The organism is Chitinophaga niastensis, from assembly GCF_003014755.1.
Classification (GTDB): Bacteria; Bacteroidota; Bacteroidia; order Chitinophagales; family Chitinophagaceae; genus Chitinophaga; species Chitinophaga niastensis.
In genome coordinates this window covers 1-57671 of the sequence record NZ_PYAW01000011.1, presented here as the reverse complement: position 1 = coordinate 57671, position 57671 = coordinate 1, and the positions used below count along the sequence as shown (strand labels likewise).

55 protein-coding genes and 3 tRNA genes (1 of these 58 running past the window's edge) are annotated in these 57671 nt (G+C 43.2%); 37 read left to right on the top strand and 21 right to left on the bottom strand.

Annotated features, from left to right (window positions below):
- From CLV51_RS27920 to CLV51_RS29275, 3 genes are all read right to left on the bottom strand, one after another.
- Positions 1-345, bottom strand: partial view of a cyclase family protein gene (locus CLV51_RS27920; protein WP_106531409.1) — the 5' end (the start) only. Its footprint begins 420 nt before the window's first position; only the first 345 of its 765 coding nucleotides appear in the window; the start codon lies at positions 343-345; the stop codon falls past the left edge of the window.
- Positions 346-432: 87 nt separating this feature from the next.
- A complete protein-coding gene (gene hxpB / locus CLV51_RS27915) occupies positions 433-1092 on the bottom strand; it encodes a hexitol phosphatase HxpB (RefSeq protein ID WP_158267178.1) in 660 nt (219 codons plus the stop codon).
- Between the two features lie 98 nt (positions 1093-1190).
- Complete coding sequence (locus CLV51_RS29275; RefSeq protein WP_158267177.1) at positions 1191-1343, bottom strand: hypothetical protein; 153 nt, start codon at positions 1341-1343, stop codon at positions 1191-1193.
- A 293-nt stretch (positions 1344-1636) separates the two neighbouring features.
- Between CLV51_RS29275 and CLV51_RS27910 the strand changes: the two genes are divergently transcribed.
- From CLV51_RS27910 to CLV51_RS27900, 3 genes are read left to right on the top strand one after another with little or no spacing between them, the layout of a single operon-like run.
- Positions 1637-3748, top strand: a complete 2112-nt coding sequence (locus CLV51_RS27910; protein ID WP_106531407.1) for a nitrite reductase — start codon at positions 1637-1639, stop codon at positions 3746-3748.
- Between the two features lie 29 nt (positions 3749-3777).
- The gene (gene cobA, locus CLV51_RS27905; protein WP_106531406.1) at positions 3778-4554 is read left to right on the top strand and encodes a uroporphyrinogen-III C-methyltransferase; all 777 of its coding nucleotides are present in this window, start codon (positions 3778-3780) and stop codon (positions 4552-4554) included.
- Positions 4554-5147, top strand: coding sequence for a precorrin-2 dehydrogenase/sirohydrochlorin ferrochelatase family protein (locus CLV51_RS27900; protein ID WP_106531405.1), 594 nt, complete (start codon positions 4554-4556; stop codon positions 5145-5147). Before cobA ends, CLV51_RS27900 begins: the two co-directional genes overlap by 1 nt.
- A 2-nt stretch (positions 5148-5149) precedes the next feature.
- Here CLV51_RS27900 and CLV51_RS27895 read toward each other — a convergent pair whose 3' ends face one another.
- Both CLV51_RS27895 and CLV51_RS27890 read right to left on the bottom strand, forming a co-directional pair.
- Entirely contained in the window at positions 5150-5491 is a 342-nt protein-coding gene (locus tag CLV51_RS27895) for a DUF488 domain-containing protein (protein ID WP_106531404.1), read from the bottom strand.
- A gap of 9 nt (positions 5492-5500) precedes the next feature.
- Positions 5501-5821: a hypothetical protein gene (locus CLV51_RS27890; protein WP_106531403.1), complete on the bottom strand. Its 321-nt coding sequence runs from the start codon at positions 5819-5821 to the stop codon at positions 5501-5503.
- A gap of 23 nt (positions 5822-5844) precedes the next feature.
- On the opposite strand from CLV51_RS27890, the gene CLV51_RS27885 reads away from it, so the two are divergent.
- Positions 5845-6540 carry an HD domain-containing protein gene (locus CLV51_RS27885; protein WP_245898986.1) on the top strand — a complete coding sequence of 232 codons (696 nt, stop codon included), beginning with the start codon at positions 5845-5847 and terminating at the stop codon, positions 6538-6540.
- Positions 6541-6626: 86 nt separating this feature from the next.
- Here CLV51_RS27885 and CLV51_RS27880 read toward each other — a convergent pair whose 3' ends face one another.
- On the bottom strand, positions 6627-7151 hold the full coding sequence (locus tag CLV51_RS27880; RefSeq protein WP_106531402.1) for an acyl-CoA thioesterase: 525 nt from the start codon (positions 7149-7151) through the stop codon (positions 6627-6629).
- A gap of 335 nt (positions 7152-7486) precedes the next feature.
- Here CLV51_RS27880 and CLV51_RS27875 point away from each other — a divergent pair, with 335 nt between their 5' ends.
- From CLV51_RS27875 to CLV51_RS27865, 3 genes are all read left to right on the top strand, one after another.
- A complete protein-coding gene (locus tag CLV51_RS27875; protein WP_106531401.1) occupies positions 7487-9136 on the top strand; it encodes a CTP synthase in 1650 nt (549 codons plus the stop codon).
- Between the two features lie 308 nt (positions 9137-9444).
- Positions 9445-11295: a membrane protein insertase YidC gene (yidC, locus tag CLV51_RS27870; RefSeq protein ID WP_106531400.1), complete on the top strand. Its 1851-nt coding sequence runs from the start codon at positions 9445-9447 to the stop codon at positions 11293-11295.
- A gap of 83 nt (positions 11296-11378) precedes the next feature.
- Complete coding sequence (locus CLV51_RS27865) at positions 11379-12311, top strand: M20/M25/M40 family metallo-hydrolase (RefSeq protein WP_106531399.1); 933 nt, start codon at positions 11379-11381, stop codon at positions 12309-12311.
- On the opposite strand, the gene CLV51_RS27860 is transcribed toward CLV51_RS27865, so the two are convergent.
- The 5 genes from CLV51_RS27860 to CLV51_RS27840 form a co-directional block, all read right to left on the bottom strand.
- Positions 12308-12928: a SprT-like domain-containing protein gene (locus CLV51_RS27860; protein WP_106531398.1), complete on the bottom strand. Its 621-nt coding sequence runs from the start codon at positions 12926-12928 to the stop codon at positions 12308-12310. The genes CLV51_RS27865 and CLV51_RS27860 overlap by 4 nt on opposite strands.
- Positions 12929-12933: 5 nt before the next feature.
- Entirely contained in the window at positions 12934-13320 is a 387-nt protein-coding gene (locus CLV51_RS27855; protein ID WP_106531397.1) for a hypothetical protein, read from the bottom strand.
- A complete protein-coding gene (locus tag CLV51_RS29985) occupies positions 13313-13537 on the bottom strand; it encodes an AtpZ/AtpI family protein (RefSeq protein ID WP_106531396.1) in 225 nt (74 codons plus the stop codon). Before CLV51_RS29985 ends, CLV51_RS27855 begins: the two co-directional genes overlap by 8 nt.
- Positions 13506-13928 (bottom strand): bactofilin family protein, encoded by a 423-nt coding sequence (locus CLV51_RS27845; RefSeq protein ID WP_211302142.1) that lies wholly within the window; start codon positions 13926-13928, stop codon positions 13506-13508. The genes CLV51_RS29985 and CLV51_RS27845 overlap by 32 nt, the downstream gene beginning before the upstream one ends.
- A gap of 144 nt (positions 13929-14072) precedes the next feature.
- Complete coding sequence (locus tag CLV51_RS27840) at positions 14073-14477, bottom strand: hypothetical protein (RefSeq protein WP_106531395.1); 405 nt, start codon at positions 14475-14477, stop codon at positions 14073-14075.
- Between the two features lie 264 nt (positions 14478-14741).
- On the opposite strand from CLV51_RS27840, the gene porW reads away from it, so the two are divergent.
- From porW to CLV51_RS27820, 3 genes are all read left to right on the top strand, one after another.
- A complete protein-coding gene (gene porW / locus CLV51_RS27835; protein ID WP_106531394.1) occupies positions 14742-17813 on the top strand; it encodes a type IX secretion system periplasmic lipoprotein PorW/SprE in 3072 nt (1023 codons plus the stop codon).
- Positions 17814-18074: 261 nt separating this feature from the next.
- Positions 18075-20447 carry a penicillin-binding protein 1A gene (locus CLV51_RS27830; RefSeq protein WP_106531393.1) on the top strand — a complete coding sequence of 791 codons (2373 nt, stop codon included), beginning with the start codon at positions 18075-18077 and terminating at the stop codon, positions 20445-20447.
- Positions 20448-20647: 200 nt separating this feature from the next.
- Positions 20648-21805, top strand: coding sequence for a thioredoxin family protein (locus CLV51_RS27820; protein ID WP_106531391.1), 1158 nt, complete (start codon positions 20648-20650; stop codon positions 21803-21805).
- 102 nt (positions 21806-21907) lie between these two features.
- Here the strand turns inward: CLV51_RS27820 and sucC are convergent, their stop codons facing one another.
- Entirely contained in the window at positions 21908-23122 is a 1215-nt protein-coding gene (gene sucC, locus CLV51_RS27815; protein WP_106531390.1) for an ADP-forming succinate--CoA ligase subunit beta, read from the bottom strand.
- Between the two features lie 128 nt (positions 23123-23250).
- On the opposite strand from sucC, the gene CLV51_RS27810 reads away from it, so the two are divergent.
- From CLV51_RS27810 to CLV51_RS27780, 7 genes are all read left to right on the top strand, one after another.
- Positions 23251-24072 carry a purine-nucleoside phosphorylase gene (locus CLV51_RS27810; protein ID WP_106531445.1) on the top strand — a complete coding sequence of 274 codons (822 nt, stop codon included), beginning with the start codon at positions 23251-23253 and terminating at the stop codon, positions 24070-24072.
- A gap of 19 nt (positions 24073-24091) precedes the next feature.
- On the top strand, positions 24092-26068 hold the full coding sequence (locus CLV51_RS27805) for a putative porin (protein WP_106531389.1): 1977 nt from the start codon (positions 24092-24094) through the stop codon (positions 26066-26068).
- Positions 26069-26147: 79 nt separating this feature from the next.
- On the top strand, positions 26148-26537 hold the full coding sequence (locus CLV51_RS27800) for an HYC_CC_PP family protein (protein ID WP_106531388.1): 390 nt from the start codon (positions 26148-26150) through the stop codon (positions 26535-26537).
- 79 nt (positions 26538-26616) lie between these two features.
- Positions 26617-27162 carry a heavy-metal-associated domain-containing protein gene (locus tag CLV51_RS27795; RefSeq protein WP_106531387.1) on the top strand — a complete coding sequence of 182 codons (546 nt, stop codon included), beginning with the start codon at positions 26617-26619 and terminating at the stop codon, positions 27160-27162.
- Between the two features lie 14 nt (positions 27163-27176).
- Positions 27177-28040: a transporter family protein gene (locus tag CLV51_RS27790; RefSeq protein ID WP_106531386.1), complete on the top strand. Its 864-nt coding sequence runs from the start codon at positions 27177-27179 to the stop codon at positions 28038-28040.
- A gap of 6 nt (positions 28041-28046) precedes the next feature.
- A complete protein-coding gene (locus CLV51_RS27785) occupies positions 28047-28619 on the top strand; it encodes a helix-turn-helix domain-containing protein (RefSeq protein ID WP_245898984.1) in 573 nt (190 codons plus the stop codon).
- Positions 28620-28884: 265 nt separating this feature from the next.
- Complete coding sequence (locus CLV51_RS27780; protein WP_158267176.1) at positions 28885-30510, top strand: L,D-transpeptidase family protein; 1626 nt, start codon at positions 28885-28887, stop codon at positions 30508-30510.
- 129 nt (positions 30511-30639) lie between these two features.
- Here the strand turns inward: CLV51_RS27780 and CLV51_RS27775 are convergent, their stop codons facing one another.
- On the bottom strand, positions 30640-31869 hold the full coding sequence (locus tag CLV51_RS27775) for an NADP-dependent isocitrate dehydrogenase (RefSeq protein WP_106531384.1): 1230 nt from the start codon (positions 31867-31869) through the stop codon (positions 30640-30642).
- Positions 31870-32129: 260 nt separating this feature from the next.
- Positions 32130-33404 carry an NADP-dependent isocitrate dehydrogenase gene (icd, locus tag CLV51_RS27770; RefSeq protein ID WP_106531383.1) on the bottom strand — a complete coding sequence of 425 codons (1275 nt, stop codon included), beginning with the start codon at positions 33402-33404 and terminating at the stop codon, positions 32130-32132.
- Positions 33405-33596: 192 nt separating this feature from the next.
- On the opposite strand from icd, the gene CLV51_RS27765 reads away from it, so the two are divergent.
- The 6 genes from CLV51_RS27765 to CLV51_RS27740 all read left to right on the top strand — a co-directional run bounded on the left by CLV51_RS27765 (position 33597) and on the right by CLV51_RS27740 (position 38083).
- Positions 33597-34202 carry an SGNH/GDSL hydrolase family protein gene (locus CLV51_RS27765; RefSeq protein WP_106531382.1) on the top strand — a complete coding sequence of 202 codons (606 nt, stop codon included), beginning with the start codon at positions 33597-33599 and terminating at the stop codon, positions 34200-34202.
- A 44-nt stretch (positions 34203-34246) separates the two neighbouring features.
- Complete coding sequence (locus CLV51_RS27760) at positions 34247-34915, top strand: FAD-binding oxidoreductase (RefSeq protein ID WP_106531381.1); 669 nt, start codon at positions 34247-34249, stop codon at positions 34913-34915.
- Between the two features lie 198 nt (positions 34916-35113).
- Positions 35114-35878: a LiaF transmembrane domain-containing protein gene (locus CLV51_RS27755; RefSeq protein WP_106531380.1), complete on the top strand. Its 765-nt coding sequence runs from the start codon at positions 35114-35116 to the stop codon at positions 35876-35878.
- A 57-nt stretch (positions 35879-35935) separates the two neighbouring features.
- The gene (locus tag CLV51_RS27750; protein WP_106531379.1) at positions 35936-36289 is read left to right on the top strand and encodes a DUF4288 domain-containing protein; all 354 of its coding nucleotides are present in this window, start codon (positions 35936-35938) and stop codon (positions 36287-36289) included.
- A gap of 17 nt (positions 36290-36306) precedes the next feature.
- A complete protein-coding gene (locus CLV51_RS27745; protein WP_211302141.1) occupies positions 36307-37368 on the top strand; it encodes a sensor histidine kinase in 1062 nt (353 codons plus the stop codon).
- Positions 37346-38083, top strand: a complete 738-nt coding sequence (locus CLV51_RS27740; protein ID WP_106531378.1) for a LytR/AlgR family response regulator transcription factor — start codon at positions 37346-37348, stop codon at positions 38081-38083. Before CLV51_RS27745 ends, CLV51_RS27740 begins: the two co-directional genes overlap by 23 nt.
- A 1-nt stretch (position 38084) precedes the next feature.
- Here CLV51_RS27740 and CLV51_RS27735 read toward each other — a convergent pair whose 3' ends face one another.
- Positions 38085-38477 carry a thioesterase family protein gene (locus CLV51_RS27735; protein WP_106531377.1) on the bottom strand — a complete coding sequence of 131 codons (393 nt, stop codon included), beginning with the start codon at positions 38475-38477 and terminating at the stop codon, positions 38085-38087.
- Positions 38478-38604: 127 nt separating this feature from the next.
- Between CLV51_RS27735 and CLV51_RS29270 the strand changes: the two genes are divergently transcribed.
- Together CLV51_RS29270 and CLV51_RS27730 are read left to right on the top strand one after the other, a co-directional pair.
- The gene (locus CLV51_RS29270) at positions 38605-38778 is read left to right on the top strand and encodes a hypothetical protein (RefSeq protein ID WP_158267175.1); all 174 of its coding nucleotides are present in this window, start codon (positions 38605-38607) and stop codon (positions 38776-38778) included.
- 2 nt (positions 38779-38780) lie between these two features.
- Entirely contained in the window at positions 38781-39269 is a 489-nt protein-coding gene (locus CLV51_RS27730) for a nucleotidyltransferase (protein ID WP_106531376.1), read from the top strand.
- A gap of 19 nt (positions 39270-39288) precedes the next feature.
- Here CLV51_RS27730 and CLV51_RS27725 read toward each other — a convergent pair whose 3' ends face one another.
- Together CLV51_RS27725 and CLV51_RS27720 are read right to left on the bottom strand one after the other, a co-directional pair.
- Positions 39289-41163 carry an Nramp family divalent metal transporter gene (locus CLV51_RS27725; RefSeq protein WP_106531375.1) on the bottom strand — a complete coding sequence of 625 codons (1875 nt, stop codon included), beginning with the start codon at positions 41161-41163 and terminating at the stop codon, positions 39289-39291.
- Between the two features lie 110 nt (positions 41164-41273).
- Entirely contained in the window at positions 41274-41933 is a 660-nt protein-coding gene (locus CLV51_RS27720; protein ID WP_106531374.1) for a metal-dependent transcriptional regulator, read from the bottom strand.
- Positions 41934-42064: 131 nt separating this feature from the next.
- Between CLV51_RS27720 and CLV51_RS27710 the strand changes: the two genes are divergently transcribed.
- The 5 genes from CLV51_RS27710 (at position 42065) to CLV51_RS27690 (ending at position 44455) form a co-directional block, all read left to right on the top strand.
- Positions 42065-43021 (top strand): hypothetical protein, encoded by a 957-nt coding sequence (locus tag CLV51_RS27710; protein ID WP_146151398.1) that lies wholly within the window; start codon positions 42065-42067, stop codon positions 43019-43021.
- A 314-nt stretch (positions 43022-43335) separates the two neighbouring features.
- A tRNA-Val gene (locus tag CLV51_RS27705) sits at positions 43336-43410 on the top strand.
- 39 nt (positions 43411-43449) lie between these two features.
- A tRNA-Val gene (locus CLV51_RS27700) sits at positions 43450-43524 on the top strand.
- Between the two features lie 27 nt (positions 43525-43551).
- Positions 43552-43626, top strand: a tRNA-Val gene (locus CLV51_RS27695).
- Positions 43627-43909: 283 nt separating this feature from the next.
- Positions 43910-44455: a hypothetical protein gene (locus tag CLV51_RS27690; RefSeq protein WP_146151397.1), complete on the top strand. Its 546-nt coding sequence runs from the start codon at positions 43910-43912 to the stop codon at positions 44453-44455.
- Here CLV51_RS27690 and CLV51_RS27685 read toward each other — a convergent pair.
- Positions 44436-46595, bottom strand: coding sequence for a cation:proton antiporter (locus CLV51_RS27685; RefSeq protein WP_106531370.1), 2160 nt, complete (start codon positions 46593-46595; stop codon positions 44436-44438). The two genes, CLV51_RS27690 and CLV51_RS27685, sit on opposite strands and share 20 nt — an antisense overlap.
- A 166-nt stretch (positions 46596-46761) precedes the next feature.
- Between CLV51_RS27685 and CLV51_RS27680 the strand changes: the two genes are divergently transcribed.
- From CLV51_RS27680 to CLV51_RS27670, 3 genes are read left to right on the top strand one after another with little or no spacing between them, the layout of a single operon-like run.
- The gene (locus CLV51_RS27680) at positions 46762-47070 is read left to right on the top strand and encodes an ATP-dependent Clp protease adaptor ClpS (RefSeq protein WP_106531369.1); all 309 of its coding nucleotides are present in this window, start codon (positions 46762-46764) and stop codon (positions 47068-47070) included.
- Positions 47071-47078: 8 nt separating this feature from the next.
- Complete coding sequence (aat, locus tag CLV51_RS27675) at positions 47079-47717, top strand: leucyl/phenylalanyl-tRNA--protein transferase (RefSeq protein ID WP_106531368.1); 639 nt, start codon at positions 47079-47081, stop codon at positions 47715-47717.
- 50 nt (positions 47718-47767) lie between these two features.
- Positions 47768-48373 (top strand): DinB family protein, encoded by a 606-nt coding sequence (locus tag CLV51_RS27670; protein ID WP_106531367.1) that lies wholly within the window; start codon positions 47768-47770, stop codon positions 48371-48373.
- Between the two features lie 108 nt (positions 48374-48481).
- Here the strand turns inward: CLV51_RS27670 and mtaB are convergent, their stop codons facing one another.
- Positions 48482-49759, bottom strand: coding sequence for a tRNA (N(6)-L-threonylcarbamoyladenosine(37)-C(2))-methylthiotransferase MtaB (mtaB, locus tag CLV51_RS27665; RefSeq protein WP_106531366.1), 1278 nt, complete (start codon positions 49757-49759; stop codon positions 48482-48484).
- An 81-nt stretch (positions 49760-49840) separates the two neighbouring features.
- On the opposite strand from mtaB, the gene CLV51_RS27660 reads away from it, so the two are divergent.
- The 3 genes from CLV51_RS27660 to priA all read left to right on the top strand — a co-directional run bounded on the left by CLV51_RS27660 (position 49841) and on the right by priA (position 53598).
- Positions 49841-50284 carry a DUF4258 domain-containing protein gene (locus tag CLV51_RS27660; RefSeq protein ID WP_106531365.1) on the top strand — a complete coding sequence of 148 codons (444 nt, stop codon included), beginning with the start codon at positions 49841-49843 and terminating at the stop codon, positions 50282-50284.
- 108 nt (positions 50285-50392) lie between these two features.
- On the top strand, positions 50393-51160 hold the full coding sequence (locus CLV51_RS27655; RefSeq protein ID WP_106531364.1) for a lysophospholipid acyltransferase family protein: 768 nt from the start codon (positions 50393-50395) through the stop codon (positions 51158-51160).
- Positions 51157-53598: a replication restart helicase PriA gene (priA, locus tag CLV51_RS27650; RefSeq protein ID WP_106531363.1), complete on the top strand. Its 2442-nt coding sequence runs from the start codon at positions 51157-51159 to the stop codon at positions 53596-53598. The genes CLV51_RS27655 and priA overlap by 4 nt, the downstream gene beginning before the upstream one ends.
- Before the next feature lie 8 nt (positions 53599-53606).
- Here priA and CLV51_RS27645 read toward each other — a convergent pair whose 3' ends face one another.
- Both CLV51_RS27645 and CLV51_RS27640 read right to left on the bottom strand, forming a co-directional pair.
- Positions 53607-55580, bottom strand: a complete 1974-nt coding sequence (locus CLV51_RS27645) for a DUF3857 domain-containing protein (protein ID WP_106531362.1) — start codon at positions 55578-55580, stop codon at positions 53607-53609.
- Positions 55581-55603: 23 nt separating this feature from the next.
- Entirely contained in the window at positions 55604-56263 is a 660-nt protein-coding gene (locus CLV51_RS27640; protein ID WP_106531361.1) for an oxidoreductase, read from the bottom strand.
- 157 nt (positions 56264-56420) lie between these two features.
- Here CLV51_RS27640 and murB point away from each other — a divergent pair, with 157 nt between their 5' ends.
- Positions 56421-57437, top strand: coding sequence for a UDP-N-acetylmuramate dehydrogenase (murB, locus tag CLV51_RS27635; RefSeq protein ID WP_106531360.1), 1017 nt, complete (start codon positions 56421-56423; stop codon positions 57435-57437).
- Positions 57438-57671 lie beyond the last annotated feature (234 nt).

Here is a 57671-nt window from a genome sequence, read left to right as displayed (position 1 = left end):
CGTTATCTCCTCAAAATCAGCTTTGTGTGTCATGTTCAGCACTACACCGTTACCGTAGCACCATTCCAATGGTATTTCATCTATTGTTTTGGCGGGTGCACCATTTACGGTAGGCGCATAATGCCAGGGCGCATCTATATGGGTAGCTGCGTGTACACCCATGCTGAGGATCTTATCGTCGGCCCAGCCTTCAAACCCGGCAGGGAAGAGCTTTGCCGGTAATCCCAGGAAAAAGCGGATCAGGTTTTTACTTTGTTTATGTGTTTTGTGTTTGATCTTTATACGCATAAACCAGGGATCCTGTTTATTGTATTCGATCGTCTTGGAAAGGTCAATGATTTTCATAGTGTAAATGAGTGATGGTGTTTTGTTGTTTATCTTTTATAAAGATGATCAACAAAAAGCAATCAACAAAACACCATCTCAAAAAAACTATTTCGTGAGCAAGGCAAGTTTGCTGTCATTGAATTCCAGCAGGGAATCCAGCTGCATATTAGCCAGGGAATAGCGGATATCCTTGCGATTATGTGGTTCCGGTACTACTACCGTGGTCATGCGCGCTGCTTTGGCGGCGGTCATACCGGTAACGGAATCTTCAAAGGCAATACATTCCAGCGGATCACTGTTCAGTGCCCTGGCGCAGGCCAGGTATACGGCAGGATGTGGTTTGCCATAGTCTTCAAACTCAGCAGAGTATACTGCCTGGAAAACATCTTTGATGTTCAGATGTGCCAGTACAGCATCTATCAGGCGAAGGGGAGAAGAAGAGGCCAGTCCCATTTTAAACCCTTTGGATTTAAAATACGATAGAATATACTCCAAACCTTCCATGGGATTGCCTTCGGCAATAATTTTTGCGATTACGTTGTCAATAATTTCGGTGGTTACCTGTTCAGGGCTTTTGCCTTCCCATTTATAGTAGTTATGCCAGTAGCTCACCACTTCTTTGGTACGTAACCCGGTGGTAAGATGGGACAGTTCCCGGGATAAGTTTACGCCCACTGTTGAAAATACCTCCCGCAAAGCAATGCCCCATAATGGTTCAGAGTCTATCAGCAGGCCATCCATATCAAATATTACCGTATCAATCATAAAATCCATTTTGCGCGGCAAAGATAGGAAGATATCAGCGGAGGGTAGCCAGGGAGGATAATAAATGAGCAAGTATGCCCTCTTCCCATAACAATAAGTTATACCGGATAAAATTTGGTTATCGCCTCTCTGCGGTTATTAACAAGGGATAACACAGCTAATCCCTTAGCAGCCCGGCCTTCACGGAGATATTTCCCTGCGGATAACCAACCACCTTCATTTATGCCATTTTTAGGTCTCCCGGCTTCCATCAAAAAAAGTTTTGGAAAGACGGGCTGCATTTCTATCTTTGTATTACTCTACTAAAATTATAGGGAATATGGGTAATAGGAAGAGAAATTGTGGCAGTAGTAACGGTAGTAGTTGTTGTAATACAACACCTGCGAGGCACGTGTAAGTAAGAATACCAATGATTATTTTACGCTAATCATAGTTATACGAAGCCTCCGCAGATATTCCGGGGGCTTTTGATTTTTGTGAAAAAAACATCATCCCTCAACCAAAATAACAGATCGCTTTTTACCACCACCTGAAAATACTTTTTATGCAAAGCTTCAGAACAGAACTTGAAAATCCAATTGTTGAACAAGATATCATAGACCTGGAGAAGAAGATCCGCCTGTTTCGCGAAGGAGTTATTCCGGACGAAAAATTCCGTAGCCTCCGTTTGGCCAGAGGAGTGTATGGACAGCGTCAGCCAGGGGTACAAATGGTACGTATCAAATTACCTTATGGTAAAATGACCCTGCAACAATGGAAACGAATTACTGATATATCTGATGAATATGCTACCAGCAACCTGCACCTGACTACCCGCCAGGATGTGCAGATTCACTATGTGAGCCTGGACAAAACGCCTGAGCTCTGGTCCAAACTGGAACAGGATGGTATCACCATCCGCGAAGCCTGCGGTAACACCGTACGTAATGTAACAGCCTCAGACCGTGCCGGCATTGATCCGGAAGAACCGTTTGATGTAACACCTTATGCTGATGCCACTTTCCGTTACTTCCTCCGTAACCCGGTAAGTCAGGATATGGGCCGTAAAATTAAGATTGCTTTTTCCTCCAGCGATAAAGACACTGCATGGGCATTTATGCACGATTTCGGCATGATCCCTAAAGTGAAAGTGGTAGATGGTAAAACTGTACGCGGTTTCAAAGTACTGGTAGGCGGCGGTTTGGGCGCACAGCCTTTACTGGCCAAAACAGTTTTCGAATTCCTGGAAGAAGATCTGCTGATTCCTTATATCGAAAATGTACTGCGTGTATTTGATCGCTATGGGGAAAGAACCAGCAGGAACAAAGCCCGCATGAAATTTCTCATTCAGAAAATAGGAATGGATGAATTTCAACGTTTGATAGCAGAAGAATACCAGGCTGTGAAAGTGAAACAGGTGAAGGTGGATGCAGCTGCCTGGCCGGAAACTACTCCACCTCCGCCTGCTGTTTTACCGGCTTACAGCATAAAAGATCCTAAAAAATACGAAGCCTGGAAGGCTACTAATACATTTGAACAAAAACAAGCCGGTTACGTGGCAGCATATGTAAAAGTATCTCTCGGTAATATCGGTTCTGCTATCAGCCGCCAGCTCATTGAAGCACTGCGCCCGGTAATAGCAGATGATGTAAGGGTAACGGCTAACCAGGGATTGTTACTGAAATTTATTCAGCCTGCGCATCTGCCATACGTATTCAGCGTACTGGAAGAAGCAGGTTTTGCAGATCCCGGTTTTGATAGTATTGCAGATATCACTGCGTGCCCTGGTACAGATACCTGTAACCTGGGTATTTCCAGCAGCACCGGTATTTCCAAAGTATTGGAATCAGTGATAGTGGATGAGTTCCCGGATCTTGTGTATAATAAAGACATTAAAATAAAGATCAGCGGATGTATGAATTCCTGCGGCCAGCACGGTATTGCCAGTATAGGCTTCCATGGCTCTTCTATGAAGAGTGCCGGTAAAGTATTACCAGCATTGCAGGTATTACTGGGTGGTGGTATCGTTGGTAATGGCGAAGGCCGTGTAGCTGATAAGGTAATAAAAGTGCCTAGTCGCCGCGGACCGGATGTATTGCGCAGCCTCCTGCATGATTATGAAATCAACGGTTTGCCTGATGAATTATTCAATAATTACTACGATCGCCAGGGAGAAAAATATTTCTATGAACTGCTGAAACCATTGGCAGATCTCACTACGCTGAAAGCAGAAGAATTTGTGGATTGGGGTCAGGCTGAACAGTATGCTACTGCCATAGGTGTGGGCGAATGTGCTGGTGTTGTAATTGACCTGGTAGCTACCCTGCTGCTGGAAGCGGAAGAAAAACTGGAATTAGGTGGAGCTGCTATTGTTAACAATGCTTATTCCGACGGTATCTATCATGCCTACTCTTCCTTTGTACAGGGAGCTAAAGCCTTGCTGCTGGGTGAAGGTGTAAGTTGTAATACACAAACAGGTATTATCAATGATTTTGATAAACACTTTGTTGAAACCGGCAAATTCAGCTTTGGTAGCGATTTCAGAACCCTGGTATTACAGATTAACGGTAACGAGCCTACGGAAAGTTTTGCCCGTCAGTATTTTCAGCAGGCAGAATCATTCTATAATCAGGCACAGGCCTACCGTCAGAAGAGCAGTGAGCCGGTACAGGCATAATTCATTCATCTATCTAAACACTACATCAAATGCAAAATATACAACCTAAACTCACATTGGTAGGCGCTGGGCCGGGAGATCCGGAGCTGATTACGGTAAAGGGCTTAAAGGCTATTCAAAATGCGAGGGTAATTCTTTATGATGCATTATCCAATAATGAACTGCTGGAACATGCGCCAGCTAATTGTCTCCGTCGTTTTGTAGGTAAACGTGCAGGTATGCACGTTTACTCTCAGGACGAAATAAACAGAATGATTGTAAAGTACGCATTAACTTATGGCAGTGTCGTTCGTCTAAAAGGTGGCGACTCCTTTGTTTTCGGTCGCGGTCAGGAAGAAATTGCTTTTGCACAGCAATTTGGTATCACCGCTGAAGTAGTACCTGGTATTTCCAGTGCTATCTCAGTACCGGGAATAAACAAAATACCGGTTACTGCACGCAATATCAGTGAAGGTTTTTGGGTTATCACAGGTACCACACAAAGTGGGAGCTTATCCCGTGATCTGGATCACGCTATCCGGGCTAACACAACGGTAGTAATACTAATGGGGATGAGCAAGCTGGCAGAAATAGCAGCCATCTATAGCGCAGAAGGAAAGGGAGAAATACCCGCCGCCATTATTCAGAATGGCACGTTGCCAACGCAGAAAATGGGGCTGGGCAATGTAGCAGACCTGGTGGAGATAGCCACCACGAATGATCTGCATAATCCCGCTATTATTGTAATTGGCGAAGTGGTACGCTTCCATGAAGCTTTCCATGCCATACAAAGCAAGGTTTCAGAAGAACTAAAAATAGCCGTATAATGGAAGAAAATCAGTTATTTCCGGTATTTTTCAAATTACACCGTCTGCACGTACTGGTAGTGGGCGGTGGTAATGTTGGATTAGAGAAAGCCAACGCTATGTTGGAAAACTGTCCTGGCGCAACTATCACCGTAGTAGCGTTGCAATTTTTGCCGGCGCTGGAAGAACTGACCCATCATTACCCTAATATCACTTTGATTCAAAAATCTTTCTCCTGCGGCGATTTGCTGGGGAAAGACCTGGTGATAGCTGCTACCAATAACAGGGAGTTTAATTATAATGTTTGGGAAAAAGCCAAATGTAGTAAGGTGTTAATCAATGTAGCTGATACACCTGATCTCTGTGATTTTTATCTTGGTTCCGTGGTGCAGAAAGGGAATCTTAAGATTGCTATCTCTACAAACGGTAAATCGCCTACAGTGGCTAAGCGTCTCAAACAGGTGTTGCAGGAAGCTATTCCGGATACACTGGATGAGGTATTGAATAAATTGTCGCTGATCCGCGATAAACTGAAAGGTGATTTTGCCAGCAAGGTGAAGAAGCTGAATAGCATTACAGATATATTGGTACGGCCAGAAAGTGAAGGGGTATAGCACTATTTCTTTAATAGCTCCAGTAGCACTTGCGCCTGATTGTGTTCTTTATCTTTAGCCCCGTACAACAAGGTTACCCGCTGATGTTGTGTCTTCTTTCTGATGGCGTCCAGCCAGTCTTTCTTATCCTGTAATTCGTGTTTATATTTTGTCCTGAATGCGGAAAATTTTTCCGGTTCATGGTTAAACCATTGGCGTAATTCGTTACTGGGTGCAATTTCTTTTGCCCATTCATCGATGCGCGCGGTTGCTTTAGAAATGCCTCGTGGCCACAATCGATCTACCAGCACGCGATAGCCATCACCTTCTTCATAATTTTCATATACGCGTTTTATCTGTATCATTTTTTGCATTTACCAGTTAACCGGCTCAAAGGCAGCAAACAAATCCTTGAATTCAGGGATCTGTGATGGGGCGATATAGTTACAGGCTGTATGAAATTTGTCCCATAACTCATTCACTATTTTATTATTATGTGCCTGGGTAATGGACTCTGTAGATTTCCATTCAAATATCTCCAGGATGCTGCCGTCTTTTGTGCGCAGGATCAGTGGTGCTCTTTCAGTGGTAAGCCCTTCCCCTCTTAATATCGGTACATGTGCCTGTACCAGTTGTTTTAACATTTCGTCCTGCCCGGCTTTGGGCCTGTATGCTACAATAACAATGACTCCCATATTATAGATTTTAATTGTAATGAATGACAGGAGTATTGCCACAAATAGCATACCGTGTGTATCTTTACGGGATGCAGCAAATCATAGATGAAACAGTAGTATTTGTAAAAAAGGAGCTGGCAGGTGCAGAAGGAGGCCACGACTGGTGGCATATTTACCGGGTATGGCAACAGGCAAAACATATTGCCGCCAAAGAAGCGGTAGATCCTTTGGTAGTGGAACTGGGGGCTTTATTGCACGATATTGCCGATTCCAAATTTCATAATGGCGATGAAAATATTGGCCCTGCAAAAGCGGTGGCTTTCCTGCAAAACCTGGCCGTATCGCCGGAAATCATTGCACATGTGGAAAATATCATCCGTCATATTTCTTTTAAAGGAGGGAATCATGAAAAGGTTTTCTATTCCACTGAACTGGGAGTGGTGCAGGACGCAGACAGGCTGGATGCCATTGGTGCCATTGGTATTGCCCGCGCATTTAATTACGGTGGATTCACAAACAGGTCCTTATACGATCCGGCTGTAGTGCCCAATCTTGAAATGACAAAAGAAGCATATAAAAATAGCACTGCACCAACTATCACGCATTTTTATGAGAAGCTGCTTTTATTGAAGGATCGCATGAATACTGCCACCGGCAAGGAACTGGCAGCCGAAAGACATGCATTCATGGAAATATTTCTGGATAGATTTTATAAAGAGTGGGAAGGAGTGATATAATTAAGATGCAGGCATTTACTGATTTTTGCAGGCAGATATTTGTACTTAAATAACAGTCTGCAAAAATCAGCGGTTCCCGCAAAGGATCAGATCTTCTCAAAAAATAATGCTTTCAGTTCATCCGCATCCTGTGGTTTCATTTTTCCTCCCAGGATCAAACGGAGCTGACGACGGCGCAACGCACCTTCATATAATTTTTTTTCTTCTTCTGTATCGGTGATAATAGCAGGTACCGGCCGGGAGTTACCGTTCGGGTCCAGCGCCACAAAAGTCATGAAGGCTTCGTTGGACTTATAGCGATATTGCTGTACCGGATCTTCTCCCCATACTCTCATGTGTACTTCCATAGAAGTGTTAAAGGCACGGCTCACTTTGGACTCAATATGTACAACATTGCCCAGTTTAATGGGATTTTCAAAGGAGATGTTATCTACTGAAGCAGTTACCACCGGTGCGCTGCAATGTTTCATACAGGCCAGTGCGGCTGCAATGTCCATCCAGTACATCAAACGGCCTCCCATCAGGTTTCCGAATGTATTGGTATCATTCGGTAAAACCAGTTCAGTCATCTGTATCAGCGAGTCTTGTGCTCTCTTAGGCGTTAAAGTCATTATTTATGTATTTCGGACGCAAATTTACTGTTTATATATTTATGGATGGAAAGCATTTGAAAGAACAGATGGCATTTGATGAAGGTTTTTAACAAATAATTTCCTGTACTTGAAAAATCTTTAAAACGCCCTGTGGATCAATGATGAGAGCTGAAGAGAAACCTTGAAAAATTAACAAATAAATAAAGCCATTTCGTAAAAAACTTGGGAGCGAAGCAAATTTGTGTAACTTTGCATGACCTTCGGAAGTAGTTTACTTGATCGGTATTACACCAAACGCAGTCCGGCACTTCCCCGTTTATAGGTCAAGTACTTTTAGCTGAATTTTAGTTTTTATGGCAAAATATATCTTCGTTACGGGAGGTGTTACTTCCTCTTTGGGTAAAGGAATTATAGCTGCCTCGCTGGCAAAATTATTGCAGGCGCGCGGCTTTAGAGTGACTATTCAGAAATTTGATCCATATATCAATGTGGATCCGGGAACATTAAACCCTTATGAACATGGTGAATGTTATGTAACGGAAGATGGCGCAGAAACAGATCTGGATCTTGGGCACTATGAGCGTTTTTTAAATACGCCTACATCTCAAGCCAATAATGTTACTACTGGCCGTATTTATCAAACTGTTATCAACAAGGAAAGAGAAGGTGCCTACCTCGGTAAAACCGTGCAGGTAATTCCTCACATTACGGACGAAATCAAACGCCGTATCCTGTTGTTGGGCAAAGATGGTAAATACGATATCGTGATAACTGAGCTGGGCGGTACCGTGGGTGATATTGAATCACTCCCTTATATTGAGGCGGTTCGTCAGTTGCAGTGGGAGTTAGGTGAAGAAGATTGCCTGGTAGTACATCTTACACTCATTCCGTATCTGCGCGCAGCTAAAGAGCTGAAAACCAAGCCTACGCAACACTCTGTACGCCTGTTAAGTGAATATGGTGTACATCCGGATATCATAGTATGTCGTACGGAAGAACCACTTTACCGCGATCTGAAAAAGAAAATCGCCCTGTTCTGTAATGTACAGGTAGATGCGGTAATTGAGGCTAATGACGTGGCTACTATCTACGAAGTACCACTGGAAATGATGCGGGAAAAACTGGACGTTTCAGTACTGAAAAGATTGAACCTGCCGGTAGAAAAAGAACCGGAACTGATTAAATGGCGCGAATTCCTGGATAAGTTGAAATATCCTAAATCCAAAGTGACCATCGGTTTGATCGGTAAATATGTGGAATTGCAGGATGCCTATAAATCCATCCTGGAATCTTTTATACATGCCGGTTCCCTCAATGAGTGCAAGGTAGTGGTACAAAATATCCACTCTGAACATATTACACCTGAAAATGTATGCGAAAAACTGAAGAACCTCGACGGTCTCTTAGTAGCACCAGGCTTCGGTCATCGCGGTATTGAAGGTAAAATAATAGCTATTCAGTATGCCCGTGAAAATCTGCTGCCGTTCTTCGGTATCTGTCTGGGTATGCAAATGAGTGTGGTAGAATACGCCCGCAATGTACTCGGATGGAAAGATGCGCATTCTGTGGAAATGAATCCTGATACTGCACATCCGGTGATCAATCTCATGGAAGAGCAGAAGAAAATAACCGCTAAAGGTGGTACCATGCGTTTGGGCGCTTATTCCTGCGAACTGGCACCAGCTTCCAAAGCAGCGGAAATCTATGGTAAAACTACCATCAGCGAAAGACACCGTCACCGTTATGAATTTAACAACGACTTCCTGCAGCAATTTGAAGCAGCAGGTTTGGTAGCTTCCGGTAAGAACCCCGAAAGCGGCCTGGTGGAAATCATTGAGTTGCCTGGTCATCCGTTCTTTGTGGGATCACAATTCCACCCAGAGCTGAAAAGTACGGTAGAAAGCCCTGCACCTATTTTTGTTTCCTTTATCAAAGCAGCTAAGCAATATGCTGAAAGCAAGAATGGTAAAGCGAAAATAGCAGAAGAGAAAGTAGCGCAATAAAGCCATTAGCGCTTAGCTATTAGCATTTAGTATAAATAATTAAAGCGAAGATCGAAGCGGAATTAGCCGCTTTTATCTTCGCTAATCTTTTTTAATCATCTTCTAAATCAAAAAGATTAAAAATCAGCAAAATCAGTGCAATCTGCCTAATCCTGGGAAAGATAATTTTAGTATTGATTGTCAGTATATTACGTATTTGTTTTACTTATTTATCATTTTCCCCGCAATTAACAGCGGTTTCACCTAAAAAGCGTGTTCAATTCATAAAATCATGCTTACCTTTGCTGCCTAAATTTTAATTGCATTTCATGGATAGAAATTCGGTCATTGGGTTCTTACTGTTGGGCGTTCTGTTGGTAGGATATATATTCTTCAATCAGAAGCAACAGGCAGGTGCCGCAAAGGAGAAAGCCCGGCAAGATTCCATCGCAGCGCTTAATCAGCCTAAAACACCTATTGCAGATACTGTGAGCCTCGCTACTGCGGCAGCAGGTGGCAAGCTTGATTCAGCCCATCAGGCACAGCTTACGGGAGAATTTGGCGCATTTGCAGCAGCAGCTACCGGTTCGGTGCAAACAACAACACTGGAAAACGATGTGGTGAAAATCGCTTTCTCCAACCAGGGTGGACAACCATCCAGCGTACAGCTGAAACAATATAAAACATACGACGGGGCTCCTTTAATGTTGCTGCAAGGCTCATTTAACCGCCTCTCTATAGAAGTACCTGCCAGTCCTACCAAAGTACTGAATAGTGCTGATCTGTTCTTTACAGCCGGACAACCACAGGAATTAGCAGGTGGTGTTAAAACTATCTCCTATCGCCTCAATACCAGCAATCCGGCTGCTTACCTGGAATTTACCTATTCCCTGAAACCAGGCAGCTACGTAGTGGATTATACCATTCACGCAGTTGGTTTGCAAACAATGCTTCCGGGTAATCAAAACTACCTGGCCTTACAGTGGAACGCGCAGGACGACAAACAGGAACATGATATGCAGAACGAGCGCCTGAACAACCAGGTGCACTACATGTACGAGCACGACAAGCATGATTACTTCACCCTGAACCGTACCAGCCACGAAAAACTGGATAACAAACTGAAATGGGTGAGCGTAAAACAGCAGTTCTTCAATACCACGCTGATCGCTAAAAAAGATAATTTCAATAACGCAGATGTAAATACCAAAGTACCGGAAAGTGCTAACATCGTGGGACAAACATTTACCACTATACAAATTCCGTACAACCGCGCTAATGATTTCTCTTTCCCGATAGAAATTTATTATGGCCCTAACCATTATAAAACACTGCATTCTTTTGATATCGGATTGCAGAAGATCATCCCGCTGGGCACTGGTATTTTTGCCTTTGTGAAGTATGTTAACATCGCTGTTATCATTCCGGTGTTTAACTTCCTGAGTGGATTTATCCACAATTACGGTATTATCATCATCTTACTGACACTCTTTATACGTTTGCTGATAGCGCCTTTCACTTACCAGAGTTATGTATCTCAGGCTAAAATGAAAGTGCTGAAACCTGAAATTGATGCACTGAAAGCTAAATTTGGTGATGATCAGCAAGGTTTTGGTGTGGAACAAATGAAATTGTTCAAAAGTGCTGGTGTAAACCCGCTGGGTGGGTGTTTACCGGCTTTACTGCAGCTGCCTATCCTGGTAGCGATGTACAGCTTCTTCCCATCTTCCATTGAGCTGCGTCAGGAAAGTTTCCTGTGGGCGAAGGATTTATCTACCTATGATTCTATCCTGAGCTTACCGTTCAACGTACCTTTTTATGGTAATCACGTGAGTTTGTTCACCATCCTCATGACTGTTACCAGCTTGATCCTGGCCTTCTACAACCGTGGAATGACTGATCAGAGCAATCCCGTGATGAAGTACATGCCTTACATGATGCCGGTAATGTTGCTGGGTATCTTTAACCGTTTGGCTGCGGCACTGACCTTCTACTACTTCCTGTCCAACGTGATCAGTATCCTGTTGCAGTTTGTGATCCAGAAGTTCATCATTAACCACGATAAGATTCACGCACAGATCCAGGAAAACAAAAAGAAACCCAAGAGCAAATCCAAATGGCAGGAGAAGCTGGAAGAAGTCCAGCAACGACAGCAGGCATCGCAGAAAGGGAAAAAATAAGATTAATACAATCTGAACAATTCAAACATAATTTTTAGCAGAAGGCTTCCTCATTGGGAAGCCTTCTCTATTTTTGACCAGATATGAAGAAGAGACTGTTATTATTGATTTGCGCTATAGGAATGTACGCCGGCGCCCATGCACAGGACACTATACCGAATGCAGGACGCATTCAGGAAATTGTAAATTATCTCGCCTCAGATAAACTGAAGGGCAGGGGGACCGCGGAAAAGGGAGGCATGAAGGCCAGTCGCTATGTGGCCAGGCAGTTTAAAAAGCTGGGGCTGCAAACAGTGAATGGCAGCAGCTATTACCAGGATTTTACGTTTGATAAAAATGCGCATAAAAATATTCCCAGCCGTAATGTGTTAGGTTACCTCGATAACGGTGCCGCACGTACGATAATTATTGCTGCACACTATGATCATCTTGGCACCGCCGGTTTGTTTGATGGGAAGTACCCGATAGGACAGATCCATAACGGGGCAGATGATAATGCTTCCGGTGTAGCTGGTTTACTGGAGCTGGCGCGTCATTATGTGAAGAATAAAAATAAAGAGCCGTTTAATTTCCTCTTTATTGCTTTTGGTGGAGAAGAGCTGGGGCTGCAGGGTTCAAAGTATTACACTGCCAACCCGCTCATGCCGCTGGATAAAGTGCATTTTATGCTCAATATGGACATGATCGGCCGCTATAATCGGGAAAGAGGTATTGGTATAGGCGGTTTTGGCAGTGCAGAAGAATGGCCGGCTGTTTTTAAAGACGTTCAGCAGCCAGGTATTAAATACTTCACTGATGCTGCTGGCAAAGGGGCATCCGATCATCATAATTTTTATATGCATGGAGTGCCGGTGATGTTCTTTCACACAGGCGGACATGATGATTACCATAAGCCAACAGACGACGCACCTAAGTTACAGGCAGTATCAGAAGCGGGCATTCTGCAATTAGGTATACAACTGATTGATAAAGCGATGACTTTTCCGGTATTGCATTATGTGGGTGAGAAGAGTTAACTGGCTAGTTCCACTTCGTAAACAGGACTAAAAAGATAAACTTTATGAGACGCTACCTCTTCACAGCGGTAGCGTTTTCTTATTTTTTCCCCTCTGCGGAAGATGCGCCCATCTTTAGTTTTAAACAGGCCGTGTAATGGTACCTGTTCTACAAAGAAGTGATTTTCCTTTTGGCGGTCGTATTTTTTCAGTACGCGCATGAGGTCTTCATCAGCGCAGGAGCTGGCAGCCGGGTTCATCATGCTTTGGCGCACGGCCAGTTCCACATCTGGCGGCAACAGGTTTTTACCTACAAAGTCACGTAGTATAACCGTGTATTCCTGTTTCCATTCCTTTCCGTGAGAAGGTACCTGGTTGGCGTATTTATTATAAGCAACGAGATGCGCAATTTCGTGCAGCAGCGTAAGGAGAAAGCCGTATTTATTAAGTGATCCGTTGATGCTGATCCGGTGGCCTTTACCCCTGCCATCCGGATGACGGTAGTCGCCCAGAATACTGGAGCGTTCACGGGAAACGGTCAGGTGCACCTTATAGGTGGTGAGAAAATGCATGACCTGCCCAAAAGTACCTTCGGGTAAGTACGACGCTAAAGTATTTAAGGGCGCCTCTTTTTTCACGCTGATTATTTTTTTAACCTCGTTAGCCGGAACAGGCTATAAGTTTCAAATATGGTGTAAACCAGGTACAGGAACAGTAACATGAAAATAGTAAGCTTGCTGACATTAGGCCTGTAAATGAATACATAAGTAGCAATACCTACAACAGAGAGCAGTAGTTTGCTCAGCGTGGAGCCATAAACGGCCCGGATAAATGCATTATGATTGGGAGATGCGAGCCCCTGGCGGCCCATGATATAGGAAACAAGGGATATTAATGCCAAGGCCAGGTTGCCGGCCATGAGCACATAAATATGTACATCAAGGTCCAGTAACCTGGGTTTGAACACTATAATAAGTCCGTTTAAAATTCCAAAAAGGGAAAATAATCTGATAAAAAATCTATCACTCATGCCGTCGGGTATCTTTTATAATTTGCCACAAAAGTAGGGCTAAAGCAACTAAAGAAAAAATGATCAGGAATACAGGGAACCGCCAGCCGGTCCGCTGGTCTAATTTATACCCTGCAAACACTGCCAAACCCAATGTGGCCATCATTTGAAAAGCTAGCCCGGCATATCGTAATAATGGATTACGATTATTCGGCTTCCTGGAGGACGGATTTTCCATGTTTGTGATTATCTGCCGGTTGCTGTTCATCCATATAGCAACGGCCATTGAATTTAACACTCGGCTCCATTTCAAAATGGTTGGTGTAAATATCGCCATTTACCAACGCATTTCCTTTCAGGAACAGCAATTCTTCCACTTTAATAATGCCGGTTACTTTTCCCAGGATATCAGCGCTCTGGCATACCAGGTCACCGACAATGTCGCCTTCAGGACCTACCACTATCTTAGCTTTGGTAGATACCAGGCCATTAACCTGACCATCTATCCGGATATCGCCTTCACATACGATGTCTCCTTGAATAGTAGTGCCGTTGCCTATAATGTTAATAGTAGATGTAGGTAACATGGTCTTGTTGTCACCTTTTGATTTCTGATTGCTGTTAAACATAGGGAGTCAGGTTTTTCAATTTTAATGATGTAAGATAAATAAAATATATAAACATTCGGACATTTAGGTATTTAGCAATTTTCACGCAACGATTTATGCAAATCTTTGCCTCAGATAGTTAAAAAGTAAACATCTAATCAATATTTAGTAGGTGCTGTTATCTACGGCAGGCACCTTTAGTCTGGTTGTGTCTAGTTTTCCGGTAAATTCCCCGCTGATCACCTGTTTAATGTTTTTCAGGTACTGATCACGCGCATTAATGGCTGTTTCCAGGGAATCAGCACGCATTTTAAGGTGGATAAACTCTTTGCGTTGTTTCAGATCACCATAACCGGGTATGTAATAGCGCAAAGGCGTAAATACTACAGTGGCCACAGTAATGGCTACCAGTAATACAAACAGGGTGCTGAAGGCTATGTATACGCTCATTCTTGAGAGTTTGAATGAGGTCACTTCTTCGTACGTATCATCATTCATAATTACCAGGCGGTACTTATGACTGAGCTTTTCAAGATTTCTTCTACTGTTTTTTTTCCCCTTCCTGGCCATGTTGTGGTAATGCTTAAAGAAATTTTTTCCTTTTCAGGCGGGCTAAAGTTAATCATTATTGTAAAACCGAGAATAGTGTTTTATTGTTTGTGTGTGGGAAGATGCGTTTTTATTTGAAAACCAGGATTTTAAAAATAAACTTACTTTGAAAAAAGTCCCGAAATCCGGAATAATGGCAGCAGCCAATCAACTATTTTATCCTATCTTTAAAATATTTTTTTAAACTGTAAGTTATATATATTTAGCCTATACACCCTGGCATCCATGAATTGCATCAAATTGCTACATAAATATCTGGTATTTATTCTTTTTCCGTTTTGCCTGGGCTTACCACCGGCTGTTTGGGCGCAAAATAAGCCCCAAAACCAGCCTTTACAACCACCACCTCAGGATCAAACTCCAAATAACAGACAGCAGAAACCTGTTGCCAAACCCCTGTTCAAGCCAAAGGAACAACAACGGGTGCAGGATCGTCGTCCCCCTTCTGAAGTAATGCTGGAAAAAAAGAAATGGACCTGGAAAAGGAAATTTTTCCAGAACCTGGCTACACGCTACAATTATTATTTCCACGCCAATGTTAAACTGGCAAGGGTGGTAAAAACAGTTAGCCGCGACGGACAGGATAACTACAGGATCCTGCTGCCATTTTACCCGCTTAGTCTTCAAAACCAGGGTTTCAGCAAAGGAGAGCTGGATTCCGTTATTGATAAAGCTTCCATGGGCATTCAACTACACGATCCCCGTGGCAAATGGATAGATGACTGTTTCCTGCTAATGGGACAAGCTTATTTCTACGAAGGAGACCTCGAAAACGCCAATAAAACATTTCAATACATCAATATCGCTTTTGCGCCCAAAAAGAAATCTGAGTATAAAACAGTGGTAGGTTCCAATGAAAAGGATCAGATCTCCATTGCTACCAAAGAAAAATCAAAAGGCATCTTAAAATATTTCAGACATACCAAAGCACGTAATGATGCCTTCCTGTGGCGGGCTAAAACCCTGCTGGAGCAAAAGGAATATGACGAAGTACAGGCACTCCTGAATATACTGAATAATGATCCTAACTTCCCGCATCGCCTCGATGGTGGCCTCGCGGAAGTGCGTGCCTATGGTAATTACATCCAGGGACGCTACGCGGAAACAATTGAACCCCTGAAGGTAGCTATTGACAAGAGCCATAACAGGGTGGCCAAAGCCAGAATGGCGTATATACTGGGGCAATTGTATGTACAACAACAACATGCTGATTCTGCACTGGAACAGTTTCGTACTGTTATCAGCCTGAAACCTGATCCCATGATGGATTTTCAGGCAAGATTACAGATCGCGATAACCAATGCGCAAGCCAATGGCGGCCTGGAAAAAAGCCTGGTAGGACTGCACCACATGTTGAAAAAGGAACGTTTTTTAAGGTTCCGCGACGGCATCCTGTATACAATGGGTACCCTGCAATATCCGAAAGACCCGGAAGCAGCGCTCAATTACATGCAGCAATCGCTGAAAGTGCCCAGCAACAACCTGATACAGCGAACGCTTACCTATAAAGGCATTGCAGATATTTATTACGATCAACGCAAATACCTGGATGCCAAGAAATATTACGACAGCACCGCAGGTGTAATGACGGCTGATTTTGCAGATGCCAAAATTGTACATACCCGCAAGGAAGTACTAACAAGCGTGGCAGCCAAACTGGAGATCATTCGCCGGGAGGACAGTTTACAGCGGATCGCGGCCATGCCTGCATCTGACCGTAATATTTTCCTCTCCAAAATGGCCGCTACCATTAAAAATGAAGCTGCAGAAAAGAAAAAGAAGGATGCCCTGGCAGCAGCCAACCCAATTGGAAATCCGGCTTTTAGTATGAATGGTGGCGCGTATTCACCTAAAGACGAAAAAGGTGACTGGTATTTTTATAATCCGGGCAGTAAATCTTCCGGCTATTCTGAATTTAAACGCAGATGGGGAAACCGGCAACCAGGAGATAACTGGCGCCGTAGCCAGAACGGGGTCGTAAATGCTACCAACAGTAATGCCCCCATAGAAATGCTCGATGCCCCTAAAGAGGCAACAGCAGAAACTATTGCGCCGGATAGTGTAACCGCAGAAAAACTGGCTGTGGGCCTACCGCTCACGCCGGAAAAAATGACCAGCTCAATAAACAAAGCAATGGATGCCTGGTTTGATCTGGGCAAACTGTATCATGATAAACTGGATAATTATCCGCTGGCGATAGAAACTTATGATTCGTTACTGATTGTTTATCCTGCCCATCCGCGTAAAGCGGAAGTGCTGTATTCACTGTATATCTGGCATGGTAAGCAGAATCATACAGCAGCAGCCAACCGGTATAAGGATATGGTGCTTAACCAGTACGGCAATACGAATTTTGCAGACATCATTCGTTCCGGAGGGTTAAAAGATATTAACGGAGAAAAGAAAAAAGAGATCAGTGCCGCATATGATTCGGCCTATACTGCTTTCCGTAATGGTGATTATGCTGGTGCACTGGCGCAGAAGAAAATGGCAGATTCGACTTTCGGGTTCAATTTCCTGCGGCCCAGATTTGACCTGCTCGAGGCGATGATCATCGTAAAAACAGATACCCTGTTTGCTACAGATACCATGCAGCTTTCCCGCAAGGCGGTACAGGCAGTTATTACCAAATATGCCGCTGATGAAGCTATCCGCACACAGGCACAAGCCCTGCTGGATGCGCTGAACCACCGCGGTGAGCTGACAGACTACCTGGCTAAGCTGGAAGTAAGGAAAAGAGATGCCAAAGGTGTATTGCTGGATGAAGATGTCTCGATGCGCTACCCCTGGCAAAATCCGCAGCCGGTGCTGGCTGATAAGATTAATGTAGCGAAGGCGCACGTTGATTCAGCAAAAATAGCGGCGGGCATAGTAGCTCCTACACCCGCTCCCATTGTGCCTGTTAAACCAGTAACACCTTATAAGCTCACTACCAACAACCCGTTTTTTGTGGTGCTGTCGTTTCAGCGTGTATCCAAAGAACTGATGGATGAAGGGCTGAACCAGTTTACCCGTTACAATGCTGCCAAACATGCCAACGACAAAATTGAGGTGGGGAGTTTTGTGCTGACGCCTAATGATGTTATGCTCATTTTCCGGTTGTTTCCTAATGAAGACAAGGCCCTGGCGTACTTTGATGAGATCCGGGATGAGGCTTCAGCCAATATCATTCCCAGGATACGCCCCACGGAGTATTCTTTCTTTGTTATTTCGAGAGATAATTTCATTTTGTTAAATAGCACGAAAGATCTGTCCGGTTACCGGAAGTTTTTTGTAGATAATTATGTTACCCAATAAACGAGCGATTTAGATATTTGGTTATTTAGATATTATATTTTCTGTTTATACATTTATATTTAACTAAATATCTAAATCACAAGACGTCAAAATGTCCAAATTTTAAATAGCTTTGTGGGTCAAATTCTTAATAAACAGGCTTGTTTATTGCTATTGACAGATATTATTGAAAAATTATTTTATATAGCCAACAGATAGTAAGTAACTGTCCATTAAAAAAAGAAATCAGGCGGTTTGGCCATAAAACAAATCATATAGCGCATGAAAAAATCGGTGAAAATATTGTGGCGTGTGGCGTTTGGTATTTTAGCATTACTTGTTCTCTTCGTTTTACTCATTAATTTCCGGGTGATTGGTAGTATGCCTTCAATGGAGGAGCTGGAAAATCCGCGGGCTGCACTGGCAGCTGAAGTGATTGCAGATGATGGCACTATCCTGGGTAAATATTACCAGGTAGATCGTTCCAGTAGTGATTACAATGAGATCTCCAGGAATGTTATTAATGCGCTGATTGCAACAGAAGAAACCCGGTTTTACGATAATTCCGGTATCGATCCTAAAGGCACAATGGCTATTCCTTTTTACCTGCTTATTGGTAAAAAACGTGGCTCCAGTACAATTACCCAACAATTAGCATTGAACCTGCAGGCAGATAACCTGGGGAAATTACGTTCCGGTAATCCAGTTGGCAGAGCCTTTCAGAAGATACAGGAATGGATCATTGCCGTTAAACTGGAAAGAAATTTTACCAAGCAGGAAATCCTGACACTGTATTTGAATACCGTAGCTTTTGGTGATAACGTGTATGGTATTGAAAATGGTGCCCGTACCTTTTTTAGCAAAGATGCCGGTCATTTATCTATAGAAGAAGCGGCTATATTAGTGGGCATGCTCAAGGGTAATACCATGTATAACCCCCGCCGTAATCCGCAAATGGCACTCAACCGCCGTAATACGGTTATTGATAATATGGTGGAATCAGGTTTTATTACACCTGCGGAAGCTGCCGGCGCCAAGAGTAAGCCCATTGTATTACACTACAATAAGATTGACCATAATAAAGGACTGGCGCCTTACTTCCGTGAAGTATTGCGGGATGAACTGAAAGGCTGGTGTAAAACACACAAGAAGTCTGACGGATCAGAGTATAACCTTTACCGTGATGGACTGAAAATATATACTACCATCAATCCACGGATGCAGTTATATGCAGAAGAAGCAGTGGCCAAACATCTGCAGGTATTGCAAAAATCATTATCTGCACAAAATGATATTAAAACAGGTAACATCTGGAAAAAATGGCCTCAATTCCTGGACCAGTATACCAAGGAATCAGACAGGTATAAAGCCATGAAAGATGATGAGGCTTCTGACTCCGCCATAACAAGGGCTTTTAATACGCCTACCCGTATGAAGGTATTTGCCTGGAAGAGTTCCACAGAGCCGGATCTGAATGAAATGGATACTATCATGACACCAATAGACTCCATCAAATATATGCGTGCCATATTACAGGCAGGCTTTATGGCTATGGATCCTGAAAGCGGTGAAGTGAAAGCCTGGGTAGGTGGTCCGGATTTCCGTTATTTTAAGAATGATCACGTGGCTAAAACCCGTCGTCAGGTTGGTTCTACCTTTAAACCATTTTTGTATTGTTTTGCTATCATGAATGGTTTTTCACCTAACACCATATTACCCAATGAACCTATTACTATAGGCAACTGGACTCCTCATAACTCAGAAGGTAGTACAGGCGGCTCTATTACGATGGCAGGTGCACTGGCAAAATCATTGAACCTGGTTTCTGCCTATCTGATTAAACAGATAGGGGCAAAGCCATTTGCTGATTTCGCTCAGAATAAAATAGGTTTCACCAGCGAAATCCCGCCGTATCCCTCTATTGCATTGGGTTCTGCCGCTATATCGCTGTATGAAATGTTGCAGGCATATACAATGTTCCCTGCCAGAGGTATTAATACCAAACCAATTTATATTACCCGTATAGAAGATAGAAACGGCAACATCCTGGAAACATTTGCACCGGTAAAACGTGAAGTGATCAGTGAAAAAGAAGCATATACCATGGTGAAAATGATGGAAGGTGTAGTAGGACCGGGAGGTACCGGCGCACGTTTACGTTCCAGGTATAATATGCAGGGTGAAATAGCCGGTAAAACCGGTACTACCAATGATAATACCGATGGCTGGTTCATGGGTTATACACCTAAGCTGCTGGCTGGTGCATGGGTAGGTTGTGAAAATAACTTTATCCACTTCAGCACTACCGGCATTGGACAGGGTGCTAATACCGGTTTACCGATATGGGCTTATTTCATGCAGAAAGTATATGCAGATCCGACGCTCAAGATTGGTAGCAGTGATCATTTCCCGATACCTGCTAATATGAGCGATGACGACGTGCATATGAATTATGAGTCTAACGTTAAACCAGGAGCAGAATCTGAAAATGTGGGTAACGGTTCCGCCGATGATTACGGTTCCGGTGATGCTACCGATTTTGCTGCACCGGGTGCAGAGAAACCAGCTCCGGAGCAAGCTCCCAAGCCAAAGGAAGAACAAAAAAATAATGTTCCAAAGGCAGCTATGCCTCCTCCTCCTAAAAAGGGAGAATAAACCTTACTGATCATAAAAAGAAGGGCGAAGATAAAAGCAAATAAAATCTGCTTTGGTCTTCGCCCTTCTTTTTTAAACCGCCGGTACGCTTTACCAGCCAGTTAAAAAACTGTGTTGTTGGATTACAGTTGTATTCATTAGATTTATCCACAGAAATCGAACCAAACCAAACCAGAACCAAACCATTAAAAATCAAGAAAATGAAGTATGCATTTAAAGCACTGCTGCTAGCAGCGCTATTGCCCTTGACCGCCCTAGCGCAGGACAGCACCCAGTTTATCAAAGGCTCCTGGGAGGAGCTTACAGCCAAAGCTCAAAAAGAGCACAAACCAATTTTTATTGACACTTATTTTGAAGGATGCCACGCTTGTAAAGACATGGAAGTAAAAGTATTTCCACGTCCGGAAGTGAAAAAGTACATGGAAGAAAATTTTGTCTGCACAGGCTATGATGTTTTTAAAGAAGCATTCGGGAAAGACCTGTGCGCAAAATATTTCATGACAGGCTTTCCTACTTACCTGATCATTTCCGGCGAAGGAAAACTGATTAACACGGGAATGGGCTACCAGGAACCTTTCCAGTTCATGCAATTTTTACAGCGCAATACTGAAATGTACAAATCAGACAAATACCTGGCTGGCTTTGGGAACAGCCTGAAAACGGATGATCCTGAATTTTATAAGACGTTCTTTTATGCAAAGGACAGGAAATACCCCGATAGTGCGGTAGTGAAAACCTACCTGGCTGCACAGAAAGACTTTTATAAAGAGTCCGTATTTAAAGCGATGCTGGTATGCAGAAACCTGCCTGCTAATTACCGGGATTTTTATATTAAGAACAGGAATACTTATATAGCGCGCTTTGGTGATGAACTAAACACAAGGATCTTTGAAGGTTTGTTAAGACAGGACCTTTCGGTACTCCCTAAACAACTGGATGAAAAAGTTTTTGCTGCTTTTTTAGCAAAGCAGCAAGCTGGGTATAGTGCTGCAGACTGGCAGTTTGCACAAATGTATTATGCAGAGAACTATTTATATAAGACCTGTGGAAATGCAAAAGCTTTCCTGGAATTTGCCATTGCACACCATGATAATAATGAAAACCGTGTGCGTTATATGACGTTTTATCTGGGATTGGATTTACAAAAAGATCCTTCATTGAAAGATCTCTATGCAAAATGGGCGGAGCCGGTATTAAATGAACATTCGAGCCTGGAAGCCTTACAGTCATTGGCTTATATGTGCAAAGACGGTCACCCGGAACAGGCAAAGAAATACTTTACCTGGGCGATGACTATAGCAGCATCAATGGGAAACTCCACGGAGAACTATCAAAAGGAATTGTCTAAATTGAATTAGAAGCTTTTAGCTTTTAGTAAAAATGCAGCGAAGGCCAAATAATGTTATGATGCCTTCGCTGCATTTTTACTAAAAGCTAAAAGCTAACTGCTAAAAGCTAAGTTATGCGCTAACAGCTTTGTTTACCAGGGCAGCTGCTTCACTGAGCAAGATGGCAGACTGTACTTTCAGGCCGCTTTCTTCGATCAGTACTTTAGCTTCTGCTGCGTTGGTACCTTGTAAACGAACGATGATAGGTACAGTGATGTTACCAATAGATTTGTAAGCATCGATTACACCTTGTGCAACCCTGTCGCAACGAACGATACCACCGAAGATATTGATCAGGATAGCTTTTACTTTAGGATCTTTCAGGATGATGCGGAAACCTGCTTCTACTGTTTGTGCATTAGCAGTACCACCTACGTCCAGGAAGTTGGCTGGTTCACCACCGCTTAATTTGATCATATCCATGGTAGCCATGGCCAGACCAGCGCCGTTTACCATACAACCTACGTTACCGTCGAGTTTAACGAAGTTCAGGTTGTATTTGCTTGCTTCTACTTCTGTAGGATCTTCTTCTGTGATATCACGAAGTGCTTCCAGGTCAGGATGACGCATCAGGGAGTTATCATCCAGGTTTACTTTAGCATCTACGGCAATGATTTTTTCGTCACTGGTTTTGAACAGCGGGTTAATTTCCAGCATGCTGCAATCCAGTCCTACGTAAGCATTGTACAGATTGGTAACAAATTTTACCATGTTTTTGAATGCTTCACCGCTCAAACCGAAGTTGAAGGCGATGTTACGTGCCTGGAAAGGTTGAAGGGGCATATTAGGCTTAACCCATTCTTTAAATATTTTTTCAGGTGTGCTGTGTGCTACTTCTTCGATATCCATACCGCCTTCTGTGGAGTACATGATCACGTTCTGGCTTTTGGCACGATCCAGCAGGATAGAGAGGTATAATTCTTTAACCGGGTTAGCACCTGGATAATAAACATCCTGTGCTACCAGTACTTTGTTTACCAGTTTACCAGCTTCGCCGGTTTGAATGGTAATGAGGGTACCTCCTAATATATTGCCAGCTATGGTTTTAACGTCTTCCGCATTTTTTCCTACTGCTACACCCCTTTGTTCTGTACCACGGATTTTACCCTTACCGCGTCCACCAGCATGGATCTGCGCCTTTACTACGGCAAATTCATTACCAAATTGCACTTTCAGTTGCTTGTAAGCTTCTGCAGCCGCCTCAGGGGTATCTACCGGGATACCTTCCTGTACCGGTACATTATATTTTTTCAACAGTTCTTTAGCCTGGTACTCGTGTAAGTTCATCGGAATAAAATTTGCCGCTAAATTAGGTCATTATGATTTAAATATAAAACTGCAGTCATTTGTGAATTAAAAAATAACTTTGCGCGGGTTTGTTTTTTAAATCCGACTTTTAATTAATGTATAAACAGATGAGTGAACTAACAGCACAGATCACGGCAGCAGGTGAGTATATCAGAAAACATTGGCAGGATGCGCCGGTAGCGGGTATTATATTAGGTAGCGGATTAGGCAACCTGGCACAGGATATTGAAAACAGGATAGAAATTTCATACAGCGATATACCGCATTTTCCGGTATCTACGGTGGAAGGTCACTCTGGCAAATTAATTCTGGGGCATATGCAGGGGAAGCCTGTAGTGGCCATGGCAGGGCGTTTCCATTTTTATGAAGGATTTTCCATGCAACAGGTAACTTTTCCTGTTCGGGTGATGAAAGCCCTGGGAATTCATACTTTATTTATTTCCAACGCAGCAGGTGGCATGAATCCTGCATTTAATGTGGGGGATCTGATGGTCATCAGAGATCATATCAATCTGCAACCAGAGCATCCTTTGCGTGGCAGAAATGAGGATGCACTGGGGCCGCGCTTCCCTGATATGAGCGAGCCTTATGCTAAAACATTGATAGAGGCGGCCTATAAAATTGCCGCAACGAATAAAATATCTTTACACACCGGTGTTTATGTAGGCGTACAAGGCCCTACCTTTGAAACAAGGGCAGAGTATAAGTACATGCATATTATAGGCGGCGACGCTGTAGGAATGAGCACTGTGCCTGAAGTTATTGTAGCAGCACATGCTGGTTTGAAAGTATTTGCCATGAGTGTGATCACCGATATAGGAATCAGAGAGGAAGAAAATGTGATCACCCATGATGAGGTACTGGCAGCAGCCAAAGCGGCTGAACCTAAGCTAACGCTTATTTTTAGTGAATTAATCCGGCAACTATAAACGTTTTTGTCACTTTCGGATGAGGCAACTTTTCATTTTCATAGCCCTGCTGTTTTTTTGCGGGAATCAATTAAAGGCCCAGTATAATACAGGGCGCTTTGGCAGCATGGGTGGCGGAGGCGGTAGTAGTAAAATGCAGCGGGATACTTCCAGGCATGACCACGAACCGGATACGCTTACCCTTACATACCGGCACCTGGGGGAGCCGACGGATTTCGTCATAGATTCTTCTGTGACTGATTTTCAGTTGAATTTCCTGAAGGTACCAGCTACTTATACTACGCTTGGTAACAGTGGTAGTGCTGCGCGTAATCTTATCTACTCACCACTGATGAAGCCTGGCTTTGACGCCGGTTTTCACTCGTATGATGTATACGCCAATACGCACGAAGGTGCCCGTTTTTATTATACTACCCGTCCTTATACGGAACTCCAGTACCTGGTAGGTAGTAAGCAGGAACAGGTTATACAGGTAACACATACCCAGAACCGGACAGGGCGCTTTAACTTTGCTTTTGACTATCGGAAGGTAAACGCACCCGGTTACTTTCGTTCGCAGAATACGAACCACGATACTTACCGCCTTACAGCCCGTTATCAGAGCAAAAACAAACGCGCCAATACCTACTTCAGTTTTTATTACAATAAGCTCAATGGCGGAGAAAACGGAGGGGTCAGGAACGATTCTTTTCTGACCAACCCAAACTATACACAGCGGAAAACCATTCCGGTGTTCCTGGGCAATACTTCTTCACAATCATATGGTTTCTTCGGTACTACCATTCCGGTGAAAACGCAGTACCAGGAAACAGGATTACTGATACAACAGCAGTACGACTGGGGCAAGGGAGACTCTATTCATGTCAACGACACTACGGATATCTACAGATTTGATCCGGTTTTCCGTGTTCAGTATACTTTTAATTACCAGAACAATAATTATCAGTTTATTGATACAAGCCCGGATACCACCTTTTATACGACCCATTATAATCTGGCCTTTATTCCAAATGATACCATCTCTGCGAAACATGTATGGAAAATGATCTCCAATGATCTGTCGCTGATACAGTTTCCGATGCGTGGTAATCTGGGGCACTTTATCAATATAGGAGCGAGGTTTGAAAGCATTACCGGCACCTTTATGGATGCAGATATCAACTTCACCAACCTGGCCCTGCATGGGGAATATCGTAATAAAACCCGTAATAAGAAATGGGACTTTTCTGCTAAAGGAGAGTTTTACCTGGTAGGGCAAAACATGGGTGATTACAGTGTGGCCGGCATGTTGCGGCGACACCTCAGCGACTTGCTGGGAGATATGAAACTGTCGTTTACCAACGTAAACCGGGAGCCGTCTTATGTATACAAGTATTTCAACAGTAGCCGGGATACCTGGTATAATTCCAATCTGGCCAAGGAAAATACTACCCAGCTGCAGTTTGCCACGGATAATAAAAAATTGCAATATAGTTTGGCGGTGAACTATTTTCTGTTTACCAACTACACTTATTTCAAGGATTATTATCACAGCGATCAGTATACTTCTTTGTTTAACCTGTTGCAGGTGGTGTTTAGCAAAAAAATTACCGTGAAACCATTTGCCTGGTACATAGATCTTGCTTTTCAGCAGCTGCATGGCAATGCACCACTGAATGTACCAGCCTTCTGGACCCGCAACCGCTTTGCCTTTGAAAAGAAATTGTATACGAACCTGAACCTGATGACCGGTATTGAAGTGCGCTATAATACTGGTTATTATGCAGATGATTATTCGCCTTTAACCGGACAGTTCATCTATCAGAATAAACAGAAGATCACCTATAATTTTCCCGATCTGGCTGCATTCGCCAACTTCCGTATCAAATCATTCTCTGCCTATGTACGCGCAGAGAATCTGAATACATTCTTTTCTAAAAACAACTATACAGCACCATTATATCCTTACAATAACTTTGATGTGAGGGTGGGCCTGAGATGGTGGTTTATCAATTAAGAAGTTACACAAAGCAATATGCCTCGCCGGGCGTATTGCTTTGTGCTTTCGCCATTTAGGCTTACTTTTGTATTTCATCATGAAACGATTTTTTGCCATATTATTTGCTTTCCTGTATATCACGCTTACCAGCGGGTTTGCAGTAAACGTGCATTATTGTATGGGCAAGCTGGCATCTGTAGAATTGCAGGAGGCTCCGGCTGAAAAATGCAATAAATGCAATAAGCCGGTAAAAAGCATGGGTTGTTGCAAGGATGAATTCAAATTTTGTAAAGTTACCGAATCGCACCAGGCCGCCCAGGCTCTGCAGCAGAACTTTACCATGGCTACAGACCTGCAGTTACCGGTGAAAATATTGCCAGTGCCGGCATTGTCTGTCCAAAAAATATTAACCGGTGGTTATACACATGATCCACCCGATATTACTACTACTCCCATTTTCCTGCAAAACTGCACTTTCCTGATCTGATTCAGCCTTACTTAAAGGTTCTGCTCGCGGAACAACAAAAGTATTGCTGTAATTTCTTCATTTAATAATTAATCAGATCATGAAAACAATATCCATTATACTGTTCGCATTGGGCTTGACTTTCGGCGCACAAGCGCAATTTACCAAGGCCAGTGTACAGGCTACGGGTCTTACCTGTGCGATGTGCTCAAAAGCTACCTATGAAGCATTGGAAACACTGCCTTTTGTTGATAAGATAGATACCGACCTCGATAATACCACCTTTGTTTTATCCTTTAAACCGGGTGTTCCGGTAAGTATTGATGCTATTAAACAGAAGGTGGAAGATGCCGGCTTTTCTGTTGGAAAACTGGTAATGACAGCCAATTTTGATGAGGTAAAAGTGCAGAATGATGCACATGTTGCTTTTGCCGGCAACACCTTACATTTTATGGATGTGAAGAACCAGGTATTAAAAGGAATTAAAGACGTTACTGTTATCGACAAAGGATTCGTTTCCTCAAAAGCATTTAAAAAATTCAGTACTGAAACAAGTATGTCCTGCTACAAAACAGGCATGATAGGGGATTGCTGTAAACCTGCTATTGCACCAGCTTCTAAAAGGGTTTATCACGTTACCATTTAATACTTGTTTGGTTTATGAAGAAATTTTTAATGATAGCAGTGGTCCTCTTTGCCACCAGTGGCTTTGTCACCGCACAGGAATTATACGTAAATACGGAGCCGGCCAGTAATATGCCTGCAAACTCACTGGGAATAAGACTTACCAATAAGTTCTTTAATATGGAGAATAGCGGAACTACGGGTATGCGCTTTGAACCAGAGGTGATGTGGGGCGTTAATAAAAAGCTCATGCTGCATGTAATCGGTTATGCTTCCAATATGATGCAATCCTCCATCAGGGTGGAAGGAGGAAGTTTTTATGCGAAATACCGCTTCCTGTCATCGGACCAGCAGCATGCACATTTTCGTATGGCAGCATATGCAAAAGCTTCCATAATCGACAATCCATATTACCCGGCGTTATCTGACGGCGCACATAATGTACGGCCTTACGATAACAAAGAGCTGGATCTGGAAGGAGCTACTTCTGGTGTTTCAGGTGGAGTAATAGCTACGCAGTTGTTACATAAGCTGGCATTGTCAACTACGTTGGGGTATTCACGTTATATGAACAATGTGAAAGATAATATTCCGGACGATTTCTCTAAGAATTCCGTAAATTATAGCCTTTCTGCAGGGTACCTGGTACTGCCGGTGAAATATAAAAATTTCCAGCAAACCAATTTAAACCTGTACCTGGAATTACTTGGGAAAACCAATACAGATGCGGCAGGCCGTGGTTCGTACCTGGATATTGCCCCTGCTATACAGTTTATTTTTAACAGCACCACACGGCTGGACCTATCTTATCGTACGCAGCTTGCAGGAGATATGCCCCGTAATACATTCAACTCGTTTTTAATAAGATTTGAACATAATATTTTCAACATTAAAAAATAGAATGGCATGCAGACAACCGATCTGTTCATAAAAAATATGGTTTGTCCGCGCTGTATAAAAGTGGTGAAAACAACGCTGGAAACGCAGCATTTCACTGTACAGGATATACAACTGGGAAAAGCGGTAGTTGAAGGAACACTTACTGAGCAACAGTTGCAGCAGGTAGCGCTGGGATTACAGGCAGAAGGATTTCTACTGATAGATGATAAAAAACAACAATTGATTGCCGGTATAAAAAGTATTGTAGTACAAACGGTGCATCATTCAGAACTGGATGAAATGAAGGAAAATTTTTCCACTTTGCTGGCAGGAAAGTTGCAGAAGGACTATCATTATCTCAGTAATCTTTTTTCTGAAACAGAAGGCACTACCATAGAGCAGTATATTATTCAGCAGAAAATTGAAAGGGTGAAGGAGTTACTGGTATACAATGAATTAAGTTTAAGTGAAATTAGTTACAAGATGGGATACAGCAGTGTAGCACATCTTTCAGGACAATTCAAAAAAGTAACCGGTCTTACTCCCAGTCAGTTTAAGCAATTGAAAGCCCCTGAGCGTATACCACTGGACAAGCTTTAGTATATACCGGAAGGACATAAAAGTTAGTTGTTTTAGTTTTAGTTTTAAGAGAGGCTACTGCGCATCGTAGCCTCTTTTTAAAAAATCCGGAAATGAAAAAAATACTTACCAGCATATTGAGGTTTATGCAATCATTATTTATGAAAAAAGATTGTTGTAAATAAATATTTTCAGCACAGTATTTGCAAATCCCTATCTTTACTATAGCGATTTACTGCAGATGAAGAACAAGATTTTTATTATCAGTTTGTTATGCGGATCTGGAATGTGCTTATTGTTAGCCTGTGGAAATAAAAAGAAGCATACCGCCCCCAAACAAAAACAGATTGTAGCAAACATCAGACAAGTGGATGAAGTGATAACAGATAATATCACGGAACGTTTGTCTGCCCTGAAAGACAATGAAGGACAGCTGGAAGACAGTTTACAAGCCTTCAGATCCACAGCCATTCAGGATTTTTACGAGCAAAGCAAACATACCGGCCAATGGTCAAGAGACGGCGTAGCCAATCCCGCTGCGGATTCTATGTTAAACATGATACAGCATGCGGAGGATGTAGGGTTGTTGCCGGCTCAATACCATGAACCAGCCCTCACGGCTGCCTGGCAGCAAATGAGCAACGATGCTACCACAAAAAAAGATGCTGCTTTATGGGCAAAGGTAGATATACTGATGACGGATGCCTTCATGAGAATGGCGTCTGACCTGCATTTCGGTGCAGCACCACGGGATAGTATTACCCTGAAAGCAGATTCATTGTACACAGATAAGGTGCTCATCACAAAATTGCAGCAGGCCTTACAGGAAAAAAATGTGACTAATATCCTGCATGAACTGGAGCCTACCCATGAAGGATATATAGCATTGAAAGAAGGTATACAAACTTTCAAATCAAAATACAACCATCATCATTGGGATACTTTGCCACTGAATTATACTGATACTGCGGCTTTCAAGCAGCTGGTGATGAACCGCCTGGTGCAAAGCGGGCATCTTGATACTACCGGTCATGCAACAGATACAACGATATTAAAATCCGGTATCAAAGCATTTCAGAAAGAATTTAACATTTATCAGGATGGCGTTGCCGGTAAAAGAACGGTGATAGCACTGAACAGATCTATGCACGACTGGATCATGCAGGCAGCTGTAAACATGGACCGGTGGCGGAAATTACCTGATACATTGCCTGCGCGTTATATCATGGTAAATCTTCCTGGTTATATGTTACGGGTGGTAGATAGCGGAGAGGTAATGATGGAATCCCGCGTAATTGTAGGAGCACCACATACACGTACACCGCTGCTGAATTCATACATGACCAACTTCATGCTGTATCCTTACTGGCGTGTACCTTACAGCATTGTGTTTAAGGAAATGTTGCCGGCTATCAGGAAGAATGTAGGATATCTCGCTTCCAAAAACCTGGAAGTAATAGATAAAGATGGTAATACCGTAGATCCGTTAACGATAGACTGGACGAAACTCAGTAAAGGGCATTTCCCTTATGTGCTGCGGCAGATGGACGGAATAGATAATTCACTGGGCATCATGAAATTTAATTTCCGCAATAAATTCAGTGTGTATTTGCATGATACCAACAACCGTGGATTATTCAAGAACTCCATGCGCGCCATGAGTCATGGTTGTGTGCGTGTGCAGCAATGGGATAGTTTAGCACATTACCTGGTGCGTACAGACAGTACAGGGCACAAGGGTGATAGTATCAGTGTGTGGCTGGCCCGCGAAGAAAAGAAACAGGTGGACCTTCCCCAGCATATTCCTATTTACCTGCGTTACTTTACTGCTGAAGGACAGCACGGTACGCTTGTTTTTTATGATGATATTTATGGAGAAGATAAGGTGTTGAGGAAGAAGATGAAGTACTAGTATTTAGCTATTAGCTATTAGCTTTTAGCATAAATGACTGAAGCGAAGATCAAAGCGATTTATTAAATATCCGCTTGTCTCTTCGCTTCAGTCATTTATGCTAAAAGCTAATAGCTAACTGCTAAAAGCTTACGCCAGCTTTGCTTTCAGTGCAGTATCCAGTTCTTGCAGGAATTCTTCAGTATACAGGTAATGTTTACCGTGTTCTACTTTATTACCGTGGATACAAACTGCCAGATCTTTTGTCATTTTACCACTTTCAACAGTTTCAATACAAACCTGTTCCAGGGCATTACAGAAGTTGATCAGTTGTTGGTTGTTGTCCAGTTTACCACGGAATTCCAGACCGCGTGTCCATGCAAAGATGGAAGCAATTGGATTGGTAGAAGTTGGTTTACCTGCCTGATGATCGCGGTAGTGGCGGGTTACAGTGCCGTGTGCAGCTTCTGCTTCCATTGTTTTACCATCAGGAGTGATGAGTGTAGAAGTCATCAGACCGAGGGAGCCAAAACCTTGTGCAACGGTATCAGATTGTACGTCGCCATCGTAGTTTTTACAAGCCCATACAAAGTTACCGTGCCATTTCAGTGCGCTGGCCACCATGTCATCAATGAGGCGGTGCTCATAGGTTAAGCCATTTGCCTGGAATTGAGTTTTAAATTCCTGTTGATAGATTTCTTCGAAGATATCTTTGAAGCGACCATCATATTTTTTCAGGATGGTGTTTTTTGTACTCAGGTACAAAGGCCATTTTTTCATCAGTGCCTGGTTGAAACATGCACGTGCAAAGCCTTTGATAGATTCGTCCGTGTTGTACATAGCCAGTGCTACGCCATCGCCTTTGAAGTTGTATACTTCGTGTTCGATAACTTCACCGTTTTCACCTTCAAATTTGATAGTGAGTTTACCTTTACCTTTTGTTACGAAATCGGTAGCGCGGTACTGATCACCAAAAGCGTGACGACCGATGCAGATAGGAGCTGTCCAGTTAGGCACCAGGCGTGGTACGTTTTTCATTACAATAGGCTCACGGAATACAGTACCATCCAGGATATTACGGATAGTGCCGTTAGGTGATTTCCACATTTGTTTCAGGCTGAATTCCTTTACACGGTCTTCATCCGGAGTGATGGTAGCACATTTGATACCAACACCTACTTCCCTGATAGCATTTGCTGCGTCAATGGTTACCTGATCGTTGGTAGCATCACGATGCTCCATGCCCAAGTCATAGTATTTAATTTCAACATCCAGGTATGGAAGTATCAGTTTGTCCTTGATGAATTTCCAGATGATTCGTGTCATCTCATCACCATCCAGTTCTACAACCGGATTAGCAACTTTAATTTTTCCTGCCATTTCGGGTTTTTTAAAAATTAGATTAAAAGCAATTGTATTGAACAACTATTCAAGCAAGTCCCTGTTAGGGATAATCCCGAAAAATACGAATAGCTGCGAAAAAAACAAAATTAACCGCTAATTAGCACAAAGCTTTTAGCTTTTAGTCATTAGCTATTAGCATAAAAAGATTGAAGCGAAGACTAAAGCGGATGTATAATATCGCCTTAATCTTCGCTTCAATCTTTTTATGCTAATAGCTAAAAGCTAATGCCTAACCACTAATTAGCTTGCATTTGTTTGATCACTTCATCTGCAAATTCGCTGGTTTTAACCAGTGTAGCATCATCCATCAGGTTGTAGAAGTCGATGGTTACACGTTTGCGCATGATAGCAGTGCTGAGGCCATGTACAATAATATCTGCTGCTTCTTTCCAGCCCATATATTCCAGCATCATTACACCACTCAGGATTACTGAAGATGGGTTCATGGTGTTGGTGTTGGCAAAGCGTGGAGCAGTACCATGTGTAGCTTCAAATACAGCGTAGCCGGTATTGTAGTTGATGTTGGCGCCGGGGGCAATACCAATACCACCAACTGCAGCAGCCAATGCATCAGAGATATAGTCACCGTTCAGGTTCAGTGTAGCTACTACAGAGTAGTCCTGTGGTGCCAGCAGAATCTGTTGCAGGAAGTTATCTGCGATCACATCTTTGATCAGCAGTTTACCTTTGGCCATTTCAATCTTCAGTTCTTTGTTAGCTGCTTCTTCGCCTTCTGCTGCTTTGGTTTTTTCCCAATGCTCCCAGGTGTACACATATTCACCGAATTCTTTTTCAGCCAGTGCATAACCCCAGTTTTTGAAACCACCTTCCGTGAATTTCATGATGTTGCCTTTGTGCACCAGTGTAACAGAAGTACGTTTGTGTTCCAGTGCGTAGCTGATCGCAGCACGTACCAGTCTTTCAGTACCTTCTATAGACACGGGTTTGATGCCGAGTGAAGAAGTTTCCGGGAACCTGATTTTTTTAACGCCCATTTCATTTTGCAGAAAATCGAGCAGTTTTTTAGCTTCAGGAGTACCTGTCATGTATTCAATACCAGCATAGATATCTTCCGTGTTTTCGCGGAAAATAACCATGTCTACTTTCTCCGGATGTTTCACAGGAGAAGGTACTTTATTGAACCAACGTACTGGTCTTACACAGGCGTAGAGATCCAGTTCCTGGCGCATTGCTACGTTCAGGGAGCGGATACCGCCACCAACGGGAGTAGATAACGGCCCTTTAATAGACACGAGATATTCTTTCAGTGCATCCAGTGTTACTTTTGGCAGCCATTCGCCAGTCTCCTGGAAGGCTTTCTCGCCTGCCAGTACTTCTTTCCATTCAATTTTCCGATCATTGCCATAGGCTTTCTCCACGGCCGCGTCAAATACACGTACACTGGCTTTCCAGATATCTGGACCAATTCCGTCGCCTTCTATAAATGGAATGATGGGGTGAGTAGGGACCTGTAGCAGGCCATTGTTCATCGATATTTTTTCTGCCGGCATAAAACAGTTTCTTTATGCGTTACGTAATTGTTGTAATCGGGTGCAAAGGTAACGTTTTTCAGTTTAAAGCAGGGCCATGTTTCTTGTCTTTATTCTGCAAAATATTCTCCGGCATATAACTTTTTGCTTATGTTAGGATTAATGTTATTTTGCTGCACATTTTTTTGCAGCAACGAAATCTCAGATACCACTATGACGCCCATATCTTATCTCGCGCTTGGCGATAGTTATACTATCGGTGAACAGGTAGCCGACAAGGAACGCTTCCCGGTTCAGGTAGCGAATATCCTTCGTAGTAAAGGTTATTCTGTAGAAGATCCATTGATAATAGCTACCACCGGATGGACTACAGATGAGCTGGAGCAGGGAATTGCAGCTGCACATATCACCAAAATATATGATATAGTAACCTTGCTGATAGGAGTGAACAACCAATACCGGGGCAGATCTGTAAAAGAATATGAAGGCGAATTTACTGCCCTGCTGAAAAAAGCCATTGTTTTTGCCGGCAACAAATCTTCACACGTGGTAGTATTATCTATTCCGGACTGGGGCGTAACACTATTTGCTGCAGACCGCAACCGCGCACAGATTGCCGCTGAAATAGATGCTTATAACGCCGCCAACAAAGCCATTGCTGATAGTATGCAGGTGCCTTACCTGGATATTACCCCTTTTACCCGCGAAGCCGCGCAGGATAATTCACTGCTGGCAACAGACGGGCTGCATCCTTCTGGAAAAGATTACGGCCGCTGGGCAAAAGCTTTGGCATCTGTGTTGCAACAGGCCTTGCACTAAGGAAAAAAATACCCTACATTCATATTACAGAAAAACCTAGACCAATGGAAAGCCATATTGTAAAAGTGTTGTCCGTTACTCCCGTAACGCATAATGTAAGGCAATTTACTGTGGAAAAACCCGCAGGCTATACATTTGTACCCGGACAGGCCACCGAAGTTTCTCTCAACAAACCCGGATGGGAAGAAGAACGCAGGCCATTTACCTTCACTAGTCTGAATGACTGGGAACACCTGGAGTTTACTATCAAAATATATGATGAACATCACAGTGTAACGCATGAGCTGGGGCAGCTGAAGGCAGGAGATGAACTGATCCTGCACGATGTATGGGGCACTATTCATTATAAAGGAGAAGGTGTGTTTATAGCCGGTGGGGCCGGTGTAACGCCGTTTATAGCCATTTTCCGGGCTTTGCAGCATAAAGGACAACTGGGTAATAACCAGCTTATCTGCTCTAATAAAACCCTGGCCGATATTATTCTGAAAGAAGAGTTTGAAGCTATGCTGGGCAAGCGTTTCATCAATACATTAACCGAAGAAGAAGTGCCGGGCTATGATCATCATATCATTGATGAAAGCTATTTAAAGGAGAAGATTTCCAACTTTAATCAACATTTCTATATCTGCGGCCCCGATCCTATGGTACAGCAATTGAAGAAAATACTCTCCAAACTGGCCGGGGATATGGATTTGGTGATCGTGGAGATATAGCTGTCAGTTTTTAGCCGTTAGCTTTTAGCGCTTTAACAAGAGCTCAATTTATGAAGCACTAAAAGCTAACGGCTAAAAACTAACAGCTTTTTCACCGGTAATTTCCTGCATTTTACCGGTATCTGCACTTTATTAGCCTAAAGGCCCTTGAGAAGAAGTAACAGGCAGTCTACATTTGTATCATAAATAGTAAAACAAATGAAAAACGAAGATATCATTGCATCAAAAAGAAGAAGCCGTGGCATTGGCGGCCTGATATTGATCATCGTTGGTGCGTGCCTGTTATTGCAACGTTTGAATCTTGACATTCCTGACTGGGTATTCTCCTGGCAAATGATCCTGATTGTTGTAGGTCTTTTACTTGGTTTCAAAAAGAATTTCAAGGGTGGTGGATGGATAGCTATGATTGCAGTAGGTGGTATTTTTATGGCAGGAGAAATTCTCCAATGGCCTTATGATACAGCCACCTTTATATGGCCGGTAGCCCTGATAATAGTAGGATTGGTGGTAATATTAAAAAGAAGCCATACAGCTGAGATCTTTTCATATCCTAAGAAAGGTAAGTATGGTAACTATGGCGACTACGGTAACTATGGCAGCCAGGTCCAGGGCTTCAGCGGAGATGACTACATTAACACCTCCGCTATTTTTGGTGGTGTGAATAAGATCATTACCTCAAGGGATTTTAAAGGCGGGCAGGTGACATCTGTCTTTGGTGGTACTGATCTCAACTTTATGAAGGCTGATATTAATGGTGTTGTGGAAATGGAGGTAACAGCTATCTTCGGTGGTTGTGAAATCATTGTGCCATCGAACTGGACTGTTAAGGTAGATATTACCTCTATCATGGGCGGCGTGGAAGATAATCGCTCTATGGACCTGATGGCATCTACCGATAAGGATAAAGTTTTGTTACTCAAAGGTTCCTGTATCATGGGTGGTGTAGACATCAAAAGTTACTGATCAGGAAAATAATTATAGCTACCTGACTATCTCCTCCAACTTTTAAATCATTATTATATGCATTGGTTTGTTGCGAAAGTAGTATATCAGATCATCTGCGGAAATGGCAATCACACCCCGCAATTTGATGAACAACTAAGGCTGATTAGCGCCATTACTAAAAAAGACGCCTGCGAAAAAGCCCGCGAAATAGGGCTGCAGGAACAATACGCCTTTAAAAATCAACAACAGGAACTGGTACAATGGAAGTTTATCAACGTACCAGAGGTGTATACGCTGGATCAGCTCACAGACGGTATGGAACTGTATTCCCGCATTGAAGAACCAGGTGACCCGAATTCCTACATTGCCTGGTTGCAAATGAAATCAGCACAACTGCAGGGACAACAATATTTTGAGCTTAACGTATAATTACTAAATCTGCTCTCTTGGCAAAACAAATAATCAAAGGCAGTGTCTGGTGGACTTTTCTCACATCCTTTACTATATGGATGTTTTTATATGGAGGATTGCTCTACTACTGGTTTCATTTCCCATTATGGCAGGCCATTGCAGACAGCTCCGTGCATGTAATACTGCTGGGAGCTGCCGGTGTAATTATCAGTCATAATGTAGCTTATTATCGTCCTACCGCAGATACTATGAAGTTTGGGTATGTAACAATAGTAAGTCTGGCTTTGGCTGTTTTATGGGTATGTATCAGCCGCTGGGTCTTGATTAACACCTTTGAATCAGAACCAGGGTACCTGGCATGGCTTAACAATGCCATTCCCGTTCACGCTATTGTAGGCTGGATGCTCATTACAGGCATCGGCTTCAGAAGCCAGGTGTGGTATGATGCAGAAGATCAGCAGAAAACCCTTAAAAGAAAAGAAGATGCAGAGAAAATTGTGCGGGAAGCAGAACTGTTTAAATTACGTCAGCAATTACAGCCGCATTTTTTATTCAACAGTTTAAACTCTATCAACGCATTGATCATGCTTCGTCCCAAAGAGGCCAGGGAAATGGTATTGAAGCTTTCTGATTTTTTGCGGGGCTCCCTGAAACGCGAAGATGACCAATGGATTTCGTTAGCAGAAGAATTACAATACCTGCAACTTTACCTGGATATTGAGAAGGTACGTTTCGGGCATCGTTTAACCACCATTATTCATGATGAAGGCGCTGCAAAAATGTTGATGCCACCGATGTTGTTGCAGCCTGTAGTAGAAAATGCCATTAAATTTGGCTTGTATGATACAATAGGAGATATCACCATCAGCATAAAAGCGTGGGCAGAAGAAAATATGTTGTATATCGCTATACAAAACCCATTTGACCACGAATCACAACAACCAAATAAGGGGACAGGATTTGGACTAAACTCTATCCAGAGAAGGCTTTACCTGTTATTTGCCCGACAAGATCTGCTGGAAGTATCCGCCAGCGAAAATATTTATACTACAATCATTAAAGTACCACAAACACATGATAAAAGCAGTAATAATTGATGATGAGCCATTGGCGCGTGAGGTGGTGAAAGAGTATCTGATGAACTTTCCGCAGATACAGGTGATGCAGGAATGTAATGATGGATTTGAAGGTCTGAAAGCCATTCAACAGCATCAACCGGATATTATTTTTCTGGATATACAGATGCCAAAAATCACTGGTTTCGAAATGCTGGAACTGGTAGAAAACATGCCTGCTGTGATTTTTACAACAGCCTTCGAAGAACACGCCATTCGTGCTTTTGAAGTACACGCAGTAGACTATCTGCTAAAACCCTTTTCCAGCGAGCGTTTTGATAAGGCGCTGCAAAAGTGGCTGGATCAGTTTAGTCCCGCAAATACCGCCACTCCTGCCTTGCTGGAAACAGCCGCAGCTACTCCTTTACAAAGTAATCGTGTGGTGATAAAGATCAATGGTAAAATCAAGATTATTCCGGTACAGGACATTCATTACCTGGAGGCAGCAGATGATTATGTAAAAATATTCACCCAGGAAGGTAATTTCCTCAAGAATAAAACGATGTCGTTTTTTGAGCAAACGCTCGACCCGCAACAGTTTACGCGCGTACATCGCTCTTATATCCTCAACGTAAATCAGGTAACGCGTATTGACCCTTATGAGAAGGAAAACCACCTGGCTATTCTGCGCAGTGGTGCGAGAGTGCTGGTAAGTAAAACAGGTTATCCACGGTTGAAATCGGCACTGGGATTATAGTTCACATAATTTGTTCAAATAACTTTTCCAGCTTTTCTCTCTTTAATATCTTCTGCACTTGTATACCGCTGGCAATAAGCCGGGTACCCGTTACCGCTTCATAGCTACAGGTAATTTCATGTTGATGAATGGCAGTGAGAGTAGCTGTAAAATCTACCCGGCTGCCTACGAGTGCAGGAGAGCTGTGTTCTATCGTAAGCCGGGTACCTATTCCTTCCTCTGTTTCCTCTTTCATTTCCAGCACAAATAAACGACAGCACCATTCTGCATCCCGCGCCAATGCAAAAGTAGCGTACACAGGGTGCACGTTGCCATTGTCAAAAGTAGCGCAATCTTCCGGACGCACAATGCGGCTGAAGTGTTTGGTATGGCCGGGTTGGAAGGGATGGTGCATGATGGATTGGAATTAATGCACAGGTAAATTACTGAAATGTAATCATATAAAGCAGCTAGTATAGAATAGTGTTCCCGAATGCGTGTTTTTAGCTAAATTGCAATTAGTATTCAACTAATTCAAATTTATGGAACAAGAACAAACACCTGATTTTGAACGGGCGGAGTTGGAATTGCTAAAAATCGCATTGAAACGAACTTACAAGGAACGGTTTTTAGTGATGACAAAATTGATGAAAAGAACCCACATGTTAAAGAATGCCAGCATTACGCATAAAGCATTACCCGCTCAAAAGAAATAATCATGGATGTTTACGATGAGGAATTACTTGGCTTTTGGAATGCCTTAAATGAAGCCGGGGTACAATACATTATGGTTGGAGGTGTGGCAACGAATTTGCACGGCTATCAAAGAGCTACGGAAGATGTGGATATTTGGTTAAAGGATACAATCGAAAACAGACGAAATCTTCGTAATGCATTTGTCAGATATGAATTGGGTGATTTTGATAGTTTGGAAAGAATACAATTTGTACCAGGGTGGACAACCTTTAACCTGAATAATGGGATTATTCTTGATATTATGACTTCATTAAAAGGAATGGAAGAACATACATTTGATGAATGCTTAGAATATGCTTCAATAGCAGAAATTGAAAATATAAAAATTCCTTTTTTGCACATCAACCACTTAATTGAAGCCAAAAAAGCAGCAAACAGGCCTAAAGATCGGGTAGATATTCAAGCCTTGGAAAGAATTAAATCAATACGGGAAAACGATCCTGATCATTAATATTTAATCTTCACATTCCTCACTGCACCACCAACACCGGCACTTTCACCTGGTGCCGCACCTGGTTCGCAGTTTCTCCATATAACCAATCTTTAAAGCCTTTATGTCCATGCCCGCCTAATACTAAAAATTCGGCTTCTTCTTCTTTTACAATACGGGCAATTTCTTTGGCGCGGTGACGGAAGCCCAGTACACCTTTAGCAGAAATGTTACGTTTTCTCAGGAGGTCAATATAAGTGTCCAGTTGTTCCTGATCTCTGCGTGTTTCCAGGTCATCGGAGTCTTTTCCGAAGTATTTGGCGGAAGCACTTTCTACAATGTGGATGAGAATATATTGCGTGTATGCGTTACCGTGAGCAATGGCATTTGTAATAATTTGTTCATCTTTTTTACTGAAATCCAGCGCCATGGCAATGCGGCGATATTCTGGTTTTTCCAGTTGGCCAAGCGATATGTGCGTGGTGTGTATACCTGCAGCAGCATCTTTCCGGTAGCGGCTGCGAAGCGGATAGATGATGGTGATGAGCAGCAGGGCAATAAAGCCAAGGCCACCTAATATAATAATTCCGTCTACAAAAATATTTCCTGTGCCGGACATATAACCGATGGCTTCTGTGTATACCATCCGCATGTTAAGGTACACCAATAAAACGGTGACAGCCCAGCTGAGGATTTTTGTAATGGGTTTGATAGCGAATATGCCCATGGTATTTTTATCGCTTACAAAGTGGATCAGCGGAATGATGGCAAAGCCCAGTTGCATACTGAGCAGTACCTGGCTGAATACAAGCAGGGCGCCTACTTCACTGTCGCCGGCAATCAGTATGGTGAGCAAGGCCGGGATAATGGCCAGCAGCCTGGTGATGAGCCTTCTTAACCAGGGATTGATGCGTAGTCGCAGGTAGCCTTCCATCACTATTTGTCCGGCGAGGGTACCGGTTACGGTGGAACTTTGTCCGGCAGCAATCAGTGCGACAGCGAATAGGATGGGAGCTAATTTACTGCCGAGTAACTTATCTAATAGTTTGTGCGCATCCTGAATTTCTGCTACATCTGTTCTGCCGCTTTTAAAGAATACTGCGGCGGCAAGTATGAGTATAGCTGCATTAACCAGGAATGCGAGGTTGAGGGCGATGGTGCTGTCCAGAAAATTCATTTTCAGCGCCTGTTTGATGCCTTTCACATCTCTTTTTATTTTCCTTGTTTGTACAAGTGCAGAGTGGAGGTAGAGGTTATGTGGCATTACAGTAGCACCAATGATACCAATGGCAATATACAGGGCCGTATTATCAGGAATAGAGGGTATAAATCCTTTGACTACTTCGTGCATTACTGGTTTTACCAGCATGAGTTCTATCAGGAAAGAGATGCCTACAACAGCCACCAGGGCTATAATGAAAGCCTCCATTTTGCGGATGCCATAACGTTGCAGTATCAGCAGCAGAAAGGTATCCAGTACAGTAAGACTTACACCCCATACGAGTGGGAGGCCGGTGAGCAGTTGTATACCGATAGCCATACCCAATACCTCTGCGAGGTCGGTGGCAGCAATGGCTATTTCTGCGAGAATATATAAGATGAAATTTACCACAGGAGGGTAGGTTTCCCGGTTGGCCTGCGCCAGATCACGGCCACGGACGATACCCAAACGGGCACTCAGACTTTGTAACAATAGCGCCATGAGATTACTCATAAGCAGTACCCACAGCAACTTATAACCGTACTGACTGCCGCCGGCCAGATCAGTGGCCCAGTTGCCAGGGTCCATATAACCTACACTTACCAGGTAGGCCGGACCAAAAAAAGCGAAGATTTTCTTCCATTTCGATTTACCGTTGGTATCTACACTTTGATGTACCTCACTTAAGGACGCTGATGTATGCTCGAAGTTCATAGTTATGAATAATTACAAATTACGAACTGCGAATTGCGGACATCTTCCCGAAGATGTTCATTTGAATTTCCTCACCACTCCGTAATTCGCAATTCGTAATTCGTAATTTTTTAAACGGGTCTGACCATTATATTTTTAGCTACCTGTTCACTGATGGTAAGGGCAGGCAGTTGTTTTAATTTTATTTCTATTGAATTATCGTATTCGTAGTGTGCTACTATTTCCAGTTGCGTGCCCAGCTTAATGCCTTTGGCGTTGAGGAAGGCCAGCAGGGCGGTGGATTGATCTGTTACAGCGGTTACTACCAGCCGTTTTGCATTTGCCTGATCCAGCGATGTTTGCGGGCGCGGCTTAGCCATTTTGCCGTGGGCATCGGGAATAGGATCTCCATGTGGGTCTATAACAGGGTTTCCGAGGTATTCACTCAGGCGGTTGGTGAGTTTTTCACTGCGCACATGTTCCAGTTCTTCGGCCAGTTCGTGTATTTCTTCCCAGCTGAAAGCGAGTTTGTCTACCAGGAAACATTCCCATAGTCGGTGCCGCCTTACAATTTGTAATGCTGCTTTTTTGCCTTCGGCAGATAAGGTGATGCCCTTGTATTTTTCGTAATCGATCAGTTTTTTCGCATTCAGTTTTTTGGCCATATCTGTTACCGATGCCGGTTTAGTATCCAGTTCATAAGCCAATGCGTTGGTGGTGACTACCTCATCACCTTCCTGCAACTTATAAATGGACTTTATATAGTTCTCCTCTGCGATCGATAAATTCATGTGGTCTAAAATATTATTTAGACAAATCTAAATAATTAATTTGAACTTTTACGCATCCGGTATGTTTTTTGATTTTAGCAGCGCACATATAAAAATTATATCTAACTTTTCGCCCAGAATCAAAATTTGTAATGAAGCGTTTTCTCTTAGTAATACTGGCAATTGGTGTTTTAGCGGCCTGCAAATCGAAGAAGAAGTCCGGACATGGCACTGATGAGCCCATGACATTGGAAGATTTTCAGGCGTTGTTTACGCCCGGGACTTTACCCTACAAGCTCACACCAGACACACTGCAGCTTAACATGCCCGACTCTCTTGAATTAGATACTGCTGCGCTGCGGTTCTTAACGGATACGCTTACCAAAGGCGATTTCAGTAAAAACGAAGCGGTGCAATTATTCCCGTTACAGCGCATTCCGGGCAATGTGGTGAACTACATGGTAGTGGAGGCTGCAGGGAAATCCCATATAGTGGGCTACCTCTGTTTCATGAATAAAAAAGGGAAATATCTGAACCGTATACGTGTAGCCAATACCGGTAGTAGCGATGGAACAGTAGCTTCGTTGTCGCTGGATTCAAAAAATGTCATCAAGATCAGCAGCGAGAAAAAGCTGGCTGGTACCCGTTCTGCACTGAAAGAAGATTTTTACATGGTGAATGCGGATGGCACGGTAACGCTGATCATGACGAACTCCAACGGGCCTACCAGCGCCGGACAAATATTTAATCCGATAGATACTTTACAGCGCAAACAGAAGTTCAGCGGTGATTACACCTCAGGTGACATGAGCATCGTATCTATCCGTGATGGTGATGATCCTAAAACATTTCAGTTCTTTATTACCTTCTCTAAAGATAATGGTAACTGTAAAGGAGAGCTGAGCGGTAAAGGTCATTATATTGCCGGTAACAGGGGAGAGTACAAAGACAAAGAATCTTCCTGTGGTATCTCTTTCCAGTTTTCTGCCGGCCGGGTAAGCATTCGGGAAACAGGTGGTTGCGGCGCCTATCGTGGTATCAAATGTTTCTTTGAAGGAGGCTTTGTGAAGAAGGTAGAAAAGAAAGCTGAAAAGAAGAAAAAGAAATAATCATATTAGTTTTTAGAGAGATAAAAAGGCTGGTCTTTGACTAGCCTTTTTGTTTTACTGCTATCAATTATTTTATGCATATTATTGATTTGCGATACACGTAAATGATGAAATGTATTTTGTTGTTTATAAAATTGAAACGTATTTTTGTTCCTCCTGAAACCCTTTACTGTAAGGTGTTGTGAGCATATGTAAGTATAAGGAATGAATGGCTTTTTGACCCTTTTTTCAAAAAATATTTGGTAGAATAAAAATAGTTTATACCTTTGCGATCCAATCGAACGAAAGGGACGATAGGTTAAGAGAAACAAAAGGGGAGTTTAGCTCAGCTGGTTCAGAGCATCTGCCTTACAAGCAGAGGGTCACTGGTTCGAATCCAGTAACTCCCACATCTCCAAATTATTGACATATTTTTAAAGATCTTTAGAGGGAGTTTAGCTCAGCTGGTTCAGAGCATCTGCCTTACAAGCAGAGGGTCACTGGTTCGAATCCAGTAACTCCCACACTGTAATACTATTGAAGATCTTTAAGGGAGTTTAGCTCAGCTGGTTCAGAGCATCTGCCTTACAAGCAGAGGGTCACTGGTTCGAATCCAGTAACTCCCACAACAAAAAAGGTCCTGCATTTGCAGGACCTTTTTTATTTTATCCCCCTTCAGTTATACAGCCTTGATTTTTTATTTTACCCCCTGTTTTTTAGCTTTTACAAATCATTTATTCCGGAGCCCTACGATTATATTGTACGCTTTAACTCTCTACGATAGCACAATGATGACACAGGGAAAGGACTGGGAAAGGACTGGGAAAGCTATTTGTTGGTGATTTTTAGTAAAAAGTTTAAATTTATTAAGAGAAGAGATTGTTATCCATAACCCTGAAATTATATCCTATGGCAAGGCTGCGTGATAATTTCCCTCTCACTGGTACTTTTTCTGGTTGCTGCATTTATAAAATGGCAGGTAAACATTATTTGCGTACAAAGAGTTCTCTCACGGGTAAGCGGGTAAAAAAAGACCCTGCTTTCCATAAAACTATGGAAAACGCCGGGCTATTTGGGACAGCATCAAAGATTGCATCAGCAGTATACCGGCAACTACAAAAAAAGGATAAGGCACACGCTTTATACAGGGAACTTATTGGTAAAGCATTACGCTTATTACGCGAGGGAAAAGACAGCGAAACTATCTTCGTATCCTTACTGGAAGGATGTTTGCCTGTACCTGTCAAAGTTGTAGTAACGCGTGTACGCAAATCAGTTGTTCATCTCAATAAGTTATCCCCGATATGGCGATGCAAACGGGAATACGCCTCTTTCTCCGGAGATATGAGGTTTCCTGGTTTGGCAAATACCAGTTATTTTGTACTCCCAATTGCTCAACCGGATGTTGGTTTTTTTATTGCTACAAGTTTCACTTTTATTTCTTCGGCCCCTTAACTTTAAATATCCGTCTTACCGCTTTTCCCAATTTATTCAGGTTAGCAATCTGTTCCTGTATAGGCGCCAGCGTTAGATCTTCCGGCTGCAAACCAGCTTCCAGCGAATCAAATTCCCTTTGTTCCGGATATAGCAGAATCACATTATTATCTTTAAAATGACGTTCCAGTTTAACCGGGATACCTTCCATGTATGCATGATAGGATAAGGTGCTTTTACGGGCTGTTACCACTACTACCAGATCGTTACGGGTGATCTCGCGGGAGAGGATCAGGAAATCCTCAATGGTATCAAATTGTCTGAAGCTGAGATCTACACTCATTTTGGATTGTACAGAAAAAGCTTCTACAATTATTTGTGTTTTAGCCGTACTGTAAAGAACCAGCCGGGCACCGGCCTGTTTAGCCAGCATAAACATTTTTTGCAGATAGTGGAGAAAGCCCAGTTCGAATTCACCATTAGGAGGAATGACCAACACCATTTTTTGCGTGGTATTGAGCGGATAATGGAAGTTGCAAACATATACTGTTTCCCATACACGCTGCAATACGTTGTCCATGGTGGTACCAAAGATATTCCCGAACCAGCGGTCGGTAGTGCTGGTCCTGTCGGTCCATCCCAATATAACATCACTGATCAGCAATTCTTTTACTGCGCGTGTAATGCCGTCAGATACGTTGAGGTCTATACGTGTTACTACCTGAACATTACTCTCTGTGGCGGCAGCATGTATAACTGCCTTTTCCAGCATTTTGTTGGTGAGATGAATTTTCTCTTTGGCTTCATCATTATCCTGTACTACTGCCAGCGGATAAATAGGTGTGGGCGCATGCGCATCTTTGATCATCACCGCAAAGTCGAGCAATGCCTCAATACGATCGGGATTGGCAATAGGCACCAGTATACGCTCCGGCTGATCCGGTAAATCGGGTTTGCTTTCTGCTTCCTGTATAGCCAGTTTACGCCCGGCATTTTCCGTAACAAAAGATCCTACCAGGCAGGTAATTAAGATCAGTATTACTGTACCGTTCAATACATGTTCATCTACAATACCCATGTTATACCCAATGAGTATTACCGCAATGGTAGCGGCAGCATGGGCACTGCTCAAACCAAATATCACATTGCGTTGTGTGGGACTGTATTTAAAAGTCAGTTGTGTGAAAAATGCGGCGAGCCATTTACTGCTGAGTGCCATCAGGGTTAATGCACCTGCTATGATCAGGGCATCAGGGCCTTTCAGCAATACACGCAGGTCTACCAGCATCCCTACACTGATGAGGAAAAATGGAATGAAAAGGGCATTGCCTACAAACTCAATACGGTTCATTAACGGCGACGTATGTGGTATCAGCTGGTTTAGTGCCAGTCCGGCCAGAAACGCGCCAATAATGCCTTCTACACCCGCCAGCTCGGCCAGAAATGCGGAAGCAAACACGAGTGCCAGCACAAATATGAAATGCGATGTTTTATCGTCTTTTATCTTCTTAAAAAACCATCTTCCTAAAATAGGCATCAGCCACAGGATAATAACTGCAAAAATAGTCAGCGATATACCCAGCTTCACCCAGAAATAAGTATTCAGATTGCCGGCCTGTGCCCCGGTGATAATAGCCAGTATTAATAACACCGCCGTATCTGTGATAATAGTACCGCCTACAGCTACGGTAACTGCTTCATTTTTAGTGATGCCCAGGCGGCTGGCCAGTGGATAAGCCACCAGTGTATGTGTAGCAAACATGCTGGATACCAGCAATGTAGCCATGAAATTGAAATGCAGTACATAAGTACATACTACAAAGCCCATCAGCAACGGAATGAAAAAGGTGAAAGCTCCGAAAACCATGCTACGGTAGCGGTTTTTACGGAATTCCGTCATATCCAGTTCCAATCCTGCGAGGAACATGATATATAATAAGCCAGCCTTACCAAATAAGTCGATGCTGCCTTTTTCTATGATCTTGAAGCCATGATCGCCAATGAGCATTCCTGCTATAATAAGCCCTATGATACTGGGTATCCGGAACTTACGCAGTATAATAGGCGCCAGCAGAATAATAAATAATACCAGTGCAAAAATTGGTATCGGATCTTTCAGCGGTAAATTTGTGTTCATCAATAAAACCAGTCCTTTCATCATAAACCATTTTTAAATTTTCTTGTTTGGTTATCTGATATTTGGCATCAGCGCAGTAGCAGCTACAGCACCTAAATATCAAAATCCCAAAATCAATCAGATCTCAGTCCCTAAATATGGATAAATTAACGAATAATCCATGTAATTTCGCATAAAGCTTTTCTTAAAAATGAGCGATCGTACAAGTACAAAAGGATTACCCGAGGAACAGGATGATGTGCTGGTGGCGGAAGATGAACAGTATCCGTTCAGCCTGGTGGTGTGGAATGATGAGGTAAATACGTTTGATTGGGTTATCTCTTCCCTGATGGAAGTGTGCGGTCATACGCATGAACAGGCGGAACAATGCGCCCTGATTATCCATTTTAACGGGAAATACGCTGTGAAACAAGGTGAATATATTAAACTGCGACCCTTGTGTGAAGCATTGCAGGAAAGAGGCCTTAGCGTTACTATTGAAGAAATGGCAGGCGGATAAATGTTTATATGCCCGTTTTCCGTCTCCATAAAAAACTCATATTCCCTCCTGTACAACTCGCTGAGCCAGACGGGTTACTTGCTGTAGGTGGTGACCTGTCGGTTGAAAGATTATTGCTTGCTTATCATTCCGGCATCTTCCCCTGGTACGACGAACCGCCGATTCTGTGGTGGAGCCCCGATCCACGCTTTGTTTTATTTCCTGAAGACCTGAGAGTTTCTTCCAGTATGAAACAGGTGCTGAAAAAGCAATCCTTCCGTATTTCCTTTAATGAAGATTTTGCCGGTGTAATTGCCCGCTGCAGCCGTATTCCACGAACCGGTCAAAGCGGTACCTGGATTACACCGGAGATGCAGGAAGCTTATATCAGGCTGCATAAAGCCGGACATGCAATGTCGGTGGAGTGTTGGCAGGATGACCAACTCGTAGGCGGACTTTATGGTGTTAAAACCGGCGCTTTCTTTTTTGGTGAATCTATGTTTGCAGAAGTGAGTAATGCATCTAAAGCGGCCTTCATCACGTTTGTGCAGACTTATGCGCATGAGTTAACGATGATCGACTGCCAGGTACATACAGAGCATCTGGCTTCTTTGGGAGCAGGCTTTATTACACGGGAAGAATTTTTAGAGATCATTGGTTTTTCGTAACTTCTCACTCTATTATTAACTCCAATTTTCTGGCACTAAAATTTACCACGATGAAAAAGTTATGTCTATTGCTGGCTATTGCTGCGTTTTCCAGCTTTACAGCACCTAAACATGTTATTCTAAGAGAGGATAGAACACTGCTTATCACACTATTGCAGCAAACCAAAGACAGTCTCCTGAAAGACATAGCGGGTCTTACCGATGCTCAGCTGGAATACAAGCCTGCACCGGATCGCTGGTCAATCATTGAATGCGTGGAGCATATTACCCTGGTAGAAAAAACATTCATGGATATGGAGCAGGGCCTAATGAAACAACCTGCCAATCCTGAAAGAAGAAAAGATATCAAGGTAACAGATGAGAGTTTGCTGAAAAAGATGGAAGATCGCAGCCATAAAGCTAAAGCACCGGAATTTGGTATTCCCAAACATAGTTATTCCTCAGATGCGGAAGCTATCAAAAACTTTACAGAACAAAGGGATAAGCTCATAGATTATGTTACAAATACCCCCGATGAACTGCGTAATCATATAACAGATAACCCAATATTTGGAACGATGGATGGGTATCAGTTGTTGTTGCTGGATGCCGGTCATACCAACCGCCATACGCAACAGCTGGAAGAAGTGAAGGCAGATGCAGGATTCCCGAAATAGCTTTTAGCTTTTAGCAATTAGCTTTTAGTAAAAATGCAGTGGAGAACATAGTTTATATGTTTATCTCCACTGCATTTTTACTAAAAGCTAATTGCTAAAAGCTAAAAGCTATCTCAGCTCCCAGTCTATAATCTGGTTATGCCATTCCTGGCGGAAAGGAGTAGTTACTTTAATGTAGTTATCCGTGTAACCTTCCATCATGCCTTCTTTGTTGAGCGATTCAAACAGTACTTTCCTGGTTTGATTAAGATGTTGTTCTGCAAAGAACTGCATCTTTTTGTGGCTCAGGTTGCGCAGTATTTTATTGCGCTCATGGCGGATGTTAACGGGAACAACCGGTTGTATGTCCAATGCGCCTGTGTTGGCACGTTCAGAGTAAGTGAATACGTGGAGGTAAGATACGTCCAGCTCATGGAGGAAATCGTAGGTTTCGCGGAAGTGTGCTTCGCTTTCGGAAGGAAAGCCTACAATCACATCTACGCCTATAGAACAATGCGGCATGAATTGTTTGATCAGCGCTACTTTGTCGGCGTACAGCTCACGGCGGTAACGGCGACGCATCAACCCTAATATATCATTACTTCCGCTTTGCAACGGGATGTGGAAATGCGGCATAAATTTGCGACTGCTGGCCACAAATTCAATGATCTCATTGCTGAGCAGGTTCGGTTCAATAGAAGAAATGCGATAACGGGAAATGCCTTCTACTTTGTCCAGTTCCTGTGCCAGCTCAAAAAATGTTTCTTCTCTTTTTTTACCACCTTCAAAGCCTTTACCAAAATCGCCCAGGTTTACACCGGTGAGCACAATTTCTTTAACCCCGGTAGCAGCCAATGTATGCGCATGTTCCACTACATTGGCAACACTGTCACTGCGGCTTTTGCCTCTGGCCATAGGAATGGTACAGAAAGCGCAGGTATAGTCACATCCGTCCTGTACTTTCAGGAAAGTACGGGTACGGTCGTTGAGAGAATAAGAAGCATGGAAAGTATTTACATCTTCAATATCGCAGGAACAGATTTTGGTGCTGTCCCCTTTGGTCAGCGCTTTCAGGTGCTCTGCTATATTAAATTTTTCTGCAGCACCCAGCACGAGGTCCACCCCTTCAATGGAGGCGATTTCTTCGGGCTTCAGCTGTGCATAGCAGCCGGTAATTACTACCATACTTTCCGGTGCGCGGCGCTGAATGCGGCGTACCAGCATACGGCATTCCTTATCAGCATTATCTGTAACTGAACAGGTATTGATAACATATACGTCTGCAGTATTATCAAAATCCGTCTTTACAAACCCATCCTGCTCCAGTAACCTGCTCAAAGTGGAGGTTTCTGAAAAATTCAGTTTACAGCCGAGTGTATGAAATGCTACTGTTTTTACCTGTTCCATAAAGGGAGGCAAAGGTAGGAACTTTTTGCGTCATAGTTTGGTAAGGAATTTTGACTATTTTGCGCTGCTTTCTAGTGTTTTATGAAATCCATACAAAAGTACTTTCCAGTATTATTATTAGCACTGTTGCTGATTGCCGGATGGCAGCAGCAATGGTGGAAAGGCGCTCCTGCAGCTGAATCACGCAACAGCAAGCCTATTGTTATCCGTGGAACCGGAACTAACACATCCGTAGCCGGTGGTGTTATTAATCGCCATGCTCACCTGGAATATACCAAGCATGCCATTTGTCGGATGGAATGCCGCCAGGTGACAAGGGCTGAAGTGGAAGAAATTCTCTCTGAAGGTAAAATAAACCCTGAAAAATCAAACCCAAACGATCATCCCTGCCCAACCTACGCGCTGGAAGGATACTCCAGTGAAGGACAGCACCTGCGGATTGTTTTTGCGCCCTGCGATAGCAATAATGCCAAGGTGATTACCTGCATAGACCTGGATAAAGACTGGGCCTGTAGCTGTGAATAAAGCAGGTCATCTATCCGTTCAAATCTCGTGGTAATCCTTAATTCGCAATCCTTAATTCGTAATTTCTTCGTAGTTTTCCGCCATATTAAACAATACAGAGGGGCGTTTATGAATCTTCTAATGAAACCGTTGCGTGTTATTTATGTACTATACGCCGCCATTACTTTTCTGGGCATTATGTTTTTAATATTGCCACCTATTTTTCTGGCGTCCTTATTCGGCAGACAAAAAGGGGGTAATATCATATTTTATTTCCTCCGTTTCTGGGCGCACACCTGGTTTCCGCTGGTGGGTATGTGGGTAACACGTAAGTATTTATGTGAACGGGATAATGATCCCTGCATTTATGTAGTGAATCATCGTTCTTACCTGGATGCGGCCATTGCTGTGAAAGTGATGCGACTCCCTTTTCGCCCGTTGGGAAAAGTAGAAATGTCTAAAATTCCTTTCTTCGGATTTATCTATAAAAATTCTGTAGTGCCGGTAGATCGTTCCAATGCGTCTGCAAGGGCGCGGAGCGTGCGTGAAATGATGACTGCACTCAAAGCCGGTATTTCTATTCTCATGTTTCCGGAAGGAACTACCAATGACAGCGAACTGCCGCTGAAACCCTTTCACAATGGGGCTTTCCGTATGGCCATTGAATTACAGATGCCTATTAAACCAGTGCTGTACTTAGATGCAGGACACCGGTTACCACATAAAGGTCCGATGCATATATCTCCGGGCAAATGCCGTGTTTTATTTCTGCCACCCATTCCTGTTACCGGTCTTACGCTCGATGATATCAACACCCTGAAACAACAGGTGTATGATATCATGGATACGGAATTACGGAAATATCATCATTATCCAACCTTGCAGCCCATAGGATGAAGTACGCAGATGTAATATTGCCATTGGCGTTACCTAAAAATTATACTTACGCTGTTCCTGATAGTATGGAAACTGCATTGCAGGTGGGTAGCCGGGTAGCAGTACAGTTGGGCAAACAAAAAAAATATGCCGGTATTGTAAAGGCTATTCATGAACAGGCGCCGATGTATAAAACCAAGCCCCTGCTGGATATGCTCGATGCTACACCTGTCGTATATCCTACACAGTTAGCCTTCTGGAGTTGGGTAGCCAGTTATTATATGTGTAGTGAAGGCGAAGTACTCAATGCTGCTTTGCCCGCTCACCTCAAGCTTTCCAGCGAAACATTATTGCTTTTCAATGACGCATACGGAGATGATTTTACCGCCCTGGATGACGATGAATACCTGATAGCGGAGGCCCTTCATATCCGTAAAGAGTTGCGTATAGAAGAGGTGCAAATGATTCTTGATAAATCAGAAGTATATTCTGTTATCAAAAAGCTGATAGAAAAGAAAGTGCTGCTGGTATATGAAGAGTTAAAAGAAGTTTATCGCGAAAAGAAAGAAAACTACGTTCAATTACATACCGACTATCAGGAAGAGGCCCAGCTGGCGGCACTTTTCAATGAGATGGGCCGCGCTCCCAAACAAATGGAGTTGCTGCTGGCCTATCTTCATTTACTGAAAACACAGGGCAGCGTTTTGCAAAGTGAATTACTGAAAAAATCAGGTGCTACCACTGCGCAATTAAAAGGATTGGTAGATAAAAATATCCTGTGGGTAGAGAAGCGTACGGTAGACCGTATTCCTACCGGTAAGGTGGAATCGCAGATAGATTTTGACCTCAGCCCTGCCCAGGAAACCGCATTGCAACAGGTACGCACGCACTTTAAAGAAAAGCAGGTAACACTGCTGCATGGGGTTACTTCCAGCGGTAAAACACAGGTATATGTGAAGATGATGGAAGAATGCCTGGCCACCGGCAAACAAGTACTATACCTGTTGCCGGAGATTGCCCTCACCGCACAGATCATTCGTCGCCTGCAGAAACATTTTGGCAGCAGCATCGGTATATATCATTCCCGCTTTAGTAATAATGAGCGGGTAGAAATATGGAACAAGGTAAAAACAGGAGAGATACAAATTATACTGGGCGCGCGTTCCAGCCTGTTGTTACCCTTTAGGGATTTAGGACTCATCATCCTGGATGAAGAACATGATGCTTCCTACAAGCAACAGGACCCGGCTCCCCGCTATCATGCAAGGGATGCTGCCATTTATTATGCAGGTTTGTTCAAAGCCAAAGTGCTGCTGGGTTCTGCTACACCGGCGCTTGAATCTTACTACAATGCACAACAGGGCAAATATGGGTTGGTTGAACTGAACGAACGCTTTGGAGGTATAGAAATGCCGGTTATTGAAATTGTGGATATCAAAAAGGAAATGGCGGATAAAACCATGGACGGCAATTTCACCGCAGCTCTCAAAGCAGCCATCATACAAAGTCTGGCAGAAGGCAAACAGGTGATCCTGTTTCAGAACAGGCGTGGCTATGCGCCCTTCCTGCTGTGTACTACCTGTGGATGGATACCTCATTGCAAACAATGCGATGTGTCGCTCACCTATCATCGCAACCAGGATAAGCTGCATTGTCATTATTGCGGTACCCGTTATCCTTATGTGCATACCTGCACTGCCTGTGGTTCTCAAACGCTGGAGCCTAAAAGCTTTGGTACAGAAAAGATTGAAGATGACCTGCAACTGATTTTTCCGGAAGCCCGCATAGCGCGTATGGACGTGGATGCAGTGAGGAATAAGGACAGTCATAATAAATTAATTCAGTTGCTGGAAGAGCGCAGCATTGATATACTGGTGGGCACACAAATGGTGGTGAAGGGCCTCGACTTTGAGAATGTAAACCTGGTGGGTATTTTGAGTGCAGATAGCTTGTTGAGTTATCCGGATTTCCGTGTAAATGAACGTGCTTTTCAATTGATGGAGCAGGTGAGTGGCCGGGCCGGCCGCAAGCATGGCATTGGCAAGGTGCTGGTACAGGCCAGTAATACCAGGCATCCGATATTACATTATGTGACGGCACATGATTATAAAGGCATGTATGAAGCAGAGATTGCAGAACGCCAGGAGTTTGGCTACCCGCCGTTTTATCGTATCCTTAAATTAACTATCCGCCATAAAAATCAACAGGTAGCTGAGCAGGCCGCACAAATATTGGCGAGTTGGCTGCAACCGCATATAGGCGCGCAACTGGTGGGCCCTGCGGCGCCACTGGTGGCACGGGTACGTAATAATTATTTGCAGGAAATGCTCATTAAATTACCCCGCGAAGCCCGCGTGATAGCACATATCAAGCAGATATTGCAGGAATTTATCATTCAGCTGAAAATAGAAAAAAGGTTCCGCTCTGTTTGGATTGTTCCTGATGTGGATTGCGTGTAAAAAGTTATTTATTCTTTTACCAGTACCAGCTGCTGTTGCTGCAACGTATTTATCCTGTTTAATAATTGCCCGAATACTTTTTTACTTTCTCCTGTAAAATCAGTTTGTCTGTACCATTCAATAAGGAAGATGTGGAGATGATTACCATCCTGTTCACAACGCATCTTAAAGCCCAAAGCTGGCTGTGATGTTGACTTATCGCTGATGTCTGCTGAGAAATCAGCTTTATTCGCCACTTTATATCCTGCGGGAATGTCTATATGTATCCGCTTTTCCTGGTAATATGGAAAAGTGATCTGCACCGGTAATGGTTCGGCCGGAAGAGGTATATTAGTTTGTGTGGTACCGCCCAGCAAGGAGCCGATATGAAGGTTCAGCTGTGTGCCTTTATGTTCCACTATTGTTGGCGTTTGCAGGGTACTGGTAACTACCACGGGTTTGTCCAGCATCCTGGGAGTGAACGTTTCATTATCGGTTTTTATAACGATGGGTTTTCTTACACCGGGTGCAAAAGGTAGTATGGCGTTATACACACTATTCCTTCCTTCCGGGGTGCTGCCGGTTGTTGTAAAGGCAGTCTTTACATTTTCTCCGGGATATCCGCCAAATGATTGTGTTACCTGCCAAACGGGGGCTGTAACAGATGAGAGGGTAGCCTCTGTGGTGATGTTGCTTAATGTATACGGAGGTGTAGGTGTAGTGATGAAATCGGTGAGTACTTTACTTTCCTCGCCTACCAGTGTGTCGCGGCAACGAAGTGCAGGTATGTTTGCCCATGCAGGCGGATAACAAGGAAAACGTGTATTCATTTCCGTTGGTGCAAGGGCCTGTTGTACAGTGGGGAAATATAATAACAGGTTACTGGCCAGCGGTCTGTTTACCAGGTTACTATCCATCAGAATAGTATCACGTGCAGACGTGAACAACATTTGTGTGGGTATGTTGAGTATGTAATAGGCGGCGGTGAGTAAACGTACATAACCGGCCTTTTCAGCGCGCTTATAGCGGATAATGGAGATCAGGTCCGCCGTTTCGCCGGTTTCTGATGGAGCTGTCAGCTCATAGTTTGTTTTGATATAATGTTCTACCAGGTAAATCATTTGTGAAACGGGCAAGCGTTGCTTCACAAAAGGCCATTTATCCAGCTCTTTTTCCAGTTGTTTGTATTCTGCTTTACTAACGGCCACAAAGGGGACATAATTATCTTCGCCGAATTGCTGCCAGGTAACGTTGATAGTATCTTTGTTATCAACTGCCTTATGTAGTGCAAAGTCGACACGTTTCAGTTGCGGCATATAAAAACACAGGTCATTGCTCCTTAACGAAGGCACCTGGGACATGTTGACGCTATAATAGTGATTATTGCCTCTTATGCTATCGCTGATGGCCGGTGCGCCATTCATGCTGTTAAACCTGAATTGCAGCTCTTTTGGTGCTATCAGGGTGAAGTTTACTTTTTCAGCAGCGATATTGGATTGCAGGTATTCCGATCCGGCATAGTCGAGATATATTTTCATGCTTAGCTCATATTCCAGCTCACAGCCGGGTTGCAGCACCAGGTTATGGACTACAATCGCCTTGCGGTCGTCGCTGAGCTGAACGAGCCTTACCTGGTCGTTGAGGTCGGTTATTTGTCCGTTAGGAGCCAGCATGCGCAGCCGCAGGCCACGGAGTGTTTCCGCTTTTTCGAGCGACAGTACCAATTGTGTCAGACTATCTGCGCCGGCTTGGGTATTGATACGTACGTTTTTGTAAATGGTTTTATAGTGGGAAAAAGCATCCGCTTTGTCGCGGTTAGTAACATTAAAATCTCTTACTATCCTGTAATCCAGTACGGTATATGGATTTTCTGTTTGCGGCATGGTATGCAGCTGTGGTTTCTCTTTCCATATTTCAGGAAAGTAGCTGTTGACTTGTGCTTGTATATGCAATGGCAGTGCGGCAATGGCTGCTACAGCCAGGGAAAATAGCAAATTTTTCATACGGGCTAAAGATAAGATAATCTCTATATTCCTATTTGTTGAATGGCATCAGATTCAAAAATATGTATGCCGATATCTTCCTGTCTGGCGGTTCTCACCATGGCGTTGGCAACAGTGGCTGCTTTGATGCCCCGGTATTTTTTCCATCTTCCCTGTAATAAAAAATAAAAGAGCTGGATAAGATATTTTCCTATCCACTCACCTAATCTGAATTCATTTCGATCACCAATCAAAAAGGAAGGTCTGAAAATATAGGTGCCGGGAAAACCTGTTTTAAAAATAGCTTCTTCTGTTTCGCCTTTGGTACGTAAATAAAAATTGCGTGAATGCGGATTAGCACCAATAGAAGATATCATTAGAAATGCCCGTACTCCCTGTGCCTGTGCTATCCTGGCGCATCTTACAGGAATACCATAATCTACTGCGCTGAATTTTTCCTGGCTTCCTGCTTTTTTGATAGTTGTGCCGATGCAGCAAAAGAGTACATCTCCGTGTAACGCTGCAGCCAGATTTTCTTCATCTTCAAAATCAACTATAATGCTTTCCAGTCCGGCCCTGGAATGTGCCCACGGCTTGCGGATGAGTACTTTAACTTTGCCAAAAGCAGGGTCCTGCAGCAATGCTGAAACGAGATGTGTACCGGTAAGCCCTGTTGCACCTATAACAATAGCTGTTTTATTCATGGAGCAGAAAATTGGAATTGCGAATTACGAATTGCGAATTACGGAGTGGAGAGGAGATCTATGAGAAGATTTAAGTTAATCTCCCCACAAATTCGTAATTCGCAATTCGTAATTCGCAATTGCCATCTATCTTTGTTAACCATAAATTTAAGCTATTATGCAGGTATCAGAAAATGTTCTGCTCAAATCATATAATACATTTGGCATTGCTGCCACTGCCCGTTATTTCGCGTCTTTTACCTCGGCAGAGGAACTGATACAGGTATTGGATCAGCCCCTAAGTAATCAGCTGCCGCATATGATCCTGGGAGGTGGTAGTAACATCCTGTTCACACAGGATTATAATGGTTTGCTGCTGAAAAATGAGATCAAAGGAATTGAGTTGTTGGGAGAAGATAACGACTATGTATATGTGAAAGCCGGCGCCGGTGAAAACTGGCATGGGTTCGTGCAGCATTGTATTGCGCAAAACCTGGCCGGACTGGAGAACCTGTCGTTGATACCGGGAAATGTAGGCGCCAGTCCGATGCAGAATATCGGCGCGTATGGTGTAGAAATAAAAGATGTGTTCCACGAGCTGCAAGCCCTGCACCTGCAAGACCGTAGCCTGGTTACTTTTAATAATGCGGATTGCCATTTTGGTTACCGGGAGAGTGTATTTAAAAAAGAATACCGTCAACAGTTTGCGATTCTTTCTGTTACTTATCGTTTAAGTAAACAGCCACATTTTAATACGAGCTACGGCGCTATCAATGAAGAACTGGAACGGATGGGAGTGAAGGAACTTTCTATTCAGGCGGTGAGCCAGGCGGTAATCAATATCCGCTCTTCCAAACTGCCCAATCCTGCGGAGATTGGTAATGCCGGAAGCTTCTTCAAAAATCCAACTGTAGATAAAGAAAAGTATGAAGTCCTGCATGCTGCTTTCCCTAAAATGGTAGCCTATCCTGTAGGTAATGATCAGTACAAACTGGCTGCTGGCTGGCTTATTGAGCAGTGCGGCTGGAAAGGCTACCGGAAAGATGATGCCGGTGTACATGCCAAACAGGCGCTGGTACTGGTGAATTATGGTAACGCCAAAGGCAATGAAATATATACTTTATCGCAGCAGGTGCTGGATAGTGTGCAGGAGAGATTTGGTGTGTTGCTGGAAAGAGAGGTGAATATTGTCTGAACTGGGAGTTTTGTCTTTCTCCCGATTAGGCTGATTATACTGATTACCCTGATTTTCTTTTACTGATTATTAAAAGATTAGCGAGGATCAAAGCGAATAATACCCGCTCTGATCCTCGCTAATCTTTTAAATCTTTCAAAATCATTGTTGTCCGGGAAAACTATAATTTAAAGAGCAAAAAAAGGGCAGTTCAATAGAACCGCCCTAATTAGTTATGTTTGAGTTACCACACAA

Bases quoted from the DNA above. Each gene is read 5' to 3' on its own strand.
- hxpB (WP_158267178.1), bottom strand. From the start codon at position 1,092: ATGATTGATACGGTAATATTTGATATGGATGGCCTGCTGATAGACTCT.
- CLV51_RS29275 (WP_158267177.1), bottom strand. From the start codon at position 1,343: ATGGAAGCCGGGAGACCTAAAAATGGCATAAATGAAGGTGGTTGGTTA.
- CLV51_RS27910 (WP_106531407.1), top strand. From the start codon at position 1,637: ATGCAAAGCTTCAGAACAGAACTTGAAAATCCAATTGTTGAACAAGAT.
- cobA (WP_106531406.1), top strand. From the start codon at position 3,778: ATGCAAAATATACAACCTAAACTCACATTGGTAGGCGCTGGGCCGGGA.
- CLV51_RS27900 (WP_106531405.1), top strand. From the start codon at position 4,554: ATGGAAGAAAATCAGTTATTTCCGGTATTTTTCAAATTACACCGTCTG.
- CLV51_RS27895 (WP_106531404.1), bottom strand. From the start codon at position 5,491: ATGATACAGATAAAACGCGTATATGAAAATTATGAAGAAGGTGATGGC.
- CLV51_RS27890 (WP_106531403.1), bottom strand. From the start codon at position 5,821: ATGGGAGTCATTGTTATTGTAGCATACAGGCCCAAAGCCGGGCAGGAC.
- CLV51_RS27885 (WP_245898986.1), top strand. From the start codon at position 5,845: ATGACAGGAGTATTGCCACAAATAGCATACCGTGTGTATCTTTACGGG.
- CLV51_RS27880 (WP_106531402.1), bottom strand. From the start codon at position 7,151: ATGACTTTAACGCCTAAGAGAGCACAAGACTCGCTGATACAGATGACT.
- CLV51_RS27875 (WP_106531401.1), top strand. From the start codon at position 7,487: ATGGCAAAATATATCTTCGTTACGGGAGGTGTTACTTCCTCTTTGGGT.
- yidC (WP_106531400.1), top strand. From the start codon at position 9,445: ATGGATAGAAATTCGGTCATTGGGTTCTTACTGTTGGGCGTTCTGTTG.
- CLV51_RS27865 (WP_106531399.1), top strand. From the start codon at position 11,379: ATGAAGAAGAGACTGTTATTATTGATTTGCGCTATAGGAATGTACGCC.
- CLV51_RS27855 (WP_106531397.1), bottom strand. From the start codon at position 13,320: ATGAGTGATAGATTTTTTATCAGATTATTTTCCCTTTTTGGAATTTTA.
- CLV51_RS29985 (WP_106531396.1), bottom strand. From the start codon at position 13,537: ATGGAAAATCCGTCCTCCAGGAAGCCGAATAATCGTAATCCATTATTA.
- CLV51_RS27845 (WP_211302142.1), bottom strand. From the start codon at position 13,928: ATGTTTAACAGCAATCAGAAATCAAAAGGTGACAACAAGACCATGTTA.
- CLV51_RS27840 (WP_106531395.1), bottom strand. From the start codon at position 14,477: ATGGCCAGGAAGGGGAAAAAAAACAGTAGAAGAAATCTTGAAAAGCTC.
- porW (WP_106531394.1), top strand. From the start codon at position 14,742: ATGAATTGCATCAAATTGCTACATAAATATCTGGTATTTATTCTTTTT.
- CLV51_RS27830 (WP_106531393.1), top strand. From the start codon at position 18,075: ATGAAAAAATCGGTGAAAATATTGTGGCGTGTGGCGTTTGGTATTTTA.
- CLV51_RS27820 (WP_106531391.1), top strand. From the start codon at position 20,648: ATGAAGTATGCATTTAAAGCACTGCTGCTAGCAGCGCTATTGCCCTTG.
- sucC (WP_106531390.1), bottom strand. From the start codon at position 23,122: ATGAACTTACACGAGTACCAGGCTAAAGAACTGTTGAAAAAATATAAT.
- CLV51_RS27810 (WP_106531445.1), top strand. From the start codon at position 23,251: ATGAGTGAACTAACAGCACAGATCACGGCAGCAGGTGAGTATATCAGA.
- CLV51_RS27805 (WP_106531389.1), top strand. From the start codon at position 24,092: ATGAGGCAACTTTTCATTTTCATAGCCCTGCTGTTTTTTTGCGGGAAT.
- CLV51_RS27800 (WP_106531388.1), top strand. From the start codon at position 26,148: ATGAAACGATTTTTTGCCATATTATTTGCTTTCCTGTATATCACGCTT.
- CLV51_RS27795 (WP_106531387.1), top strand. From the start codon at position 26,617: ATGAAAACAATATCCATTATACTGTTCGCATTGGGCTTGACTTTCGGC.
- CLV51_RS27790 (WP_106531386.1), top strand. From the start codon at position 27,177: ATGAAGAAATTTTTAATGATAGCAGTGGTCCTCTTTGCCACCAGTGGC.
- CLV51_RS27785 (WP_245898984.1), top strand. From the start codon at position 28,047: ATGCAGACAACCGATCTGTTCATAAAAAATATGGTTTGTCCGCGCTGT.
- CLV51_RS27780 (WP_158267176.1), top strand. From the start codon at position 28,885: ATGTGCTTATTGTTAGCCTGTGGAAATAAAAAGAAGCATACCGCCCCC.
- CLV51_RS27775 (WP_106531384.1), bottom strand. From the start codon at position 31,869: ATGGCAGGAAAAATTAAAGTTGCTAATCCGGTTGTAGAACTGGATGGT.
- icd (WP_106531383.1), bottom strand. From the start codon at position 33,404: ATGCCGGCAGAAAAAATATCGATGAACAATGGCCTGCTACAGGTCCCT.
- CLV51_RS27765 (WP_106531382.1), top strand. From the start codon at position 33,597: ATGACGCCCATATCTTATCTCGCGCTTGGCGATAGTTATACTATCGGT.
- CLV51_RS27760 (WP_106531381.1), top strand. From the start codon at position 34,247: ATGGAAAGCCATATTGTAAAAGTGTTGTCCGTTACTCCCGTAACGCAT.
- CLV51_RS27755 (WP_106531380.1), top strand. From the start codon at position 35,114: ATGAAAAACGAAGATATCATTGCATCAAAAAGAAGAAGCCGTGGCATT.
- CLV51_RS27750 (WP_106531379.1), top strand. From the start codon at position 35,936: ATGCATTGGTTTGTTGCGAAAGTAGTATATCAGATCATCTGCGGAAAT.
- CLV51_RS27740 (WP_106531378.1), top strand. From the start codon at position 37,346: ATGATAAAAGCAGTAATAATTGATGATGAGCCATTGGCGCGTGAGGTG.
- CLV51_RS27735 (WP_106531377.1), bottom strand. From the start codon at position 38,477: ATGCACCATCCCTTCCAACCCGGCCATACCAAACACTTCAGCCGCATT.
- CLV51_RS29270 (WP_158267175.1), top strand. From the start codon at position 38,605: ATGGAACAAGAACAAACACCTGATTTTGAACGGGCGGAGTTGGAATTG.
- CLV51_RS27730 (WP_106531376.1), top strand. From the start codon at position 38,781: ATGGATGTTTACGATGAGGAATTACTTGGCTTTTGGAATGCCTTAAAT.
- CLV51_RS27725 (WP_106531375.1), bottom strand. From the start codon at position 41,163: ATGAACTTCGAGCATACATCAGCGTCCTTAAGTGAGGTACATCAAAGT.
- CLV51_RS27720 (WP_106531374.1), bottom strand. From the start codon at position 41,933: ATGAATTTATCGATCGCAGAGGAGAACTATATAAAGTCCATTTATAAG.
- CLV51_RS27710 (WP_146151398.1), top strand. From the start codon at position 42,065: ATGAAGCGTTTTCTCTTAGTAATACTGGCAATTGGTGTTTTAGCGGCC.
- CLV51_RS27690 (WP_146151397.1), top strand. From the start codon at position 43,910: ATGGCAAGGCTGCGTGATAATTTCCCTCTCACTGGTACTTTTTCTGGT.
- CLV51_RS27685 (WP_106531370.1), bottom strand. From the start codon at position 46,595: ATGATGAAAGGACTGGTTTTATTGATGAACACAAATTTACCGCTGAAA.
- CLV51_RS27680 (WP_106531369.1), top strand. From the start codon at position 46,762: ATGAGCGATCGTACAAGTACAAAAGGATTACCCGAGGAACAGGATGAT.
- aat (WP_106531368.1), top strand. From the start codon at position 47,079: ATGCCCGTTTTCCGTCTCCATAAAAAACTCATATTCCCTCCTGTACAA.
- CLV51_RS27670 (WP_106531367.1), top strand. From the start codon at position 47,768: ATGAAAAAGTTATGTCTATTGCTGGCTATTGCTGCGTTTTCCAGCTTT.
- mtaB (WP_106531366.1), bottom strand. From the start codon at position 49,759: ATGGAACAGGTAAAAACAGTAGCATTTCATACACTCGGCTGTAAACTG.
- CLV51_RS27660 (WP_106531365.1), top strand. From the start codon at position 49,841: ATGAAATCCATACAAAAGTACTTTCCAGTATTATTATTAGCACTGTTG.
- CLV51_RS27655 (WP_106531364.1), top strand. From the start codon at position 50,393: ATGAATCTTCTAATGAAACCGTTGCGTGTTATTTATGTACTATACGCC.
- priA (WP_106531363.1), top strand. From the start codon at position 51,157: ATGAAGTACGCAGATGTAATATTGCCATTGGCGTTACCTAAAAATTAT.
- CLV51_RS27645 (WP_106531362.1), bottom strand. From the start codon at position 55,580: ATGAAAAATTTGCTATTTTCCCTGGCTGTAGCAGCCATTGCCGCACTG.
- CLV51_RS27640 (WP_106531361.1), bottom strand. From the start codon at position 56,263: ATGAATAAAACAGCTATTGTTATAGGTGCAACAGGGCTTACCGGTACA.
- murB (WP_106531360.1), top strand. From the start codon at position 56,421: ATGCAGGTATCAGAAAATGTTCTGCTCAAATCATATAATACATTTGGC.